Source organism: Streptomyces megasporus (genome assembly GCF_000718985.1).
Classification (GTDB): Bacteria; Actinomycetota; Actinomycetes; order Streptomycetales; family Streptomycetaceae; genus Streptomyces; species Streptomyces megasporus.
The window spans coordinates 1-57,137 of record NZ_JODL01000011.1 but is presented as its reverse complement, the minus strand read 5'-3'; the positions used below and the strand labels follow the sequence as shown (position 1 = coordinate 57,137).

Sequence of the window (57,137 nt, the reverse complement as noted above, 5' to 3'; positions counted from 1 at the left end):
GGGGTCGGGGTGGCTGCCGCCGGCCGGGTGACATTCGAGCGTGTACGTCCGGGGAGCCCGCTCGGTTCCCTCGACGGCGGCACCGTCCCCGGTGACGGTGATGGTGAGTTGGTCCTGGTGGGCGGGCGGCACGATCGGTCTCGGCCAGGGCCAGGGACGGGCGGCGGCCGGCGCGGCGACGGCGGCCAGCACGGCGGCTCCGGCGAGGACGGCGGCGGTACGGCGCAGCATGGCGACTCCCGGAAGGTGGCGCACGGGTGGACCCGCGGGAGCGCGGGTCTCTTTCTCTCCCATCCCCCTCCAACGCGCGACGGTGCGCGCCGTTGCGCACCTCCACCCGCCCGCCTCACCACCGTCCTGCCACCGGCGGCAAAGGGCTTTGCTCGGGTGGCCGCCGGCCGGGTAACGTAGGTGGCGATTGGTGACAGCCCCCAGGCTGTGCCATCATCTGCACACGCGCCGCGGTACCGCGGCGCGTGAGGAGGCTTCGCCTAGTCTGGTCTATGGCGCCGCACTGCTAATGCGGTTTCGGGTTACCCCCGATCCCGGGTTCAAATCCCGGAGCCTCCGCTCGATCTCCGTGATCGACGAAGCCCCGACCCACAGGGTCGGGGCTTCGTCCGTTCCAGGGGCGCACGGGGGGCCGTCGAGGACGTCGACAGAGAGCCGCCAGGAGAGCCGTCAGGGAATTTCCGCAGGTCAGTCGGGGTGGGCCAAACGGATTTCGCCTCTGGGCGGAGGTCATGTAATGTTGTTCCCGCAACGACGGCCGGGCCGAAAGGGCCGGAAAGTCAAGCGCTCGTAGCTTAACGGATAGAGCATCTGACTACGGATCAGAAGGTTGCAGGTTCGAATCCTGCCGAGCGCGCACAGCTCAGAGCCCCGTTCCGATCATTCGGAGCGGGGTTTTCTCATGCCTCTACAGCCCCGTGCTCTGCGGCGGTGAGGTACGGCATCGGGCCGGGGGCGGCCCGATGGGCGGCCGTCGCGGCCCCGGCGCCACCGTTTTCGCGGTCAACCGATCCGCGGTGCGGAGGAGGGGCCTTGTTCCGCACCGCCGGCCGGGATGTGGGTGATCGCGAGGGCCGCGGCGTCGTCTTCGAGTGCTCTGGCGTGCCGGAACAGGGCGGCGAGCATGGTGTCCAGGACGACCGCGGGGTTCGGGGGGAGGGGACCGGTCAGCGGTGGGACGGGGTCGAAGAAGACGCCGTTCCGGTCACGGGCCTCGATGATGCCGTCGGTGAACATCACCAGTGTGGCGCCGGGGGCCACGCGAACCGGTCCACCGGGACTTCGGGCCCGGCCAGGTCGCCCATGCCCAGCGGCAGTGACGGTTCCTCCGGTTCCAGGGGGGTCGCCGTGCCCTCGTGGACCATCAGCGGCGCCGGATGGCCTCGGTTCGCCATGCGCAGCACGGAGTGGTCGGGGGAGACCTCGGCGATGACGGCGGTGACGAAGTCCTCGTACGCCGCGTCGGTCTGGCGGCTCTTGACGTCCTGCAACTGCACTTCCACACCGCGGACGATGTCGGCCAGGTCCGGCAGGTGGAGGGCCGCCGTGTGGAAGGAGCCGAGCAGGGTGTTCACCAGGGTCACCGCCTGCATGCCCTTGCCGCGGACATCGCCGATCATCATGCGGAGACCGTAGGGGGTGTCGTGGATCGCGTAGAGGTCGCCGCCGATCAGGGCTTCCTTCTGGGCGGCCTGGTACCGGGTGGCGACAGCCAGCCCTCGGACACGGTCGGGCATCACCGGCAGCACCGCGCGCTGGACGGCCTCCGCCACCTGGCGGGCCGTTCTCAACTGTTGCCGCTCGTGCGCGAACATCCGATTGAGGAACACCGCGACGACGGTCAGGACGCCGATGGTCACGAGTTCGAGCAAGAGCGGACGGTTGATGAAGTCCCCGCTCTGGTGAAGGGCCAGAAGCATCCCGATCAGGCCGGCCGTCACACCACTGGCGATCGTCCGGACCAGAGAGAGCATCGGTGCCGCGATCACGGGAGCGGCCGCCAGAAGGGGGAAGATGTTGACTTCCGGCCGGATGAGGTCGACGACGGCGGCGGTGAGGAGCACGGCGGCGGGCAGGAGTCGGGACCACCGTGTTCCCCTGGAGGCGCGCTCTTGCTGGTACCGCTCCATCCATGTGGTCCTCGGCTCGTCCCGTATCGATCTATTCCCCAGTTTCCGGTATGTCCCGGCCTGGAGCCACCGCTGGGGACCATTCGGTCCCCGTCGAGCGCGCGGTGACGAGAGGCTCGGTGTGAGGCCCTCGCCGTCCGCGCCTCCCCTCGGATAACCGCTTCCGGGGCGGGCCGGCCCTGTGCGAGGGTCGGCCGGTGAGTGTTTCCCGACGTGACCTGTTGCGCCGACAGTTCGAGCTGACCTGGTCCCTGTTCGAGTACCACCTGGAGCGGCTGGAGCCCGGCGACTTCCTCTGGGAGCCCGCGGCCCACTGTTGGACGGTGCGCCGGAACGCCGACGGCGTGTGGGTGCCGGACTGGGCGGAGACCGAGCCCGATCCCGTTCCGGTCCCCACCATCGGTTGGCTGAGTTGGCACATCGGCTGGTGGTGGAGCACGGCCGCCGACCACGCGCGGGGGCGGACGCCCCGGGAGCGGACCGAGATCGTCTGGCCGGGGGAGGGCGCGGCGGTCGTCGAGTGGTTGCGCGGTCTGCGCGAGGAGTGGGTGGCGGTGCTGGACCGGCTCACCGATGCCGAGCTGGACGCCACCGCCCCGTTCCCGTGGCGGGGCGACCCCGCCCACACCGTCGCCGACATGGTCGCCTGGGTGAACTCCGAACTGATGAAGAACGTCGCCGAGATCGGCCAGCTCCGGATGCTGCGTGCCGCGTCCCGGGAGCGTTCACGGGATGACGCCGGCCCATTGGAGGGGAGCCGCTGACCCATATCAGCGGTTTGTCGTACCGCGATGTTTCCCGTGAAACATCGCCCTCTGCGGGGTGGTCGATCGCGGGAGTTCCGGGAGGGGCGGTCGGTGCCCCGAGGCGCGGTGGGAGCGTCACCGAACGACCGGGAGCACGGAGAGGCCCCGGCGGGTTCGCCGGGGCCTCTCCGTGGGGGTGGGGTGTCGGTGCGCGGGTCAGGCCGAGGTCTTCTCCTCGGTGCCCGTGGTGCCCGTGGTGCCCGTGGTGCCCGTGGTGCCTGCGGCGCCTTCGGTGTCCTTGGTGTCGGTGGTGTCCTGCGGCACGTCGAGCACCGTCCGCAGCGGCACCTCCTTGACGAGGATCACCAGCACCAGGGCGATCACGGCGATCGGGGCGGCACAGAGGTAGATGTCGGCGATGCCGTGGCCGTACGCGCTCTCCACGACCGTGCGGACCGGGGCCGGGAGCGTGTCCAGGTCCGGGATGGCGCTGCCGCCGCCACCGGTCGCCCCGCCGGACGGGACACCGATCCGGGCCATGCCGTCGTCGACGTACTCGGTGATGCGGTGGGCGAGCACCGCGCCCAGTGCGGAGACGCCGACCGCGCCGCCGAGCGTACGGAAGAAGGCGAGCACGGAGCTGGCCGCTCCCAGCTCGGAGAGGGCGACCTGGTTCTGGGTGGCGAGGACCAGGTTCTGCATCATCATGCCGACGCCCGTGCCCAACAGCGCCATGAAGAGGGCGACCTGCCAGTACGGGGTGTCGTGCCGCATCGTGCCGAGCAGCCCGAGTCCGGCGGTCAGCAGTACGCCACCGGAGACCAGCCACATCTTCCAACGGCCGGTGCGGGTGATGATCCAGCCGGAGCCGGTGGAGGAGACGAACAGGCCGACGATCATCGGAATCGTCATCACGCCGGACATCGTCGGCGACTGGCCCCTGGCCAGTTGGAAGTACTGGCTGAGGAAGACGGTCGCGCCGAACATCGCGATGCCGACGAAGAGGGAGGCCAGCGCAGTGAGCGTGATGGTGCGGTTGCGGAAGAGACTCAGCGGGACGATCGGTTCGGCGGCGCGCGATTCGACGAGGACGAAGGCCGCGCCGAGGAGCAGCGAGGCACCCACCATCGTGTAGGTCTGCCAGGACAGCCAGGCGTAGCTGTCCCCGGCCAGCGTCACCCAGATCAACAGCAGCGAGACGGAGGCGGTGATGAGCGTGGCGCCCAGCCAGTCCACCGTGACGTCCTCCCGCTTGACCACCGGCAGGCGCAGCGTCCTGCGCAGCACGAGCAGCGCGATGATCGCGAAGGGCACGCCCACGTAGAAGCACCAGCGCCAGCCGAGCCAGGAGGTGTCGGTGATCACGCCGCCGAGCAGCGGCCCGCCCACGGTGGCCACGGCGAAGGTCGCGCCGATGTAGCCGCTGTACCGGCCCCGTTCACGCGGAGGGATCATCGCGGCGATGATGATCTGGGTCAGCGCGGCCAGGCCGCCCGCGCCCAGGCCCTGTACCGCCCGGAAGGCGATCAACGTGCCGATGTTCTGCGACAGGCCCGCGCCCGCGGAGGCCAGGACGAAGAGGACCAGGGCCATCTGTACCAGGGTCTTCTTGCTGTAGAGGTCGGCCATCTTGCCCCACAGCGGGGTGGAGGCGGTCATGGTCAACAGCGAGGCCGTCACCACCCAGGTGTAGGCGCTCTGGCCGCCACCCAGTTCCGAGATGATCTCGGGCAGGGCGTTGGAGACGACCGTCGACGCCAGGACCGAGACGAACATGCCGAGCAGCAGCCCGGAGAGCGCCTCCATGATCTGCCGGTGCGTCATGGTCGCCGGTTCGGCCCCCTGCGCGGTGCGGACGGGGGCGCCCTTCCGCAACTCCGATGGTATGGCCATACGCTCCTTGCTTCCTCTGCCTTCTCGTGGGCTTCTCGTGGGTGTCGCGTGGTGTCACGCCGTGGGGGGTGCTTCCGGTCCGGTCGTGCTCCGGGGGCCCCGACGGACGGAACCGTCCGTCGGGGCCCCCGGGCCCGAGGCCGTGCCCTCAGAGGGGCGTGGTACTGCGGAGGTGGCGCGGGTCGAGGTGCCGCTCGCACTCGCCGAGGTCGACACGTAGCCGGGCCAGGAGGTCGGCGAGGCGTGCCACGTCCTCCAGGGGCCAGTCGTCGAGACGGCGCGCGAGGGTCTGGGCGACACGCTCGTGCGTCTCGGCCAGCAGTCGTTCGCCGCTCTCGGTGAGCCGCATCAGCCGGGCCCGGCCGTCGAGGGGGTCGGGGCGACGGTCGACCCAGCCGCGGTCGACGGTGTGCGTGACGTGGCGGCTGGCGACGGACATGTCGACGCCCATCAGATCGGCGAGTTCGCTCATCCGCATCTCGCCGCGCCGCCCCAGCAGCATCAGCACGATCGCCGTCGCGGGCTGGCAGTCGTGGGGGAAGGAGCGGGCCAGCTCACGCCGGACGGCTCCGACGGAACCGAGTTGCCGGGCGAGCTCCCGGTACGGGTCTTCGGTCTGTGCCACCCGGCACCCCTCATGCTCCGGAAAGTTTATTGCCGAAAGCAAGCATATGTTTTGTTGGCAACCCCAAGCAACGGAGTCGGGTGTGGGGAAGCGAACAGTTGCCCAGGGACGGGTGTACCGGCGGCCGGACGATCGGGCGCGCCGGCCGCCCCGAGGGAGATTCGGAGGCGTGACCGGGGTGACCGGCCGGTACCCCGTTCGCTAGGGTCCATGACCATGGCTCACAACCCCCATGCACCCCAGGGCCCGGCCGGCAACCACGACCCGGCCGGAAGCACCCAGATGTTCCGCGCCTTCGTCGATGAGGAGGGGCCGCGCCCCACGGCCGCGACCTCGTCCTCCTCCGGCCCCAGGGTCGGTCTGATCATCGGGATCGTCGCGGTGGTCGCGGTCGTCGCCGCGGTCGCCTGGCTCGCACTCTCCTGACGGGTGTTCGGGCGGCGCCCGAACACCCGTGAACGAGGAGCGAGGCCGCGGAGACGAGAGCGCGGAACGGAACCACGGAGAACGAGACAGCCGCCGGCGGGGTTCCGTCCGGCGGCCGTCCTGTGTGGTCTCGTCCTTTCCGGGGCCGCGCCCGGGACGCTCCCCGGGCTCCCCTCCGAGCCGATCACTCCTCCGCGATGAGGCCCTCCCGGAGCTGCGCGAGCGTACGGGTCAGCAGCCGTGAGACGTGCATCTGCGAGATGCCCACCTGCTCGCCGATCTGCGACTGCGTCATGTTGCCGAAGAAACGCAGCATGATGATCTGCCGCTCGCGCGTCGGGAGCTTGGCGAGCAGCGGCTTGAGCGACTCGCGGTACTCCACCCCCTCCAGCGCGCTGTCCTCGTAGCCCAGACGGTCGGCGAGGGAGCCCTCGCCGCCCTCCTCCTCCGGGGAGGGGGAGTCCAGGGAGCTGGCCGTGTAGGCGTTGCCCACGGCCAGCCCGTCCACCACGTCCTCCTCGGACACCCCGAGCGCGGTGGCCAGTTCGGCCACCGTCGGGGAGCGGTCGAGCTTCTGCGACAGCTCGTCACTGGCCTTGGTGAGCGCCAGGCGCAGCTCCTGGAGGCGTCTGGGGACGCGCACGGACCAGGAGGTGTCCCGGAAGAAGCGCTTGATCTCACCGACGACCGTCGGCATCGCGAAGGTCGGGAACTCCACGCCGCGTTCGCAGTCGAAGCGGTCGATGGCCTTGATGAGCCCGATGGTGCCGACCTGGACGATGTCCTCCATCGGCTCGTTGCGGCTGCGGAACCGGGCCGCCGCGTAGCGCACGAGCGGGAGGTTCAGCTCGATCAGGGTGTCTCGGACGTAGGCGCGTTCCGGGCTGTTCTCGTCGAGGGAGGCGAGCCGTTGGAACAGGGAGCGGGAGAGGGTGCGGGTGTCGATGGCGTCGCAGTCTGAGGGAACGTACGGTGCGGCGTCGGCCTTGGTCTCGGACTCGGCGAGCACCTTCGAGCTGCCCAGTTCTACGGACATGCCACCCCCTTGAGGTCGCGGACGGGTCGCGGCGGCACCCTCGGACGCGAGGGAGGCACCTCTCGGTGGATACCGGCGGTGCCGTCGCGGCAAACGCAGTTCTTGCAGAATGTCACAAGTAGGCAACGCGACGTAGCCCCATGTCGATAAAACCGCACAGCTCGAGACGGGATGCGCCTGAACGAGTGTCACACGCAAGAGTTAGGAGTCGATGGGGTTTGCGGCACGCAGTCGGGCGAAGCTCCGCGACAGCAGACGGGACACGTGCATCTGCGAGACCCCCAGTTCCGCGCTGATCTGCGACTGCGTCAGGTTCCGGTAGTACCGCAGAAGCAGGATGCGCTGCTCTCGTTCGGGGAGTTGGACCAGCAGGTGCCGGACGAGGTCGCGGTGCTCCACGCCGTCCAGCGCCGGGTCCTCGTAGCCGAGCCGGTCGATCAGTCCGGGCATGCCGTCCTCGCGCTCCTGGGCGGCCTCCAGGGAGGTGGCGCGGTAGGCGCGACCGGCCTCCAGGCAGGCGAGGACGTCCTCCTCGCTGATCCGCAGCCGCTCGGCGATCTCGGCGGTGGTGGGGGAGCGGCCGTGCAGCACGGTCAGGTCCTCGGTGGCGCTGCTGACCTGCACCCACATCTCGTGAAGCCGCCGCGGCACGTGCACGGTGCGGACGTTGTCGCGGAAGTAGCGCCGGATCTCGCCGATGATCGTCGGCATCGCGAAGGTGGGGAACTGCACCCCGCGGTCGGGATCGAAGCGGTCGATCGCGTTGATCAGGCCGATGGTGCCGACCTGGACGATGTCCTCCATCGGCTCGTTGCGGCTGCGGAACCGGGCGGCGACGTAGCGGACGAGGGGGATGTTGGCCTCGATGAGGGCCCCGCGCACCCGGTCGTGCTCGGGAGTGCCGGACTCCAGGCCGGACAGCCGCTCGAAGAGCACCTGGGTCAGGGCGCGGGTCTCCGCGCTCCGACGGCTGGGGGCTGCCCCGGTGGGGGACTGGGGAAGGGTCTGCGTGGCCGCCACCGTTCGTCCAACCCCTTCGTGGTCGAGACTCGTCCGGCAAAAGCGGTCATAGCATCACAAGTTATGTGCACCGTGCGCAAGCACCGTGTAACTCCGTGTTGTTGCGGCCGGGCGCACGGCTGACGCCCGTCCGGGGCAGGGCGGGGTGCCGGGGAACCGATGTCCGCATCGGTGGTCTCCGTCGGAGGCCTCGGACGGTGGTCTCCGTCGGGGCGGGCCGGCCGTACACGTGGTCCGGCTCAGTTCACCAGTTCGGTCATGAAGGCGCCGACGCCCTTCGCGGCGCTGGATATGCCCTCGAAGCCGACGCCGACGAGCTCGGCGGACCGCTCGGGGGAGGTGATGATCGTGTACAGGATGAAGACGAGGAGTATGTAGAGCGCGACCTTCTTGACGTCCACGTAGTCCTGCCTCTCCCCGTACATTCCGCACAAGACCGTTCACGCGGTCGCGAGAGTCTATCGAGAGCGGTCCGGCAGTCCCAGGGGATCGGCGGGGATCGGCGCGGTCACGGAGTTCGAGAGGCCCGGTGGGGAGGGCGGAACCGGACGGAGACGACCAAGGACCCCCTCGATCGCGCTCGATCACGAGGAGGCCCTTCGTCCGCTGCGGTAGCGGTGGGATTTGAACCCACGGTGGAGTTGCCCCCACACTCGCTTTCGAGGCGAGCTCCTTCGGCCGCTCGGACACGCTACCGGGAGGAATCCTAGCCCACGGGAGGGCGTGCTCCGAAATCGGTATCCGGCCGGCGCGCGCTCCGCTCCTACGAGGCTCCTACGAGGTGCGCCGCGGCGTGCGGAAGAAGCTCGTCAGGAGCGCCGAGCACTCCCGCGCCAGCACCCCGGAGATCACCTCGGGCCGGTGGTTCAGCCGGCGGTCGCGCACGACGTCCCACAGTGAGCCCACCGCGCCCGCCTTCTCGTCCACCGCTCCGTACACCACCCGCTCCAGGCGGGACAGCACGATCGTGCCCGCGCACATCGTGCACGGCTCCAGCGTCACCACCAGCGTGCAGCCGGACAGCCGCCATTCCCCGACGGCGCGGGCCGCCTCGCGGATCGCGACGACCTCCGCGTGCGCCGTCGGGTCGCCGGTCGCCTCGCGTTCGTTCCGGCCGCGGCCCAGGACCGCGCCGTCCGGGCCCAGGACGACCGCGCCGACGGGGACGTCCCCGGTCCGCGGGGCTCGCGCGGCCTCCTCCAGGGCATGGCGCATCGCCGCCCGCCACGGGTCGCGCAGCGGGTCGGTCCCTTCGGTCTGTCCGGCTTCGGTCTGTCCGGTGGACGGTGGCTCGCTCATACGGCCAGTCTCCCCGCCCGCCGGCACGTCCCGCCGCACGGGTTACCGCACGGCTTCCAGCATGTCCGTGCAGCCGAGCGCGTCGGCGATCTCGCTCAGCGCGTCCTTCGAGGTCAACGAGAGCAGCACCTTCTCGTCCAGGCCGAAGTCGGCCAGCAGTTCGGCGTCGCCGACCGGCCCCGCCGGGAGCGCGTCGGCGCGGGCCGCTCCGTCCTCGTCCTCCTCGTCCCGTTCCGGCTCGCCGTCCTCCGTGCCGTCGAGGTCCACGAGCAGGTCGAGATCCTCCTGGTCGTCCGGTTCCCGGCCCAGGAGTTCGTCGGTGAGCAGGATCTCCCCGTACGAGCTGCGCGCGGCCGCGACGGCGTTCGAGACGAAGATGCGAGGATCGTCCTCGCCCTCCACGCGGACGACGCCGAACCACGCGCCCTCCTGTTCGATGCAGATCAGGACCGGTTCGTCGTCCTCCGCGGCCTCCCGGGCCAGGTCGGCGAGATCGGCCAAGGTCTCGACCTCGTCGAGTTCCGTGTCGCTCGCTTCCCACCCGTCTTCGGTGCGCGCGAGCAGTGCGGCGAAGTACACCGTGACTCTCCCACTGGTTTTCAGGTGCCCGAGTGCTGACGGGACCGCGCCCCGCCCAATCGGAATCGTGGCAGAAACCGGCGTCCGCCGAGAGGTCTTCGACCGTGCGTCGTGTGGGTGTTGCGGCGGACTACCAGCGGAATGTTCGCATCCGCATGGCTTGCCGCATGCGCGCGGCGCGGGCGCGGCGTGGCTGAACTCGTTCGCGCAGCGCCTTGGCCTCGTTCAGTTCGCGCAGGAAGACCGCCCGGCGACGACGTCGGTCCAGGTCGCTCTCGACGTACTCGGAACCCCCGGTGTCCGCGGGGTTCCCGGCGGCCCCCGGGTTCCCGGGACTCACGGCCTCCTCGGTCTCCCGGGGGGCCTCCCGAGGTTCGCCGTACCGCTTGGGGGACTCCCGGCGCTGCCCGAGGGCCTGGCGTTTGTGCCGGTCCTGGCGTATGGACGTCCGACGGGGGTCGGGCTTGTCGTCGTGCTGGTCCCTCGGTTCGGGCATGCGACCACACCTCCGGTCCTCCCTGTCCACTGTCCCCCGAAAGGACGCCAGTACGCCAGTGCGGGCCCGGATCGGGCCTCGGTTACTGTCGTGGCATGCGGATTCACGTCGTCGACCACCCGCTGGTGGCGCACAAACTCACCACGCTGCGCGACGAGCGCACCGACTCCCCCACCTTCCGGCGGCTCGCCGACGAGTTGGTGACGCTGCTGGCCTACGAGGCCACCAGGGACGTGCGCATCGAGCCGGTCGACATCACCACCCCGGTGACGGCGACGACGGGTGTCCGACTCTCCCACCCGCGTCCGCTGGTGGTGCCGATCCTGCGGGCCGGGCTGGGCATGCTCGACGGGATGGTGCGGCTGCTGCCGACGGCCGAGGTCGGCTTCCTCGGCATGATCCGCGACGAGCGGACGCTCCAGGCCTCCACGTACGCCACCCGGATGCCGGACGACCTCTCCGGACGCCAGGTGTACGTCCTGGACCCGATGCTGGCCACCGGGGGCACGCTGGTGGCGGCGATCAAGGAGCTGATCCGGCGCGGCGCCGACGACGTCACGGCGCTCTGCCTGCTGGCGGCGCCCGAGGGCGTGGAGCTGATGGAGCGCGAGTTGGAGGGCAGGCCGGTCACCGTGGTGACCGCCGCGGTCGACGAGCGACTCGACGAGGACGGCTACATCGTCCCGGGCCTGGGCGACGCGGGCGACCGCATGTACGGGACGGCGGGTTGACGGAACCGGGCCGGGCGGTCCCGTTCCGCCCCGGACCGCCCGCTCAGCAGGTCGAGGGGGACGGCGAGGGGGACGGACTGGCGAGGGCCGCCATGGCCTCGCGCACGTCCTTCTCCTTCGCCAGGCCCGTGAACGCCTTGCCGATCACCAGGTCGATCTCTCCGCCCTTGCGGTCGACCTCCTTGATCCGTGCCTGGGGGAGCTGGGTGTGGAGGACGTCGAACGCGCCGGTGCGGTGCGCGGCGGGCGGCCCCATGAGGAGCCCGGCCTCCTTCACCTTCTTGTCCAGGGACGCCGGGGCGTTGGCCACCTCGCCGATGGTGAAGCCGCGCTTCTTCAGCGCGTCCGCGGTGTCCTTGGCCAGGCCGCTGCGGGTGGTGGCGTTGTAGACGTTGACGGTGATGGCGGACGGCTTGGGGAGCGCGTCGGCGGTGGGCTTCGCGGAGGACTCGGCGCTCTTGGCGTCCTGACCCCGGGGGGCTTCGCCGGGCTCGCAGGCTCGTCCCTCGGCGGCGGCGCGCACCGTGGTGTCGCCGCCGGTGAAGACGTCGACGAGTTGGACCGTCCCCCAGGAGAGAACTCCGAGGCCGGTGGTCACCGCCAGGGCGGTGACGACGATCCTGCGGCGCCTGCGCGGGCGACGCATGCGCGGGTAGCCCTTACCCGTGATGCGGTACTTTCCGCCCATGCCGGGGGGAGTGAGCATGCTCATGGGCGCAGCGTAGTGCGATAACGCCGCAATGCCTACTAAATGATCAACGCCCGTACCGCGGTCGGCCCCGAAAGGGCCAACGGGGCCGCCGCGAAGGGGCCGCGGGGTCGCGGCCGTCAGTCGAGTTCGAGCACGCGGGCGTGCAGCACCTGCCGCTGCTGGAGGGCCGCCCGTACGGCGCGGTGCAGACCGTCCTCCAGGTAGAGGTCGCCGTTCCACTTCACCACGTGTGCGAACAGGTCGCCGTAGAACGTGGAGTCCTCGGCGAGGAGGGTCTCCAGGTCGAGCTGTCCCTTGGTGGTGACGAGCTGGTCAAGACGCACCGGCCGTGGGGCGACGTCCGCCCACTGGCGGGTGCTCTCCCGGCCGTGGTCGGGGTAGGGCCGCCCGTTTCCGATTCGCTTGAAGATCACACGGAAAGCCTACCGGGCCGGCGCCACCGGGCGCAGCCTCCCGTCGTCGGAGCGAGTCGGGGTCCCCGTCCGCCGCGTACGGCGCGTCCCCGGACACGCCGCGCGGCCCGCCCGGATGGACCGGACGGGCCGCGCGGAACGGGTCGAGCAGCCGGATCAGGAGGTGGGCCTGTGGTCGTGGTCGTGCAGACCGCCGCCACTGCCCGCCGTGCCCTTGGTGGACTCGAACGGCACCTCGTCGTCGAGGGAGCCGGTGTCCCAGGCGTAGGTGCCGACGGCGTTGGCGATCACGTCGACGTTGATGTCGAGCGCCTTCACGCTGACGTTGCCCAGGTCGTCGCACTTCAGGTGGTAGCACTCGTCGTACGCGGCCCCGGCCTTGCCGCCCCACAGGGCGGCCTCCTCCGCCGTCTTGACGCCCTCGGCGCCGGTGAAGGTGCCGCCGGAGGGGATGCCGACCTCGATGAACGGGCCGTAGTCGGAGCGGCCGGTGAAGTCGGTGCCCCGCGGCTCGTGGCCCTGCGACCGCATGAAGGTGTTGATCGCGTGCTCCAACTGCGCCGAGCCCTCGGGGCCCGGACCGGCGCCGACGCCGTCGGAGTCGTCGCCGTCGTAGACGAACAGGCCGTAGTTCGGAGAGGCGATCATGTCGAAGTTCAGGTAGAGGGCGATCTTGTCGCGCTCGGCCTGGGAGAGGTTCGCCACGTAGTGCTCGGCGCCCTGGAGACCGAGCTCCTCGGCGGACCACAGGGCGAAGCGCACCTTGTTGGTGTGCTTGCCCTTCTTGTCGGCCTTGGCGAGCTGGAGGGCGGCCTCCAGGATGCCGGCGGAACCGGAGGCGTTGTCGTTGATGCCGGGGCCCTCGGTGACGGAGTCCAGGTGGGCGCCGAACATCACGACGTTGTCCGGGTCGCCGCCGCGGGTCTCGGCGATGACGTTGGGGGTGGTGCGGGTCTCCTGGAGCTCGCGGACCTCCAGGTTGACGGTGACGGTGCCCTGGGCGACCTTGGCGGCCAGCGCCTCGCCGTGCTCCTTGCTCAGTCCCCCGGTGGGGATGCGGCCCGCGGCGGCGTCGCCGAGGGTGCCGTTGAGCTCCCCGTCGACGTTGTTGTAGATGATGGCGCCGACCGCGCCGGCGTCGGCGGCGGCGGCCTGCTTCTCGGCGAAGGTGCAGCCGCCGCGCTGGATCAGCGCGATCTTGCCGGTGAAGTCGTCGGACGCGAAGTCCTCGGCGGTGCAGCCGGTGGTGCCGTCGGCGTCCACGGGCACGGCCGCGACGGCGGCCTCGGTGCCGCCCTCGGGGGTGCTCCTGGTGTACGTCATCACCTTGATCGGCAGCTCGGCGCGCTCGGGCGTGAGGACGGTCAGCCTCTCGGCGAGGGTCTCGGTGTAGACGAAGTCGAAGTGCTGGTACGTGACCTTGTAACCGGCGAGATCGAGCAGCGTGCCCGCGTACTTCGCGGACCAGGTGTGGCCCTCGGCGCCGGCGGCGCGGTTGCCGTCCTTGAGCTTGGCGATCTGCTGGAACGCCCGCAGGTGCATCATGGCGCCCTCGGCACTGGTCTGCCGGACCAGCTTCCTCGCCAGTTGCTCCCCCTTCTTGCCCGGGTCGGGGGCCGCCGAGGCGGGCGTGGCGGACGCGACGAGCAGCAGGGGGCCTGCGAGCGAGGCGGCAGCGGCGGCCGCGATGACTCTGCGCTTCCTGCCTCTGTGGTGAGGTGCGTGCACGGGAGGTTCCTTCCGGTGCGGACAGCTGGGACAGGGCTGTTCGACGTGGGGGATCGCGTGTCCGGGTTACGGACGCGGTGGAAGGGAAGGTAGCGATCTGACGGCCCGGAGGGAATGAGTCGGCGACAACTGGCCCGATTTGGGCCACGTCAACCGCCCGCACGGTGAGGCCAAACCCGTCCTTTCTCGGGAAGTCGGACCCGTACGGCCACCGCCCGCCCGCGCCCGCCCGCTCGCCTACCGAGGGAAGTACCGGTCGATCAGCTCGTTGCGGAACGTGCCCTTCGGGTCGAACCGCTCCAGCAGGGCGCGGAAGTCCTCCAGCCGCTCGTAGGAGGCGCTTGTCGCCTCCGGCGCGATGGAGGAGAGCTTCCCCCAGTGGGGTCGGACGTCGAAGGGGGCCAGTGCCGCCTCGACGCGGGGCAGCACACCGGCGACGGCGCGGGCGTCGGAGGTCCAGGTGAAGTGGAAGGCGACGCTGTCCCGGCCGTGCGCGGGGCTGAGCCAGTGCGGATCGGCGGCCACGGTGCGCACCTCGGACACCCGCAGGACGGGGGCGAGCAACGGTCCGAGTTCGACCAGCGCGGCGGCGGCCTCGGCGGCCCGCTCGGCGGGCACGAAGTACTCCGACTGCAACTCGTCCCCGACGCTGGGCACGAAACCGGCGCGGAAGTGCGGAAGCCGCTCGTCCCACGGACCGGGCACCCCCGACTGCTCGGTGGCGTTGGCCGTGGGCATCCCCTCGATGGGATGGCGCGGCCCGTCGGCGGGACGGGTGCCGGACAGCAGGGTCGGGTCGGGCGGCGGGTCGCCGACCCGGCGCTTGACCCACACCCGCGCCGGGCCGGACCAGTCGGTGAAGACGCTGACGCTGTACGCGACGCCCAGCACGCCGGTGAGGTCCTCCGGGAAGGCCGGCCACGCGAGCCCCTCGTGGACGTACTGCTCGACCTCGAACGTCGGGCACGTCTCCAGGGTGAGGGCGGTGACGACGCCCAGGGAGCCGAGCGAGACCACGGTCCCCTCGAAGTGGTCGTCGGTCCCGCGCGAGACGGTGACCGTCTCCCCGTCCGCGGTGACCAGTTCCACGGACCGCACGGCGGCGGCCAGCGTGCCGCCGGTGTGCCCCGAACCGTGCGTGCCGGTGGCGTACGCCCCGGCGAGGGTGAAGTGCGGGGTGGACGGCAGGTTAGGCAGGGCCAGGCCGTGCCGCCGCAGCACCGGGCACAGCTCGGCGAACCGGGTGGCGGCGCCGACCCGGACCGTCCCGTTCGCGGAGTCCACCTCGACGGCGCGGGGCAGACCGTCGAGGACCACCAGGTCGCCCGTGGTGTCGGCGATCCGGTTGAAGGAGTGCCCCGAGCCCAGCACCCGGACGCGGTCGCCCGTCGCGACGATCTCCCGGAACTCCTCGAACGTCGTCGGGCGGCGCAGGGCACGCGCGGCGAACTCGACGTTCCCCGCCCAGTTGGTCGGTTTCGCGGCCATGGCGTCTCCCCACTCTCCCCGGTCCGTCGGCCGTGCGAGCGTACGCCGGCGGGCCGACGGCACCCGCCGGCCGCCCCCGGAGGAAGCGCCTCCAAAGAAACGTGGAGCGCTCCCCGTTTCCGGTGCTACAGTCGCTTCTATAAATGGGGAGCGGTCCCCGTTTGAGTGGCCCGTCCGGTGCCGAGCGTGGCCGTGGGGCACCGGACGGAGGAGTGCGCGGGCAGACGCGGACGCGAGCGCGGGCGCGGTTCGGGACGGCGGGAGGGAACGGCATGGCGGACAGGGCCCTGGTGCTGGGCGGCGGCGGGTTCACCGGCGGGGCGTGGGAGATCGGCGTGCTGGCCGGCCTGGCCGACGCCGGAGTGGATCTCACCGACGCCGACCTGGTGGTCGGCACGTCGGCGGGCGCGATCATGGGCGCGCGGGTCGCGGCGGGGACGCCCCTGGAGGAGCTCTACGAGGACCAGACGACCCTCCGCGGGGACGAGCCCGTCCTGAGAGTCCCGCCCACCGTGACGCTGAGGTTCCTGTGGGCGATGCTCCTCTCCCGCACCCCGGAGGCGACGGCGCGACGGCTGGGCCGGATGGCGCTCGCCGCCCGCACCGTCCCGGAGGAGGAGGCGCTGGAGGCCGTCGGCACGCTGATGCCGGTGCGGGAGTGGCCCGACCGTCCGCTGCGCCTGGCCGCGGTGGACGCGCGCACCGGCGAGCCGGCGGCCCTCCACGCCGGCAGCGGCGTCGACCTGCTCCGGGCGGTCGCCGCGAGCTGCGCGCTGCCGGGGGTGTGGCCGCCGATCGCCGTCGGCGGGCGGCGGTGGATCGACGGCGGCGTGCGATCCACCACCAACGCCGACCTCGCGCGCGGCCACGGACGGGTCGTGGTGCTCGCCCCGATCCCCAAGGGGCCGGGCGGCGTGGGCGCGGCCCGACACGCCGCTGAGCTGAGGGCGGACGGCACGGAGGTCGCCCTGCTCACGCCGGACGCCGCCGCGCGCCGCGCGTTCGGCCGCGACGCCCTCGACCCCGTGCGCAGGGCGGCCTGCGCACGCGCGGGACGTGCGCAGGCCGCCGCGTACGCCGAGGCCGTGGCCGAGGTGTGGCACGACTGAGCGCCGCACCCCGACCGGACGGCCACCGGTCACCGATTACCGGCCACCGGCTACCGACTACCGGCGGCCGGGGACGGGCACCCGCGACCAGTCGGTGTCCGCGCCCAGATGGAAGCTCGGGTACGCGGGCTGGTTGTACGTCGTCTGCTGCCGGGCGATCTCGACCCGGTACTGGGGGTCGTGCATCAGCGTGTACAGCTTGTGCTCGGTGAGCTCGGTGCTGATGTACATCCGCACCGCCGTGCTGTCCGCCGTGCGCACCAGCAGCTCCTCGCGCCAGTCGCCCAGGACGTCGGCCACCAGGGACGGGTTGCCCTTGGTGCCGTTGTTGGTGCGGGTGCCCTCGGCGGTCAGCAGCGTGCCGCGCCGCCAGTCGTCGACGGTCGGTGTCGCCTCGCCCGCGCCGTTCACGATCTGCGTGGTCAGGTCCGCGGACCAGCGGACGCTCATGTTGGTGCCGGGCGTGGCGCTTCCGAGCCGCAGCCCGTCCGCGCTCCACAGGCCGACGCCGTTGGACCCCCAGGTCTCCAGTCCGGGGCGGGTCGGGTCGATGTCGCCGACCATGCCGCGTCCGGTGTCCACGCCCGTGTAGCCGCCGTACAGCACCTCGCCGGTGGCGGCGTCGCGCAGCGCGTGGCCGTAGGGCGCCGAGGAGCCGCCCTCGTGGACGGTGAAGATCTCCATGCCGGGCCGGTTCGGGTCGATGTCGGCGACGTGCATGGCGTCGCCGTGGCCGAGGCGCACGGCCTGCCCCGGCACCGCGCTCTCGGGCGGGCCCTCGGCGAACGAGCTGTACAGCAGGCTGCCGTCGTCGTCGATGGTGGCGGCGCCGTAGACGATCTCCTGGCGTCCGTCGCCGTCCACGTCCGCCGCGCTGAGCGAGTGGAAGCCCTGCGTGGTGAGGGTGCCGTACTCGGGATCGGTGCCGTCCACGCCGTGGGGACCGTCGTCGAACGGGTTGTCCATGGGCGTCCAGCCGCTGTCGACGTACCAGTCGCGCTTCAGACGCTTGCCGTCCCAGCGGTAGGCGACGAGGGTGGCGCGCGTGTAGTAGCCGCGGGCGAAGACGGCCGAGGGGTGCTCGCCGTCCAGGTAGGCCACGCCGGACAGGAAGCGGTCGACGCGGTTGCCCGGCTCGATGCGGCTCATGGCGTAGTCGCCCCACATCAGACCGTCGTCGTGCCGTCCGGGCTGGTAGCGGACGGTCTGGAGTTCGCGGCCGGTGGCGCCGTCGAAGACCGTCAGGTACTCGGGGCCGGTGAGGACGAAGCCCTCGAAGGCACGCAGGTTGTTGCGGGCGCTGCGGCTCGGCGCGTAGACGTCGAGGAAGTGGTCGGCGAGGTCCTCGGCGGCGGCGCGGGAGAGCGGGTACGTGTGGCGCCGCTCGATGCCGAACGCCTCCTCCAGGGTGGCGGGCCAGTTCCCGGCCACCACCTCGGGGTGCTCGTGCCAGCCGCGGAACATGTCCACGAGGTGCTCGCGGTAGTCCTCGGCGCTCATCCGGTGGTCGTCCCGGTGGGAGTGCCCGGCCTTCACGTCCGCGCGCGGCATGGTGACGTACCGTTCGGAGACGACGCGGCCCCGCTTGTCGTAGCGGATGGTCTTCGTGCCGGGCGCGGTCTTGAACATCATCTCCGAGCGGCCGTCGCCGTCGAAGTCGTAGACGAGGAACTGCGTGTAGTGGGCGCCCGCGCGGATGTTGACGCCCAGGTCGACGCGGTGCAGGAGGGTGCCGTCGAGGCGGTAGGTGTCGATGTAGACGTTGCCGGTGTAGCCCACCTGCGAGACATCCTTGGAGTTGGACGGGTCCCACTTGACGACGTACTCGTACCGGCCGTCGCCGTCGACGTCGCCGACGCTCATGTCGTTGGCCGAGTAGGTGTACTTCTCGCCCGCCGGCGTGACGCCGTCCGCGGGTTTCCTCAGCGGCAGTTCGACGTACGCCTCGGAGCGGGGGGTGACGGCGGCGCTGCGGTCGGTCTCCTTCCCGCGGACGACGGCGGCGACGCGGTACTCGGCGCCGGCGGGGGCGTTCCGGTCGAGGAAGTTGGTGCTGTCGGTGACGGTGGCGATCCGCTTCCCGTCGCGGTAGACGCGGAAGTCCGCGCCGGCCATGCCGCTGGCGGTGTGGCCGGTGACCTCGTGGCCGAGCAGTCGCCAGCTCAGGAAGACGCCCTCGTCGGTGGAGACGGCCACGAGGCCGCGGTCGAGGCGTTCGAGGCGGATGCCGGACGAGCCCTTGCCGCGGTCGCCGCGGGGCGTCCCGTCGGCCTGGGCGGCCGGGGCGCCGAGCGCCAGCAGCCCGGCCACCGCCGCGGCCAGCAGCGCGGTCGGTCTCCGTCGGCGTCGGACTTCGAAGGTCTTTCCACGTTTCGCCGTGGGTGTCATCGCGCGGCCCTCTCCCACTCTCGGTCCCCGCCCCGGACGGCCGGGACAACCGGGTTGATACGTTTCAATTGATTCGTTTCAAAGAGCGGGCGCGACAGTAGGCCCCCCGGGGTGCCCCGTCAAGACTCCGCGTCGCACATCGCTTCTGACCTGGGAGGGAGCACTCGCCTCCCGCCGGCTTTACCCCTGGCTTTCCCGCCTTTCTCGGCTTTCCCCGGTCTTCCGCCGGCACCGCTGTCGTCGGACGCCGGGCCGACGCGTCCTCGGCCCGAGCGCCGTCCCGAGGATCGCGCCGAGGACGACCGTGCCCCCGCGCTCGGGCGCGGGGGCACGGGGTGGGGCGCGTCAGGCCATCTGGGGCTTGAGCAGGACCTTCGTCCAGCCGTTCTCCCGCTTGTCGAAGCTCTCGTAGGCCTCGGGTGCCTTGGCCAGCGGCAGCCGGTGGGAGACCACGAAGCTGGGGTTGGCCCGCCCGGCGATGATCATGTCGCGCAACTGGCGGTTGTACGACTTGACGTTCGCCTGGCCGGTGCCCATGCGCAGGCCCTTCTCGAAGAACTTGCCGATCTTGACGAGCAGTTCGCCCTTCTTCGCGCTGTCGCTGGGGCCGCCGGGGTCCGAGGGGACGTAGAGGCCCACGACGCCGAGCATCCCGGTGGGACGCACGGACTCGACCAGGGTGTTGAGCACCATCGCCGGCTGCTCCTGGCCCTCGGCCACCGTGGCCTGATAGCCCACGGCGTCGATGCCCTTGTCCGTGCCCTCGCCGTCCGTCTGCTCCCTGATCTGCTCGGCGGCGTCCCCCTTGCTGTAGTCGATCGGGATCGCGCCGATCTCGTGCGCGACACGCAGCCGGTCCGGCTGCCGGTCGACGACGAAGACGCGGGACGCGCCGCGCAGGAGCGCGGAGTAGGACGCCATCAGCCCGACCGGTCCGGCGCCGAACACGCACACCGACTCCCCGGGGGAGACGTGTGCCAGCTCGGTCGCGTGGTAGCCGGTGGGGAAGATGTCGGCCAGCAGCGCGAAGTCGTCCTCGTGCTCGTCGCCCGGGGGCAGCTTCAGGCAGTTGAAGTCGGCGTAGGGCACCCGCAGGTACTGCGCCTGTCCACCGGTGAAGGGCCCCATCGACACGTAGCCGTAGGCGCCGCCGGCGAAGCCCTCGTTGACGGTCAGGCAGAAGCCCGTCCTACCGGCCAGGCAGTTCTTGCAGAACCCACAGGCCACGTTGAACGGGAGGACCACCCGGTCCCCCTGGTGGATCGAGGTGACGCCCGGTCCGGTCTCCTCCACGATGCCCATGTTCTCGTGGCCGAAGACGATGCCCGGTTCCGCTCCGGTGCGCCCCTCGTACATGTGCAGGTCGGAGCCGCAGATCGCGGTGGTGGTGACCTTGACGATCACGTCGTTGGGGTGCTCGATCCGCGGGTCGGGTACGTCCTCCACGGCCACCTTGAACGGTTCCTTGTAGACGACGGCTTTCACTGGTGCCTCCCTGGATGGGGTGCTGCGTCCAGGTTCCGTGGGCGTGCGGCCGGGTTCGCACGGCCGGGGTACACACCGCATGATTCGGGTATATGGGGTATTCCTCTGATCGGGTGTGCGAGTGTCCGTGTGTCGTGGGGCGAAACATCGGCGGACCGTGGTGCTGTCGACTTCCTCCAAAGCCACTAACCTGACATTCAGGACAGTGAACTGAGGGTGATGCCGATGTACTCAGTGCCACCCCAGTGCGTACTGGCGGCCACCGACCTCTCCGAGCACGGAGGAGAAGCCGCCGACCGCGCCGTCGCGCTCGCCACGGCCCACGGCGCCCGCGTCCGCGTGGTGCACGTCCTGTCCCCCGGCGTCGATCCCGACCTGGTGGAGTTCGCCGGGGCGCGGTTGCGCTCCCGGACCCGCCGGTACGCGGACGGCGGGGAGAACGTCGAAACCGGACTGCGGTTCGGCCGGACCGGGCACGCCCTTTTGGACGAGGCGCGGAAGACGGACGCGGACCTGCTGGTGGTGGGGGCCCACGGAGCGCACCGGCGGCCGGACGCCTCCATCGGGGGCGTTCCCGCGAACCTGGTGCGGGCGAGCGGGGTCCCGACCCTGATCGTCAGACGCCCGGCGGACACCGCGTACCGCAGGGTCCTGCTCGCCGTCGACGACTCGGAGGTCTCCCGCGAGGCCGCCCGCGTCGGCACCGGGCTGACCCCCGAGGCGGAGCACCTGGTGCTGCACGCCGGTCTCGTGCCCGGCGAACGTCTGCTGCTCCAACAGGGCGTGGACGACGCCGGACTGGAACAACTGCGGAGCGCGGTCGTCGAGCAGGCCCGCCCAGGCATCGAACGGCTGGCGGACACCCTGCACCCGAGACCCGACCGCGTCCTGGTCGTGCCGGGACGAGCGCAGGACACCGTGCCGGAACGGGCCGAGAGCCTGGGAGCCGATCTGGTCGCGGTCGGCACGGGGACGCGCTCCGGCCTCGGCTACACCTTCCTCGGCAGCGTCGCCCGGCACGTGGTGGTCCGGTCACCGTGCGACGTACTGGTCGTCCCGAACGCCGAACGGTGACGTCGCCCCGCTCGCGTCCCGCTCGGGACCGCTCCTGTCCCGCTCGGGACCGCTCTCCATCCGCCCCACCCTGAGCGAGCGGAAGCCATGGAAGCGCACGACTTCTCCATCGTCGCCGCGGTCCTCGCCATCTCGGCCGCGGTGGGGCTGCTGGCCGTCAAACTGCGGCAACCGCTGATCGTCGCCTTCATCGGGGTCGGCATCCTGGTCGGCCCGACGGGCACCGGCTGGGTGGAGTCCGAGGGCACCGTCGAACTGCTCGCCCGACTGGGCATCGCGGTGCTGCTGTTCCTGGTGGGGCTCCGGCTGGACCTGCACCTGGTCCGCACCACCGGACCCGTGGCCCTGGCCACCGGTCTCGGTCAGGTCCTGTTCACCTCGGTGATCGGCTACCTGATCGCCCTCGCGCTGGGCATGGACACCGTGACGGCGCTCTACGTCGCGGTCGCGCTCACCTTCTCCTCCACGATCATCATCGTGAAGCTGCTCTCCGACAAGCGGGAGTTGGACGAGCTCCACGGCCGCATCGCGGTGGGCTTCCTCATCGTCCAGGACATCGTCGTGGTGCTGGTGATGATCGCGCTGACCGCGTTCGGGCAGCGGACCGGCGGCACCGCCGACAGCATGGCCCTGGAGGTGGCGCTGGTCTTCGCCAAGGGGCTGGGGCTGCTGGCGGGCGTCGCCCTCCTCACGCGCCACGTCCTGCCCCACCTGCTGCACCACGTCGCCCGGTCCCAGGAACTGCTGCTGCTCTTCGGCGTGGCCTACGCCGTGTCGGTCGCCGCGCTGAGCGAGTGGCTGGGCTTCAGTTCCGAGGTCGGGGCGTTCCTGGCGGGCGTCTCCCTGGCGGGCACCCCCTACCGCGACGCCATGGGGGCCAGGCTGGTCAGCCTGCGCGACTTCCTCCTGCTCTTCTTCTTCCTGGAGCTGGGCGCCCGGCTGGAGTTCGACGACGCCGGCACGCAGCTCGTCGAGGCGCTGGTCTTCTCCGCGTTCGTGCTCGTCGGCAATCCGCTGATCGTGGTCGTCATCATGACCGCCATGCGCTACCCGGTGCGGGTGGGGTTCCTCGCCGGGCTCACGGTCGCCCAGATCTCGGAGTTCTCCCTGATCCTCGCCGCGCTCGGGTACGGCCTCGGCCACATCACCAGCGCCACCGTCAGCCTGATCACCGTCGTCGGGCTGGTCACCATCGGCGGCTCCACCTACCTCATCCTCTATTCGCAGCAGATCTACCGGCGCGTGGAGCGGTGGTTGACGCGGTTCGACCGGAGCGACGGCCGCACGGCCCGGCTTCCGGCGGCCCACCACGAGGTCGACGTCATCCTCTACGGGCTGGGCCGCTTCGGCGGTCTCCTGGCCGACCGGCTGGGCGCGGCCGGACACCGGGTGCTGGCGGTCGACTTCGACCCGCACCGCGTGCGGCGCAACGACCGGACCGGGGTGACCGCCGTCTTCGGCAGCGCCGAGGACGTGCACTTCCTGGAGGCCCTGCCGCTGGGCCGGGCCCGGTGCGTGATCAGCACGATCCCGGTTCCGGAGACCAACAAGGTCCTGTTGCACGGACTGCGGCACCACCGGTACCGGGGCGTGGTCGCGCTCACCGCGCACTCCCGTCGCGTGGCCGGGCAACTGCGGGCCGAGGGCGTCGACCTGGTCATCGAGCCCTTCGGCTTCGCCGCGTCGGCCGTGGCCGAGTCCCTGGAGGAACTGCTGCGCCGGTGACGGCCGCAGGTCACCGGTGCTCGGACCGGTCCGGTCCGCGAGGAGGTCCCCGAACACGCCGAAGGGCCCGGTCGCCGCGCGACCGGGCCCGAGGGCGAGCGGGTGGGGTCAGAGGGAGGTCGCCACCAGGCGGAAGGACTGGGCCGCCGAGCCGTCGCACGTCCGCTGGGACAGGCCGGCGCCGTCCGCGGTGGAGCCGCCCTCGACGGTCAGGCACTTGCCGCTGTGGTGGGCGACGAACCGGTGGGCGCCGGTGCCGACCGGCTCCGCGTACCAGTGCTGATTGGTGTTGCCCGTGTGACTCCACAGGTGGACCCGGGTGCCGTCGGCGGTCGCCCCGGAGCCGCCGTCGACGTCCCACACCTTGGAGTTGTGCCGGTTGACCACCCGGTGCTGGCCGTCGCCGACGGGGATCAGCCGCCAGTTCTGGTTGGCCTGGTCGGGGGAGCCGCACGCCCACTGCTGGAGCCGCGTGCCGTCCGCCGTGCCCCAGTCCGCCGCGTCCAGGCAGCGACCGCTGCCCGTGTTGACCACCTGGTACCAGCGGTCCGGGTCGATGGCGTCGGAGGGCGGCGGGGTGGTGCCGTCGCCCCAGACGAAGGTGGCCACGGCGCCGGCGGGCAGCTCGTGGGAGAGCGAGCGCCCGTTCTCGGTGATCGAGAACCGCTGGGCGGAGGAGGCGGTGTTCACCACGTACGCGGCCCGCGAGCCGTCGGGGTTGCGGAAGACGACGTTCTGCACGCCGCCCGGTCCCTGGCTGGTGGAGCCGACCCGGACGGCCCCGGGCTCGACGAACCTCGTGACGTGGCCGAGGACGTAGTACTCGGCGCCCCGGGTCACGCGGTCGCCCGCGATCTCCACCACGCCGTTGCACCGGGTGCCGCAGTGGCCCTGGTGCGGGCCGCCGTCCGCGTCGAGGGCGAGGTTCCAGGTGATCACGGTCTCGCCGCCGTTGCGCATGTTGCGGACGACGAGGTTCTCCGCGTGCCAGCGGAGGGTGTCGGCGAAGGTGGCGGCGGGGTCGGCGCTGTCCGTGCCGGAGCACTCGGTGAAGAAGACCCGCTTGCCGGCCTGGCGGATCCGGTCCTGGGCCTCGGGGGAACCGCCGTAGCAGTGGAAGGCGGCGCCGATGACCCGGTCGATGCCGCGGGTGGCGTCGAGGACGGCCAGCGGGTAGTCGGGACGGTCCCAGTTGTGGTCGTGGGCGAGCACGTTGGTGGGCAGGCCCGCGGCGGTCAGGGTGCGGTCCAGGACCTTCAGGAACGCGGCCTGCTCGGCCGCGGTCATGCTCATGGACGGGTAGGTGGTGGCGAACAGGGGCTCGTTCTGCACCGTCAGGTCGGTGAGGGTGATGCCCTGCTGCCGGTACGCGCGGATGGCCTTGACCAGGTAGTCGGCGTAGTCCTGGTGGTGCTCGGGCTTCAGGCTGCCGCCGTTCAGCGATCCACCGGTCTTCATCCACGCGGGCGGCGACCAGGGGGAGCCCATGAAGCGGATGTCCGGGTTGATGGAGACGGCCTGCTTCAGGACGGGGACGATCTCCGGCAGGTCGCGGGCGATGGTGAAGTTGCCGCGCGTGTCCTCGTAGGTGGAGTGGCTCGCGTCGGCGTCGAAGTCGGTGCTGCCGAGCGGCTGGCGCAGGTAGTTGAGGCCGATGCCGTTCTCCTCGGAGAACAGCGACTCCAGCAGGGAGTCCCGCTGCCCCTGGGGGAGCCGCCGGATCAGGTGCGCGGACGCCTCGGTGACGGAGGCGCCGGCGCCGGTGAAGCGCTGCGCGGTGCTGTTCGCGTCGACGCGGATGTCGATCGACTGCGGCCGGGAGGTGAAGGGGACGGTGCCGCCGTCCGCGAGCTTCCTGGCCCCGTCGGGGGTGGTGGTCCACACCCGCGCGGTGGGGTCGGCCGCCCGCGCGGTGTCGGGGCCGGTGACGGCCAGGCCGCCGCCGGCGAGGAGCAGGGTGCCGAACGCCGCGAGGGCGGCCCGGCGGACCGGACGCCCGGAGGTGCCTCTTCGAAGGGTGAGTGCCATCGGTGCGGCTCCTTTTCGTGGGGGGGGTGTGGTGGGGGGAGTGTCGTGGGGGGTGTGGGGGTTGGTGTGGGAGCCGGGGCGGCCGGACGGGCGTTCGGCCGCCCCTGGTTCAGGCGCCGGTGCCGGCACCCGTCTCGACGCCGGCTTCGCTCCCGGCCTCGACGCCGATCTCGACCTCGACGGAGAGCCGCAGATCACGGCTGGACCGCCCGACGCGCAGCCGGTACCGGCCGGGTGGGACCGTCCAACCGCCCCGGTCCGCGTCCCAGACGCGGAAGGCGCGGGCGGGGACGTCCACGTCGGCGTGGACGCGGTCGCCGGCCGCGGCCCGGACGGTGGTGAACCCGGCGAGCGTGCGCGGGGGGCGCTCGGGGCCCTCCGTAGGCGCCTCCAGATAGACCTGGACGGTCTCCCGCCCCTCGCGGGGGCCGGTGTTGGCCAGCTCCACCGTCACCCGGAACCCGCCCGCGCCGTCCCGTGCCGCGGGGGTGGCGCGGGCGGACTCGTAGGCCCAGGTCGTCCAGCCCAGGCCGTGTCCGAAGGGGAAGGCGGGCGTCAGGCCGGCCCGGTCCCAGGCGCGGTGCCCGATGTGGACGCCCTCGGAGTAGGTCACGGTCCCGTCGACCGGCAGGGCGTCGGGCACCGGCACGTCCTCGGCGCGGGCCGGCAGGGTCCACGGGAGGCGTCCGGCGGGCTCGACGCGGCCCAGCAGCACGTCGGCCAGCGCGTGTCCGGCCTCCTGGCCCGGCAGCCAGGCCCACAGCAGCGCCGGCACCTCGTCGGCCCAGGGCAGCAGGACGGGTGCGCCCGCGTTGACCACCACGACGGTCCGGGGGTTGGCGGCGACCACCCGTCGCACCAACTCGTCCTGCGGCGCGGGCAGTTCCAGGCCGGTGCGGTCCCAGCCCTCCGACTCGACCTCCTCGTTGGTGCCCACCACCACGACGGCGACGTCGGCCCGGCGGGCCGCGGCGACCGCCTCGGCGATCTCCTCCTGTGGCGAGGGCCCCGGCGGACGCAGACGCAGGTGGGCGGTGACGAAGCGGCCGTACCCGTCGGCGTCCACGACGGTCAGGTCGACGGTCACCTCGACGCGGCGCGGCCCGGTGCCGTCGACGGTCACCTCGACGCCGTGCGTGCGGGGGTGGTTGTGGCTGGAGTCCAGGACCAGGCCGACGCCCCGGTCGTCGTCCCCTCGGAACACCGTCTCGCCGTCCACGTCCACCCGGAACCGGCCCACGCAGCCGAACTCCAGGTGGTGCGTGCCGGGTTCGTCGAGAGTGAGGGCGGTGCGCAGCACCACCCGGTGGGTGTCGGGCGGGAAGTCGCCGTAGCCGCCCCAGTCTCCGGTGGCGCGGACGTCCCCGCCGAGCCGCCGCCCGTCGGCGGCCAGGTGGTCCGCGCGGACGCCCGGTCCGCTGCCGTCGGGGTCGGTGAGCAGGGCGGCGGGGACGAAGGGCGGCCGGCGGCGGGAGTCGCCGCCGCGGTGCGTGGTGAGCCGTACGCGCTCGGGCAGCGCCGCGCGGAGCCCCTCGGCGAAGGAGACCGTGCGGACGGCCGGGACGAAGGCGCTGCCGCCGCCCTGGAGGTAGGGGTCCACGGCGTTCGGGCCGATCAGGGCGATGCCGGCGTCGCCGTCGAGGCCGTCCAAGGCCAGCGGCAGCAGCCCGGTCTCGTCGCGGAGCAGGACGGTGCCGCGCGCGGCGATCTCCCGCAGCAGGGCGAACTCCTCCTCGGAGGGCGCTTCGGGCGGTACTTCGGACGGTTCGCCCCCGCGCACCGGGAGCGGCGGCGGGGGCGTGCCGGGCTCCCACGGATCGCCGAGCCGGCCGGTGCGCCGGGCCAACCGCAGCAGCCGCAGCACCTTGTCGTCCACGAGCTCCTCGGGCACCTCGCCCGCGCGCACCGCCGCCGTGAGCGCCGCGCCCCACGGGCCGTCGGGCCCCGGCATCACCAGGTCGAGGCCGCCGACGGCGGAGGCGACGGTGGAGCGGGTGGCGGCCCAGTCGCTGACCACCGGGCCGTCGAAGCCCAACTCCCCCTTGAGGACCCCGCGCAACAGCCGCCGGTGCTCGCTCATCGGAGCCGACTCGACGCCGTCGTCGGTGCCCGAGTAGGCCGCCATGACGCTCCACGGGCCGGCCTCGGCGACGACCTGCTCGAAGGGCGCCAGGTAGACCTCGCGCAGGGTGCGCTCGTCGATCCGGGAGCGGTAGCGGGTGCGGTCGGTCTCCGAGTCGTTGGCCACGAAGTGCTTGGGGCACGCCGCCACCCCGCGGCCCTGGAGACCGCGGACGACGGCGGCGGCCAGGACGGCGGTGAGCAGGGGATCCTCGGAGAAGTACTCGAAGTGCCGCCCGGCCACGGGGGTGCGCTGGAGGTTCAGCAGCGGGGCCAGCACCACGTCGACGCCCTTGCGGCGGGCCTCGACGGCGAAGAGACGTCCCAGCCGCTCGGCCGTCTCCGGGTCCCAGGTCGCGCCCACGGCGCTGGGCGCGGGGGCGAGCAGCCCTCTGGCGTCGGGGTCCGCGCCGGTGCCGCGCACGCCCTGCGGGCCGTCGGACATCACCACCGGGCGCAGGCCGAGCCGGGGTTCGTCGGGCAGATCCCACAGGGCCGCCCCGGTCAGCAGCCGGACCTTGGACTCCAGGTCCAAACCCCTTGTGCGCCGCAGGAGTTCGGCGTCGTCCAAGGGGTTCACGGGGTTCACGGGGTTCACGGGGTCCGCCGGCCGGCCGGAGGTGGGCGGGCGGTTCCGCGGCCGGTCGGAGACGGGATGGGAGAGGGAGTTCATGCGCGTCCTTCCAGGCCTCCGACGAGGCGTGAAGCGGGCGGAACGGGAGCATGAAAGCACACCTACCGAGTACTTGGTAAGTTGCCGTGGAGAGATCCCGCCGATCTCGCCGAGGGCCCCGGGCGGGCCGTGAGGAGGCGGTCGGGGGGCCGTAGACTGCGGCCGGTGAACGCGAAGAAGGCGGGCGGGGCGCGGCGGCCCCGCGTCCCCAAGAGCCCGGAGGCCCGGCAGCGGAGCCAGGAGATCCTGCGCATCGCCATGGAGACCTTCGCCGCCCGCGGGTACAACAACGCGTCACTGGCCGAGATCGCCGACCGAGCCGGACTCACCCAGGCCGGCGTGCTGCACTACTTCCGCTCCAAGGCGCTCCTGCTCGCCGGTGTCCTGGAGCTGCGCGATCGGACCGACATCGAGCACCTGGGCCCCGAACGCCCCCGTGGCCTGGCGTTCCTGCGGCACCTGGTCGACACCGTGCGCCGCAACGCCGAACGCGAGGGCATCGTGCGCATGTACGCCGTGCTCTCGGCGGAGAGTGTCACCGAGGACCACCCCGCCCAGGAGTACTTCCGCGACCGCTACGCCGGCCTGCGCGCGCTCGTGGTCGAGGCGCTGACCGAGGCGTGCGAGCTGGGCGAGGTCCGCGAGGACCTGGACGTGCGGGACGCGGCCAACGCGATCATCGCCGTCATGGACGGCCTCCAGGTCCAGTGGCTGCTCTCCCCGGAGTCCGTGGACATGGCCGCCTCCACCGAGCGCGCCATCTCGGCCCTGCTCACCGGGTTCGGCGCCGGGCCGCTTCCCGAGACGCGGGACGGGACGTCCGCGCCCGGCGCGGAGTGATCTCCGGCGCGTTCCGGAGCCGTCCGGTCACCCCGCCGATGGGGCGACCGGTCGGCCGGAGGAGCGGCACACCGTGCGGAGACCGCCGGCTCAGCGGCCGACGGCGGAGTTCCTCCGGAACCTCTCGTGCAGTGCGATGCCGACCGAAACCGAGACATTGAGGGACTCGGCGGAATCGATCATCGGAATGGAGACCGATGTGGCGGACACTTCCTTGAACGGGTCGGAGGGACCGCCCTTCTCGCTGCCGAACAACAGGGCAAGCCGCTCCTGGTTGTCGCCGAGCTCCTTGACGGTGAGCTCGCCGTCGGCTTCGAACGTCATCAACGGAATCCCGTTGTCGCGGATGAAGGCGACCGCGTCCGCACGGCTGGAGAGCACGACGGGGAGGGAGAAGACATAACCCCGACTGGCCCGCAGCAGACGCCGGTCGGCGATGCTGGTGAGGTCGCTGTCGACCAGGACGATTCCCGAGGCCCCCAGCGCCAGGGACGTCCGCACGATCGCGCCGATGTTCCCGACGATCCTCACGCCGTCGAGAACGACGACGTCCCCGCCGCGCTCCGCGATGTCACGGAACCGAGCCGGTCGCGGAACACGCGCGATGCCGAACGTCTTGGCCTTCCGTTCCCCCTTGAACAGTTGATTGACGATCGTCGATTCGACGAGACGGACCGGAACGTTCCGCTGCCTGCACGCGTCGAGCAGTTCGGGAGAGAACGGAACGCTGTCGCTGCCGTACACCTCGATGAATTCGACGCCCGCTCCCAGGCATTGCATGAGAGGTTCGGTGTCCTCGATCAAAACGGTTTTGATACTGGCCCTCGAAGGTTTGGTGACGTCGATGATTCGCCGCACCGCGGGGTCGGAAGGGGAGGTGATGGTGGTCAACTCGGTCATGCGCCGATCCTAGCGCCTCCCGGGCCGGGATTTTCCGGGTGACGGCCGGCGGTGTGGGGCCGGGGAGAACAGGCGCCGCGCGGCCCGTGGCCGGTGTCCGGCCGCGATGGGGAAATGCCGTCCGGTGGTGTGGGGAGAGAGGACGCCACGCGGGAGTGCGGCGCTCTCTGAATTCGGGGAATTCCGTGAATTCCTTTCGGGTCGTCGCGCGCGATCATTTCCCTGCTTTCCCGCAGCGCTCCGTGTTCTCCGTCGAGAAACGAAAGGGGAGTTTTCCGCGGTGCGAAGCTCCGGCCGGGATCAGGTGGCGGCGGCGGTGGGGTGTGGGGTGCCGTGGAAGACCTGGCTGGTGTGCCAGGCGCGATGGGTCGCCGCGACGGGGGGGACGCCCGGGCGAGGACCGATGACCGTACGGTCGGCGAGCGCCGTGACGTGCTCACGGGCGGCGGAGCTCCGGCCGACGAAGCGCTGCGAGACCAGGATGCGGTGGTCGTCGCCGATGCCGAGGACGCCTCTGTCGAAGAGCTTGTGGTGCAGCGAGCACAGACACAGTCCGTTGTCGACGTCGTCCGGGCCGCCGAACGCCCACCACCGCACGTGCGCGGCCTCCAGCCCGACCGGCACCGCGCCGATCCTGCCGTCGTAGCCGCAGAAGGCGCACCGGTACTCGTAGGCCGTCAGGACCAGCTCCCGCATCCGTGGGTCCCGCCGCCTCCGCGCGGACGAAAGCCCCGTGACCTCCGCGTGCTCCGGCTCCAGGCCGACGGCCTCGCACAACTCGTCGTGGAGCGAGGGCGGAAAGTTCAGGTCGAGCAGGACCCGCGCCATCCGGCCGAGCAGTGAGGGGTCCCGCCGCAGCGCCGCCCGCAGGTCCGGCGCCAGCCGACCCGCGGCACCCGTCGCCCGCAGCTTCCGTACCTCGCTGCCCGGGCTGCCGGGGCCACGATCGGTGCGCACCTCCCACACCCCGTCGCTCACCAGGTGATGGAACGGGTAGGCGGGCGTCGTCCTGTGGGGCGGGCCGTACTCGGCCAGCAGCCGTCGCAGGTCTTCCTCCACCGAGGTGTACCGCAGCTCGTCGTCGGCATCCCGTTGGAACCGGCCGAGTGCGTACAGGAGCAGCAGCGGCTTGTGCGGGGCGCGCGCCCCGCTTCTGCTCCACTGCCGCAGCTTCGCCGTGCGCTCGAGCCAGTCCATGGCCGGTGAGCGTAGTGCCGCGCCGCCCCGACCCGCACGGGGCGGGATGCGGACCACGGCCGAGGGGCACCGATTCGCCGGCGGCCGGCGTCCTCGGCTACGCGGGCATGACCCCGTGAATCCGGGAGAGGGTGAACACGCGCTCGTCGTCGCGCAGATGGCACCAGGCGTACAGGTGGGGCGCGTCGAGTTCGAGCTCGCTGACGGTGCGCACGGTGCGGTTGCCCGAGGCGGCGACGTACTCGATGGTGACCGCCTGCCCCTCGTCGACGGCATGGGCCAGTTGGCGGACATCGGCGAGGGGCAGCCGGCGCGCGCACCCGGCGATGATCTCCTCGGTGTCGCTGTCGAAGGGCACCCCGTTGTACGGGTCGGGCTGCGGGGCGACCACTGGGGCGGCCCGCAGCCGGGCGGCCAGCGCGCTCGGGTCCACCGCCGTGGGAACGCCTGCCGTGGAAACCCCTGCCGTGCGGGCGGCCTCTCCCCGGTGGCCCGACGAGCGCGGCGATGGGACGGGGGAGGCCGCGCGGCGGCGCGTGGCCCGATCGACGCGCACGGTCCCGTCGGCCTCCTCGGCGACGGGCGCGCAGCCCGCGGTCCGCAGCGCGGCCAGGGTCCGCTCCAGCGGGGTCCGGCTCACCAGCACCGTCGGCGCCAGTCGCCGGAGGCCGAGCCCGGCGAGTTTCCGATGGGCGGCCAGCTCGTCCAGCAGGGCGGGCTCCTCGCTGTGGATCACGCAGGCCGAGGCCGCGACACGCACCCGGCCGTGACCGCGCGCCGTGTCGTGGATCAGATAGGACAGCGGCTGGGGCAGTGGCTCGGCGGCGACGGCGGTCAGCTCGTCCACGATCGAGTCGGGGTCGCGACCGGCGTCCAGGGCGCGGCGGACGGTGGCCGGGCCGAATCGCCACACCGACGCCGTACCGCCCGCTTCCCGATCGGCGACGGAGTCCAGCAGCGCGGCGAGGCGGGCGGACGGTATGCCCGCGACGACGGCCGTGAGGTCGGCACCGAAGCGGGCGACCGTGGTGGCGGCGGGCACCAGCCGTCGGCAGGCGGCGGCCAGTGCCCCGGCCGCCCCGGCGTCGTCCTCCAGCAGAGCGGTCCCGAGGGGGGACAGGGCGCCGCGGGCGATGACACCGAGCAGTTCCGCCTCGCGGATCACGGTGGCGAAGGGCGTGGCGTCCTGGGGGAGTTGCTCGGTCAGGGGCCGATGCCAGGCGATCAGCGCTCCCAGTTCCGCACCACTCCTCACCCCCCGTCCCGCCGGGAGTCGCGCCGCGGTGACGAGGAGCCCTTCCCGGGCGTGGCGGCAGCCGGCGCAGGGCGGTGCTCCGGCGAGAGCGGGCAGGGCCCTGCCCTCCTCGTCGCGGGTTCGGGCCGGGGTGAGCGGCAGCTTCCACCACGCCCGAAGGAGCACGGCGGCCTGCTCGGCCGGTTCCCGCTCGGTCCAGGCGTCGTAGGCCTCCGTCACGGCGACCCTGTCACCGTCCCGGGCCAGCAGCCCGGCCGCGTACGCCGTCTCCAGGACGACGCGCACGACGACGTCGTCGCACCGGGCCGCCTTGCCGACCCTGGACAGCTCCCGCGCTCCGATCCCGCCGGCCTTCAGACGGGCCGGCGGAGCGGCGGCGGACACGGCCAGAACCGATGTGGCCCGGGTGGCGAAGGCCATGGCCGCTGCCGCCGCCTCCCCCGCCACGTCCGCCGGTGTGGCGGGCACCGACGCCGTGACGGGCGGGGTGGGCTCGAACGGGGCGCGCCAGTCGGCCCCGCGCAGCGCGAGCGCCACCTCGGCCGGCATGCGCGCGGGCCCGTACCGGTGACGGTCCTGGATCAGCAGCCCTCGCTCCAGGGCCCACCGCGCACCCGGCTCGGAGTTCTCCCCCAGACCCCCGAACACGATGGACTCCGGTCGTTCGGGCGCGGTCCTCGCCCGGCGTTCGAGCAGCTTCCGGGCGGCCGCGGGCGCCTGTGCCACCACGTCGGCGACTCTTTCCGGATCACCGTGGTGATCGACCAGCGCCGCCATCCGCTGCTGCCTGGTGCTCGGTGCCTTGATCCCCAACGTCCCCAGCATCCGCCGCAGTTCTTCGGAGGTCACGTGGGACAGCAGGTCGGTCAGCGGCGCGTCCAGCCCCAGCGGCGTGTCCCACACCTCTCGCAGCGGCGCCGCCATGCGCAGCAGCCCCTCGCCGTCCGGCCAGACCAGGGCACGGTCGGCCAGCGCCTCCAGTGCGGCGTCCAGCCCGCGACCGCGCTCACCGTCCACGGCTCCCAGCAGCCCCGCCAGGGCATCGCGCGACACGGGCCCCAGCGCCGCGAGGGCTTCGGCGACCTGCAGGTGCGGCAGCGCGAGCCGGGGCAGTACGAGCGCCACCGACCCCGGGCGCTGAAGCCGGTCCGCCAGTTCGCCGACCGACCGCGGCTCGGGCGGGCACACGGCGTCCGCACGCGCCACCAGGATCTGTTTCAGCCGTGTGGCGTCCAGAGCGTGCAGCCAGGAAGCCAGTGTTGATCCACCGGACGTACTGATGTCGAGCACCTCGCTTGGAGCCTTGGAACGACGTCGCGCTTGGACCGGAACGCGGCCCGGTACAGGACGCAAGCATGGCGGACGGGCCGGGCCGCACGCATCACACGGAAGGGGACTCCCCCACCACGCTGTTCGAACAGGTATCCGCGGCGGGAAGAACGGTTCGACGTCGGCCGTCGACGCCACGGCCACGACACGACGAAGGCCCCGACCTGATCGGTCGGGGCCTTCCGTCTGCCCTGATGGGCGGGTGAAACGCCTACGGGGTCGAGAAGCGCGCCGTTACAACTGTCAGCGGGCGACGGCGACGAGCATGGCCAGCAGCGCCACCATCGTCGTGATGCCGCCCATCGCGGCCTGGACCGGTCCGGTCAGCGTGGGGCGGAAACGCACCAGCGCGCCGAGTGCGAAGGCCACGAGCAGCGTCAGAACGACGACCACCATGGCGAGCACAAGAGTGTTCAGAGTCATCAAACGTCCCTCTCAGTAGTCGTGCGGTCGCACGTACTGGGGTGTGCGTGGAGTTCACCCCTTCTGCGGGCTGCGGAGGTCTCCGGCAGCACGGCGAGAATGGGGGACGTGAGGGTTAGCGCTGCAACCCCCATGTGACCTGCGGTTTTGGCAGCGGATCCATAATCTGCGAGGGCCCTACACCCTTGAACGGTTAGGCGCGCAACTCCCTGCCCGGTGTGCTTGCTCACGTCGGCGACGGCCTGTCCGCACTGGCCGGCTGTACTCCGATCGTTGTCGGTGGCAGGGGCTGCGTAGATCCTGCCGAGCACGGAGAGGACCGCTCGATGTGCAGCAGGCGCCGTGGCCATGGTCAGGGTCTGGAAACGTCCTGGCACGAGTTCGGCACCCGCTGCAGGACCGACTGAGACGGAAACTGAGACGGAAGAACGCCAGAGGGCCGGACCGCTGATGCGGTCCGGCCCTCTGAGCCGGCGGAGGATACGAGATTCGAACTCGTGAGGGGTTGCCCCCAACACGCTTTCCAAGCGTGCGCCCTAGGCCTCTAGGCGAATCCTCCGCCGGAAACATTACATGACGCGGGGGAGTGGAAGCGAACCCGCCCTCGCGGGCTCCCCCCGGCATCGGTCGCCTCCGACATCCGGTAGGCTGGGCGCAGCCCCTCACGTGGCGCTATCTCACTGAACCCCCCCCAGGGCCGGAAGGCAGCAAGGGTAGGTGGGCTCTGGCGGGTGCGTGGGGGGCGCTCGGTTTCCCGGGCACGGTTTGTCGGTGCGGGCCGATATCGTCGTAGACGTGTCGTCTCTCGCGCTGTACCGCCGCTACCGACCCGAGACCTTCGCCGAGGTCATCGGGCAGGAGCACGTCACCGACCCCCTCCAGCAGGCGCTCCGCAACAACCGGGTCAACCACGCGTACCTGTTCAGCGGGCCGCGCGGCTGCGGCAAGACGACCAGCGCGCGCATCCTCGCCCGCTGTCTGAACTGCGAGAAGGGCCCGACGCCGGAGCCGTGCGGGGAGTGCCGGTCCTGCCTGGACCTGGCCCGCAACGGGCCGGGCTCGATCGACGTCATCGAGATCGACGCCGCGTCGCACGGTGGTGTGGACGACGCCCGCGACCTGCGGGAGAAGGCGTTCTTCGGCCCGGCCTCCAGTCGTTACAAGATCTACATCATCGACGAGGCGCACATGGTCACCTCGGCGGGCTTCAACGCCCTGCTGAAGGTGGTCGAGGAGCCGCCGGAGCACCTGAAGTTCATCTTCGCGACGACCGAGCCGGAGAAGGTCATCGGCACGATCCGGTCGCGCACCCACCACTACCCGTTCCGTCTGGTGCCGCCGGGCACCTTGCGCGACTACCTGGCCGAGGTGTGCGAGCGTGAGGCGATCCCCGTGGAGGACGGGGTGCTGCCGCTGGTCGTCCGGGCCGGGGCCGGTTCCGTGCGCGACTCGATGTCCGTGATGGACCAACTGCTGGCGGGCGCCGGCGCGGACGGCGTGACGTACGCCATGGCCACAGCGCTGCTGGGCTACACCGACGCCGCGCTGCTCGACGACGTGGTGGACGCCTTCGCGGCGGGTGACGGCGCCGCGGCCTTCGAGGTGGTCGACCGGGTCATCGAGGGCGGACACGACCCGCGGCGCTTCGTCGCCGACCTGCTGGAGCGGCTGCGGGACTTGGTCATCCTGGCGGCCGTGCCCGACGCGGCGGAGAAGGGCCTGATCGACGCTCCCGCCGACGTGGTGGAGAAGATGGCGGCCCAGGCGTCGGTCTTCGGCGCGGCGGAGCTGAGCCGGGCGGCGGACATCGTCAACGAGGGGCTGACGGCCATGCGCGGCGCGACTTCGCCGCGACTGCAACTGGAGCTGATCTGCGCCCGGGTGCTGCTGCCCGCCGCGTACGGCGACGAACGGTCGCTCCAGGCCCGGCTGGACCGGCTGGAGCGGGGCGCCCTGGCGGGTGGGTTCGGAGGCGTTCCGACGGGTGCCGCTCCGGCGGCTCCCGCGCCCGCCCCGGCGGCCCCCGCAGCTCCCGCACCCGCCGCACCCCAGGCCCCCTCGGCTCCCGCCCCCGCGCCCGTCGCGCCTCCGGCGGCCCCCGAGCAGCAGGTGCGGACGGACACCGACAGGCGCCCCGGAGCCTGGCCCACGGCCGCCCCCGGCGGGGCGAACGCGGGCGCGTCGGGCGCCCCGGTGTCCCGCCCCGGCGCCTGGCCCGGGCAGACCGGGCAGGCCGGTGGTGCGGAAGCCGGCGGCGGTCCGCGTCCCGGTGCCTGGCCCACGGCGGCCCCCGTCGGTGGCGGGCGGCAGCCCGAGGCCCCCGCACCGGCCCCGGCGGCCCCCGCTCCCGCACAGCAGCCCGCGCAGCAGGCTCCCCAGGGCGGTGCCGCCGCCGGCGCCGCGCAGGTGCGGCAGATGTGGCCCGACGTCCTGGAGGCCGTCAAGAGCCGCCGTCGGTTCACCTGGATCCTGCTCAGTCAGAACGCCCACGTCGCCGGGTTCGACGGCGCCACGCTCCAGCTCGGGTTCTCCAACCCGGGCGCGCGCGACAGCTTCGTCAACGGCGGTAGCGAGGACGTGTTGCGGGCCGCGCTGGCCGACGCCTTCGGCGTCCAGTGGCGGATCGAGGCCGTCGTCGACCCCTCGGGCGGTGCGGCGTCCTCGCAGGCCCCGCCCGCCGCCCGTCCGCCCGCCGCCCACGCGGCACCTCCGCAGGCCCCGTTCGGCGCGCCGCACGCGCAGCCGGCCGCCGCCGCGCCGTCCACCCCGCCACCGGCCGCCGCTCCGTCGCGGCCCTCGGCGCCGCAGGCCCCTCCGCAGGCGGCGCGTCCCGAGGCCGCTCCGCCGCCTCCGCCCCCCGTGGCGCCGGAGGACGACATGCCCGAGGAGGACGACCCGGATCTGGACGACGCGGCCCTGTCCGGTCACGACCTGATCGTGCGCGAGCTGGGCGCGACGGTGCTGGAGGAGCTCTACCACGAATGACCACCGCACGTGCGATCTCCGCCACCGTCCGGGACCGGCCCGGCGGAACGGGGACGAGCGGCGGCATGGCGAGGTCAAGACGCGGGGGGAGCGCGTAGGCTCAGGGGGTACGGAGTACGGGGGCCCGTACACGTACGCACACGTCGTCGACGAGCCAGGAGCGAAGCCGTGATTCCCGGTGGTGGCCAGCCCAACATGCAGCAGCTGCTTCAGCAGGCCCAGAAGATGCAGCAGGACCTCGCCGCGGCCCAGCAGGAGCTGGCCGACGCGACCGTCGAGGGCTCCGCGGGCGGTGGCCTGGTGAAGGCGACGGTGTCCGGAGCCGGGGAGCTCAAGGGCCTCGTCATCGATCCCAAGGCGGTGGACCCGGAGGACACCGAGACCCTCGCCGACCTGGTGCTCGCCGCCGTACGCGACGCGAACGGCGCCGCGCAGCAGCTCCAGCAGCAGAAGCTCGGCCCCCTCGCCCAGGGGCTGGGCGGTATGCCCGGTTTGCCCTTCTGACGGTCCGGCGGGGCCCGGGCCCGGTGGGCATGCCGCCGGGAAAACCGGAAACGAGCGTACGGTCGGCGCGTGGGACCGCACGAAGGGCGACAACAGCAAGAGCACGAAGAGTGGAGTAGGCGGTCGTGTACGAAGGCGTGGTTCAGGATCTGATCGACGAGCTGGGCAGGCTGCCCGGCGTCGGTCCCAAGAGCGCGCAGCGGATCGCCTTCCACATCCTTCAGGCGGAACCGGCCGACGTCCGTCGGCTCGCCCACGCGCTGACCGAGGTGAAGGAGAAAGTCCGGTTCTGTGAGGTCTGCGGGAACGTCGCGGAGGCCGAGCGGTGCCGGGTCTGTCTGGACCCGCGCCGCGACCCGTCGGTCATCTGCGTCGTGGAGGAGCCCAAGGACGTCGTCGCGATCGAGCGGACGCGCGAGTTCCGTGGGCGCTACCACGTGCTCGGCGGCGCGATCAGCCCGATCGAAGGCGTGGGACCGGACGATCTCCGGATCAGGGAACTGCTGGCCCGGCTCGCCGACGGCACCGTCACCGAGCTGATCCTGGCCACGGACCCCAACCTCGAAGGGGAGGCGACGGCCACCTACCTCGCGCGCATGGTGTCCTTCATGAACCTGCGCGTGACGCGGCTGGCCAGCGGCCTCCCCGTCGGAGGAGACCTGGAGTACGCCGACGAGGTCACGTTGGGACGTGCCTTCGAGGGGAGAAGACTGCTCGATGTCTGACGCCACGCTGGAAACGAGAAACCCGAACCAGAATCCGGACGACTTCGCGGTACAGATCGCGGACCAGGTCGAGAGCTTCATCCTCGCGGTGAACGAGGTGGCGAAGGGGGACGAGCCCGACAGCGCCATCCCCTACCTCCTGCTCGAGGTCTCCCAGTTGCTCCTCGCGGGCGGACGCCTGGGCGCGCACGAGGACATCGTCCCGGAGGAACGGTACGAACCGGACACCGGGCCCGAGCCGGACGTCGACGACCTGCGTCTGCGGCTCGCCCGGCTGCTCGACCCGGTGGACGTCTACTCGGAGGTCTTCGACCCGTACGCGCGCAGCGCCCCCGTGGCCTGTCGCATCTCCGACGACCTCGCCGACGTGATCACGGACCTGCGGCACGGCATGGCCCACTACCGGGAGGGCCGGGTCAGCGAGGCGCTGTGGTGGTGGCAGTTCTCCTACCTGTCCAACTGGGGACCCACCGCCTCCGCCGCCCTGCGCGCCCTCCAGTCGTTGGTGGCGCACGTCCGGCTGGACACCCCGCTGGAGGAGCTGGACGGCCTGGACACCGACAGCGACGCCGCGACCGACGACTCCGAACTGGAACGGGAGGCGGGCGCGGTGATGGCGGCGGAGATCGCCGCTCCGCTGGGCCTCAAGCCGACCCTGGACTGAGCCGACCCCGTACCGACCCGTCGGAGCCGGGCCCCTTCCGGCCCGGCTCCGGCACCGCACGCGCCGTCGGCCGTTCCCTCCGTCTTCCTGCGCCCTTCCTGCGTCTTCCTGCGCCTTTCTCCGGTTTCATCCACCTTCCTCTGTCCGGTGGTCCGGGGAACGCCGTTCCGGGTGCGCACTCCAGGCCCCTGTTGAGTACGGGAACTCATGTGCCCGTGACGGCCGCGGAGTTGGATGACCGGCATGGTCGAGATGGTCGAGAACACACCGGGCGCCCGCGCGCCGAGCCTGTGGGTCGCGCCGCTGGTGTCCACGGTGGCGACCCTGGCGTTGGCCGTGGTCTCCTTCTTCTTCGTCGCGCTCTCACCCATGGCGTGCGACTCCTGCCACGGCGCCGAACTCGCGCGGTTCGAGGCCGGCTTCGACATCGGGTTCGCCGTGTTCCGGTACGGCCTCCTGGTCCCGTCGGCCCTGCTGGTCACGGGCTGGGCCTTGGCCGTGAGGGGGCGGGAGTCGCCCTGGCGGAGGCTCGTGTGCGTCCTCGCGCCGCTCTCCGTGGTCCTCCTCCACATGACGTTCCTGGGTCTGGTGGACTGGCCCTGAGCCCGCGCGACCACGGGCGACTACAGATGACCGCGGACGACCGCAGGTGATCACGGACGACCACGGGAATGGGCGATCAGGTCCGTCGGCGGTCCAGATCGAGGATCAACGCGACGGCCGGCCCCAGGGCGGCCGTCTCGGCCGCGCTCATGGTGGGGTTGGCGGCCCGGCGGGACTCGGCCCGCGCGAGGTGGCCGGTGTCGGAGCCGTCCAGGACGATCGCCGGGTCCCGGTGGCGGAGGAGGGAGGCGAGCACCTCGCGGACGCCCTCCGCCTGGAACTCGTCAAGCGCCCCGCTCTCGGCGACCTGCGCGATGATCAGCGCCGACATCGCCCAGTCCAGCCCCGGATGCCCCTCCTCGGTGGTGCCCCAGTCGATCACCGTGGGCCCGTCCGGCGTGAGCATCACGTTGTCCGGATGCAGGTCGAGGTGGAGAACGCGGTGCGAGGGATCGACGGAGACCCGCGGCGGGACGGCGTGCAGCCGTTTCAGCAGTTCGGCGAGGGTCCTTCCCACCTCCGTCGGCGTGATCGCGCCTCCCCTCAGAGCCTGGAGCATGGACGGGCCGTGCAACCGCCGCATCACCAGGTCCGCTGCGGGAAGCGTCCCGCCGTCGACGGTGGGCCGTACGTCCGGCACCGGATAGCCGTGCTCGGCCAGGTGGGCCATCACGGCGGCCTCGGCGGTGGCGTCGCGGCCGTCCCGGTAGCGCCGCAGCGCCCAGCGGTCGTCGATCGCGTACACGTCCGCACTGCGGCCGGAGCCGAGCGGTTTCCCCTTGCGCATGCGGGGAACCTACCGGTCGCCCCGGGGGCCGTCCTCCTCGGAGCCCCGGTCGACGCGGGCGAGGACCTCGGCCAGCCGGCGCGCCGTCTGGGGCGTGCAGCGCCCCAGCTCCACCAGCGGCGGATCGGCCGTCTCGCCCGCGTACGAGACGAGGTCGACGCGGAGCGACGGCAGCGTGACGCCCACGCCGTGCAGTGCCTCCCGCAGCTCGTCGGCCGCCTCCTCCGCGACCTTGAGCCGTTCACTGTCGACGTGTCGCCTGGCCGTGGCCATGGGCCGACCTCCCTGTGTGCCGAGTGTTTCCGATCCGATACACAGAGTGGTCGATGATGGCCGGACCCGCCAGAGGTAGGGCGTTGCCAACGTGTTTGCTGGTATAGGGGGTTGGTTCGCGGCCGGTGCCCGGTGGAGGCGGTGGGGACGGGGTCGGACGTTCCGGCGCTCGGGGGCCGGTGGGGGAGTTCCGCCGTTGCCGGGCGAGGCGGGGCGGTGGGGAAGCGGGTTGCGTCGAGGAGGAGTTGGGCGACGGGTCCTCCGCGAGAGCGCGCGTCGGTCGGTTCGGGACGGTCGCCCGCGCTTCCCGGGCGAGGCCGTGCGCGGTACGCCGGCGGAGACGGCGGGTGCGACGGGCGCGCGGACGAATGCGTCGCCCGGACGTGTGAGGAGTCGGTCGGCAGTTCGCCGACCGCGGGGCGTGGCGGGTCCGGAGCCCGAGTCTCGGGGGTCGAGACCTGCCTCCGAGGAATGGGTGGTCGGTACGACCCACCCACCCTTCCGCGCGGTGCCGCACCTGCGACGATGACTTTCGGTGATCGGGTCGCGACGAACCGTCGCGGCGGTGTGGCGTGCGGGCAGACAGAGCGACCCCCGACCGGTGTAGACGCACCGACGGGGGCCTGACCACCAGGATCCAAGGACGATCCCGTGGCTGCCCAAGACTTAGCGTCGCCCTGCCCTCGGGCACGCACCCCATGGCCTCTCCGGGGTACGGAAAGCGCTCCGCCCCCGACCAACGGCCGCCCCGCGCCGACGACTTCGCGCACCTGCCCGCCCGCGAGGCGTCCATCGCCGCGTACCTCGACCGGTTGCCCGAGGGCGCCGACATCTCCGTGAAGACCCTGGCCAAAGGGTTGCCGGACCACGGCCAGTGCGCGGTGGGCACGGTGCTGCGGCGGCTGTCGGAGGCCGGACACCTCCGGCACGGCAGGGAGCAGGTCACCGGCGCCGGCGGCCCCCGATGGGTGACGCGGACGTACTTCTCGCGGACGGCGCGGGACGACACGTGGTGGGCGGCGTTCATCGCGGGGGAGCGGTCCGGGAACGGCCCCGAGCCGCGTCCCGAGCCGGCGGCCGTCCGTCCGCCTGTCGTGCTGCGGCTCGTGGAGTGCACGGTGTGCGGCACACCAGGGCGCCCCGACGCCCTCCCCGGCGGCCTGTGCCGGGAGTGCCGGGGCGCGCCCCCGCCCCGCCCGACGGGTCCCTCGGCCGCCCGGGTGCGGGCGCGGGTCGACCGACTGCGCGCCGCCGCGCGCCGTGAGCCGGAGGGCGGGACTCTCAGGGCCGGAACACCGCCCGCACGCAGCCGTCCTTCTTGTGCTTGAACATGTCGTAGCCCCGGGGCGCGTCGTCCAGGGACATGGTGTGGGTGGCCAGGTGGGCGGTGCTGATCTCGCCCTTCGCGATGCGCTCCAGCAGCATCGGGATGTACCGCTGGCCGTGCATCTGGGCGCCGCGCAACGTCAGGCCCTTGTTGACCACCATGCCCAGCGGGAACTTGTCGACCGCCCCGGCGAAGACGCCCAGGACGAAGACCGAACCGCCCTTGCGGCAGGCGTGGATGGCCTGGCGCACGGCGGTGGGACGGTCCGTCTGGAGCCGGAGCTGGTGCTTGACCTGGTCGTACACGTGGTCCGGGCCGGTGCCGTGGGCCTCCATGCCGACCGCCTCGATGCACACGTCGGGCCCCCGGCCGCCGGTGCGTTCCCGCAGTTCGGCGGCGACGTCGGTGGTGGTGTAGTCGATCACCTCGGCGCCGATGTGCCGCTCGGTCATCGCCAGCCGCTCGGGAAGGCGGTCGATGGCGATGACCCGCTCGGCGCCCTTGAGGAGCGCCGCCCGCGCGGCCATCTGCCCGACCGCTCCGCAGCCCCACACCGCCACCACGTCACCGGGCCGCACCCCGCCGAGGTCGGCGCCCATCCAGCCGGTGGGGACGGAGTCGGAGGCGAACAGCGCGCTGATGTCGTCCACGCCCTCGGGGACGGGGAAGGCCCCGTAGTCGGCGAAGGGCACCCGGACGTACTCGGCGTGACTGCCGCGGATGCCTCCCATGGCGTGCGAGTAGCCGAAGATCCCGGCGGTCTCGTAGCCGAAGAGGGCCTGCCCGATCCCGGGGTTGGTGTTGGTGTTGTCGCACAGCGACCACAGGTCGTTCCGGCAGTACCAGCAGCGTCCGCAGCCGATGAAGGAACACACCACGACCCGGTCGCCGACCGCGTGCCGGCGGACCCCCGGGCCGACCTCGACGACCTCGCCGACGAACTCGTGCCCGATCACGTCCCCGGCCTGCATCGCCGGGATGTAGCCGCCGATCAGGTGGAGGTCGGAGCCGCAGGTGGTGCTCGCCAGCAGCCGTACGACGACGTCCTGTTCGTTGCGGATCTCCGGATCGGGGATCTGCTCGACGGACAGCTTGTTCACGCCTTCCCAGCACACCGCCCTCACAGCACGCCCTCCCCGCCCGAGCGCCGGGACGCCGCCCCGACGATCCTGCCGCCGATGGTGTCCTCCCGCGCGGTGGGGGGCGCGTCGGACCGCAGCACCTCACCGGTCTCCAGCAGCGACTTGGCCTCGCGCAGCGCCCGCCGGACCTCCTGGCGCGGGTCCTCACCCGCGAGCCGGGACGGCAGGGAGGTCTCGGCCGCCGAGGGCGTCTCGCGCAGCCGCGCCGCCAACTCCGTGCCGCGGTCGCCGGGGGCGGGCCGCACGGTGATCTCCAGGGCGTCGCCGAACTCGTCCAGCGGCGTGGGCGGCCTGCCCTCGGGCAGCACGTCCATCGGCGGACGGTTGACGGTGACCACCATCCAACGTTCGCCGCGCCGTGGGTCCGACGGCGGGGAAACGAGCCTGCGCAGGACCGCCGCGCCGGCCCCGGCACCCGCGAGGACCAGCGCCGTGCGCGCCGCGTTCTTCATCGCATTCCTGCCTCTCGACGGTTTCCGGATCGGTTCTCGAATCGGCTCTCACATCGGGTTCCGACGTTTCGGGCTGTCCGCGGTACCCGCGGCACGGCACCGCCATGCGTCCGCCGACGGTGCGGGACGGCGGACGCGCGCTCACTCGTGCAGGTGATGGTGGAGGGAAGCCGCTGGGTAGTGTGATTGGGGTCGGCGAGGATACGGCTCATGGGAGCAGTGATGAGTGTCGAGCCCGAGTACACGTGGCCCCGACCGCCGGCGGGCGGGTACACCGCCGACGACCTGGACCGGCTCCCCGGCCTGCCTCCCCACACGGAGTTGATCGACGGGGGCCTCGTCTTCGTGAGCCCGCAGACCAAGTTCCACATGCGTGCCATGCGTTTGTTGGAGCACCGCCTCCTCGCGGCGGCGCCGCCCGAGGTGGAGGTCGTCCGCGAGATGACCGTGACCTTGGGGAAGAGGGACCGCCCGGAGCCGGACGTCATGGTCGTGCGGGCGGCGGCGGACACGGGAATGCGCCAGATCACCTACCGCCCCGAGGATGTCGTCCTCGCCGTCGAGGTGGTGTCGGAGGACTCCATGGCGCGGGATCGGGAGACCAAACCACGCAAGTACGCGACGGCCGGCATCCCGCACTTCTGGCGGATGGAGGAGAACGGCGGGCGGCCCGTCGTTTACGTCTTCGAGTTGGAACCCGCCACCCGCGTTTACACCGTGACCGGCATCCACCACGACCGGTTGAAGGTGGACGTCCCGTTTCCCGTGGACATCGACCTGGTCGCGGTCCACCGACGGTGACCGGCCCCGGAGCCGTCGTCGGGGCGTCCGAGGCCGGGCCGGTGGTTTTCGTGGCTCACATCCTGCCGCCCCCCGCCCGGTAGTCGGCGGTCTGGCGCTCCTTCTGCTTCCGGGGGATGAGGCCGAGCAGACCGAGGAGACCGAGCAGGCCCCACAGTCCGCCGTTGCCGCCCCCGCCGTCGTCCTCTTCCTGGGCGAGTGTCGCCGTCGCCGTCGGTGTGGGGGTGTTCGCCGAGTCGGCCGGCGACGAGGCCACCGCCGCCGTCGTCGGACCGAGGGCGAGGACGAGGGCCGCCGCTGTCGCTGTGACGATCTTGCGCATGTCTCGTGGTGCCTTCCTGATCGGTTCCTTCGCGGACACCCGAACGGCCTCCGGGGCCCACTACCCATCGAGGCACGCGTCCCCTCGGCTGTCGATCGGGGGGAGGGGCGTCCGCGTCCGTTCGGGTGACACGGAAGCGGCGCGGCCGACCGTGTGCCGATCGGGTGAGGAGCGGTGCCGGCACCGTCCGTGCGCGGTGTGACCTGTCCAACATTTCCGTGTGAAGGTCCGACGAGCGGGCAGGGGTCGTCGCTGAGCCGGTGCGACGGGGCGCTGCGCCGCACCGCCCGTGAGAAATGCGTCTCACGATGTGGTAAAGGCGGGGTCGGGAAGGCCCGCTCGTTAGACTGAACTGACCGGTGGGCTCCCGAACGGGGACCACGGAAGACGAAAGTTCGAGGAGCGCACGTGGGCCTTGTCGTGCAGAAGTACGGCGGCTCCTCCGTTGCCGATGCCGAGGGCATCAAGCGCGTCGCCAAGCGAGTCGTCGAAGCCAAGAAGAACGGCCATCAGGTGGTCGTCGTGGTGTCGGCGATGGGTGACACGACGGACGAGCTGATCGACCTCGCGGGAGAGGTGTCCCCGATCACGTCGGGGCGCGAGTTCGACATGCTGCTGACCGCCGGAGAGCGGATCTCCATGGCGCTGTTGGCGATGGCGATCAAATCCCTGGGCCACGAGGCGCAGTCGTTCACCGGCAGCCAGGCCGGCGTCATCACCGACTCCGCCCACAGCAAGGCCCGCATCATCGACGTCACGCCGGGCCGCATCCGGACCGCGCTGGAAGAGGGCAACATCGCCATCGTCGCCGGCTTCCAGGGCGTCTCGCAGGACAAGAAGGACATCACCACCCTGGGCCGGGGTGGCTCGGACACCACCGCGGTGGCGCTGGCCGCCGCGCTGAACGCCGAGGTCTGCGAGATCTACACCGACGTGGACGGTGTCTTCACCGCCGACCCGCGGGTCGTGCAGAAGGCCCGCAAGCTCGACTGGATCTCGTTCGAGGACATGCTGGAACTGGCCAGTTCCGGTTCCAAGGTGCTGCTGCACCGCTGCGTCGAGTACGCACGCCGTTACAACATCCCGATCCATGTCCGCTCGTCCTTCTCCGGGCTGCCGGGCACGTGGGTCAGCAACGAACCGCAAGGGGACCAGCCGATGGAGCAGGCGATCATCTCGGGCGTCGCGCACGACACGTCCCAGGCCAAGATCACGGTCGTCGGGGTGCCGGACAAGCCGGGCGAGGCCGCGAAGATCTTCCGTTTGCTCGCGGACGCCGAGCTGAACATCGACATGGTGGTGCAGAACGTCTCCGCCGCGTCCACCGGCCTGACGGACATCTCCTTCACCCTCCCCAAGGACGACGGGCGCCGCGCCATCGAGTCCCTGGAGAAGGCCAAGGGCTCCATCGGGTTCGACACGCTCCGCTACGACGACCAGATCGCCAAGATCTCGCTGGTCGGCGCGGGCATGAAGACCAACCCGGGCGTCACCGCCACCTTCTTCGAGTCGCTGTCGGGCGCCGGGGTCAACATCGAGCTGATCTCCACCTCCGAGATCCGCATCTCGGTCGTGACCCGCAAGGACGACGTCAACGAGGCGGTCCAGGCCGTGCACACCGCGTTCGGCCTGGACAGCGAGAGCGACGAGGCCGTCGTCTACGGAGGCACCGGGCGATGATCCCCGGCGGGGGCCTCCCCCGTACCGGCGCCGATCGCGCCGACCGGCCCACGCTGGCCGTCGTCGGCGCGACCGGCGCCGTCGGCACCGTGCTGCTGGGGCTGCTGTCGGAACGCGCGGACGTCTGGGGCGAGATCCGTCTCGTCGCCTCGCCGCGCTCCGCGGGGCGCAAGCTGACCGTGCGCGGTGAGGAGGTCGAGGTCCTCGCGGCGGCCGAGGAGGTCTTCGACGGGGTGGACGTCGCGATGTTCGGCGTGCCCGACGAGGTCTCGGCCCGATGGGCGCCGGTGGCGGTCTCCAAGGGCGCGGTGGTGGTGGACGACTCCGCCGTCTTCCGGATGGACCCGGACGTCCCGCTGGTGGTGCCCGAGGTCAACGCCCACGCGGCGCGCATCCGTCCGCGCGGGATCGTCGCCAACCCCGACTGCGCCACGCTGTCGATGATCGTCGCGGTGGGGGCGCTCCACGCGGAGTGGGGCCTGGACGAGCTGGTCGTCTCCTCCTACCAGGCCGTCTCCGCCTCCGGCAAACGCGGCGTGGACGCCCTGCGCGAGCAGCTCGTCGCCGTCGCCGGCACCGAGCTGGGCACCCAACCCGGCGACCTGCGGCGGGCGGTGGGCGACACCGGCCCCTACCCGGCGCCGATCGCGCTCAACGTGGTGCCCTTCGTCGGGTCGCCGACGGACGACGGCTGGACGTCGGAGGAGCTGAGGCTCCGTGACGAGTCGCGGAAGATCCTGGGGATGCCGCGGCTGCGCGTCGCCGCCACCTGCGTCCGCGTCCCCGTGATCACCACCCACTCGCTGGCCGTGCACGCCCGCTTCGAGAACGAGGTCTCGGTGGAGAAGGCGTACGAGATCCTGGCGAACGCGCCGGGCGTGGTGGTGTGCGACGACCCGGCCGCGGGGGAGTTCCCCACCCCCGCCGACGCCGTCGGCACCGACCCGACCTGGGTGGGGCGGATCAGGCGCTCCCTGGACGACCCGCGGGCGCTGGAGCTGTTCGTGTGCGGGGACAACCTGCGCAAGGGCGCCGCGCTCAACGCCGCGCAGATCGGAGAGCTGGTCGCGGCCGAACTCGGTGCGAACCGGCCCTGAACCCTGCGATTCGTCTCGAATCCCGCGAGTCGGTTCCGGCTCCGCGACACGCCCGAGAAGCGCGTGCGAAACGGGACGAAGCATGAAGAAGCGGCGCCGCGAAGGGGGTTCGCGCACGCCACGCGCACGTCGTGAAGGACTTGTGATGAAGTCCTGTCCCGTAACCGCTTGATCCGGACCAAGAACCTGCGTGAGGATTTTGCCTCCGCATGCCCCGGAACCATGGACCGGGCACTGGCGTCTCCGTTCCCACCGCCGGAACTCCACGACGCCTGCACAGCGGCGCAGAGGAAGAGGTGGTGCGCATGTGGTCGTTCGGCACATCGTCAAGAACGATGGCCCGCGCGTACAACCCTGACGGGGGGCAGCGTGTCCAACAAGCGTGGCAGAGGCACTCGGAATCGCGACAGCGCCCGTACGGGTACCCGGGCGTGGCGGCACGCCGGACAGGGGCATGCCCGTGATCGCTCCCTGGTCGGCGTCCCGGCCGGCATCGCTCCCCGCGCAGTCGAGGGACGTTGACGGCGCGATGGCAGCGGGCACCACAGTCGATCACCTCACCGAGACCTACCGCGCCCACTACCGTTCCCTGCTCGGGCTCGCGGCCCTGCTGCTCGACGACACCGCCTCCTGCGAGGACGTCGTCCAGGAGGCGTTCATCCGGGTCCACTCGGCGCGCAACCGCGTGCGGGAGCCGGAGAAGACGCTGGCGTACCTGCGGCAGACGGTCGTCAACCTCTCCCGTTCCACGCTGCGCCGCCGCATCCTCGGGCTCAAACTGCTCTCCAAACCGATGCCGGACATGGCCAGCGCGGAGGAGGGCGCGTACGCGCGCATCGAGCAGGACGAACTGAAGAAGGCGCTGCGCAAGCTCCAGCGCCGCCAGCGCGAGGTACTCGTCCTGCGGTACTTCGCGGACATGACCGAGGCCCAGGTCGCCGAGACGCTCGGCATATCACTGGGCTCGGTGAAGGCCTACGGCTCCCGGGGCATCGCGGCCCTGCGAGTCGCCATGGAGGCGCCCGCATGAGCGGCGACGGACGGCACGAGGAACGGCGCGACCCGCACGGCGAACACGAGCCGGGCGGCGAACACGAGCCGAGCGGCGCCGCCGCGGGCGGCGAGGAGCCGCGCGGCGACCACGGAGACGAACCACCCGGGCGGGAGGCGGCCGAACAGGACGGCTCCGAGCGGGATACCGAGCAGGACCTGCTGGGGCCGGACGAACAGGCGCTGCGGCTGCTGATGCACGACGCGGTGCGGGGCGTCGAGCCGTCCGCGGACGCTCTCGACCGCCTCCACCGGGCCGTGCCCGCCCGCCGCGCCCGCCGCCGACAGATGACGGTCGGGGCGGTCGCCGCGACCCTCGTCGTCGGCGTGGCCGCCCCCGTCCTGACCCAGAGCGGCGTGGTCGCCCGGGTCATGGACGGCGACACCGCCAACACCGCCAGCAGCCACCGGCAGGAGGAGAGCGGGGGAAGCGGCGCGGACGGCGACGCCACCGGCCGCGGCTCCGACCGGAAGTTCGGGACCGGCGACGGCACGGACGACCCGTCGGAGCCGAGCGACTCCTCCGGGGCCGACAGCTCGGCCGGACCCGAGTCCAACGACACCCTCGGCCCCACCTCGCCGAGCTGTCTGCGCTCCCAACTCAGCGACGGCGGCTCCGGCGCGGAGCCCGCCGACGCCAACGGGCACGTGTACGGCTCGTTCCGGGTCGTCAACATCTCCGACTCGTCCTGCCGCGTCGAGGGCCCCGACACGGTCAGTGCGACGGCGACGGGCGGAGCCGACCCCTCCGGGATCAGCGTCGTCCACCACACGCCGGGAGACCGGGCGTCCCGGCTGCCCGACCCGGCGACCGAGCCCACCTCGATCATCCTGGCACCGGGACAGTCGTATGTGGTGCGGTTCGCCTGGGTGCCGAACGGGGAGGGCGCCGGCTCGTGCCGGGCCCCCGGCCCGGCCCCGACCCCCGGTGACGGCGGCAGCGGCGGCGGCACCACCACCGGCGGCGGTACCGGCAGCGGCGGCGCCGGAGGCAGCGGTGACACGAGCGGCGGCGGCACCACCACCGGCGGTGGCACCGGCGGCGGCGACACGGGCGGCACCGGTGGTGGCGGCGGCGAGGGCGGCGACTTCGTGCCGGAGCCCAGCAGCGGCGTGAGCCCCCAACTCGGGTACGACACCCCCGGCGGCGTGGGCGGTCAGAACCCGCCCACGGTGATCCTCCGCTACGTTCCGGCGGCCGGTGAGCCCCGACTGGGGAAGGTCGAGATCAGGAACGCCTGCGCCGGGACTGTGTACCGCACCGGCGCCGTCCTGACCGGATGACGGCCCGCCCGCACGACGTCGGGGCGGGCGGGGCGGACCGCGCCACGGGGCCGGTCCGGGGCCGGCCCACCGCGCGGAGAGGGACACGGGGGCCGCGCGGTGGGGGCGAGTGGGGCGGAGTCGAGACCTCGCCGTACCGTTGAAGGCGTGTATCGGTTCCTGCTGACCCCGCGCTGGTGGGCGATCAACCTCTTCCTGCTGCTGTCGATCCCCGTCTGCCTCTTCATGGGTAGCTGGCAGCTCGACCGCTTCGAGGACCGTGTGGACTCGCACCAGGACCGGCGGGAACGCACCTCCGACGGGATCTCGGACGCCGAGGCCCGGCCGCTGGACGACCTGCTGCCCCTCACCGAGGACACCGTCGGGGAACCGGCCCGGGTCACCGGCCGCTACGACACGGACCACGAGTTCCTGGTGCCCGAACGCCGCGTCGACGACCGCGCCGGCTTTTACGTCCTGACCATGCTGCGCGTCGACGGGGACCGCGCGCTCCCCGTCGTCCGCGGCTGGCTGCCCGGCGAGGCGGACCCCTCCCGAGTGCCCGAGGCACCGGACGGCGAGGTGACCGTCCTCGGCCTGATCCAGGCGCCGGAGAGCCAGTCCTCCAGGGGCGCGCGCGCCGGAGCCATGCCCGACGGACAACTCGGCATCATCAGCGCCGCCACCCTCGTCAACGAGGTGCCCTACGACGTCCACAACGCGTGGATCACCGTCCAGGAGACGCAGGAGCCGATGAAGGCGGTGCCGCCGGTCGCGCCGGAGGGCTCCGGGCTGGACGCCAAGGCGTTCCAGAACCTGGGCTACACCGCCCAGTGGTTCGTCTTCGCCGGGTTCGTCCTCTTCATGTGGTACCGGCTGTTCCGCCGCGAGGTGGAGATCGCCCGCGACCTCGCCCTCGGCATCGAACCGGAGACCGCGCCGACCCCCGCCGGCGCTCCGGGAACCTCCGACGCCTCGGACCCGGAGGCGGCCCGGGACACCGTCGGCGACTCCGCCCGGTGATCCCCGCCCGCTGAATCCCGCCCGGTGATTTCCTCCGACGAACGGGCATGGATCCCGCTCTCTCCTCCCGTCTGAGTCGTGACAGCGAAGGGCCCGCGGGCACCGCCATCGCGCCGATGGGGTGGGGCCGGGGAGCACCGCCCTGGCCGCGCAGGGGACGGCGGCACGCGGTCCGGGGCGTCGTCCGTGCCGTCGGGGGCGCGGGTGGTGCGCTCGCACGAGCCGGTGAAGATCGGCCGGGGAGAGACGCCGGGGCCGGGTTCGGCAGAGGCTCGGCAAGGGCCTCGGCAGGGGTTCGACAGGGAGCGGTCCGTGGGTCTCAGAGGGCCTTCGCGGGTCAGGGGCGTGGGGCGGATGCCCTCCCGGACACCACCTCGACCACCAGCCCGTCCCGGCCGCGCAGTATCTCCAGACCTTCCCGCAACTCGCCGGAGAGGGCGCCCCGGTGAACCGTCAGCGTGGGACGCGGGTCCCTGCCGAAGCGGACTTGCGACACCGCGGGGTCGGCCGCCGCCTCCGCGAGCCGGCGGACCGGACGGACATACGCGCCCTCGCACAGTTCGGCGGGTATCTCGTGGTCGCGCCAGCCCGTGGGCGGGCCGGGAACGGGGAACACGAGACGGTCGTCCTCCGCGTCCGGCTCGGGCCGGCGGGGACGCTCGGCCGCGACCGCGACCCTGCGGCGCAGTTCGGCCTCGGCGTCCCGGGGAGGAAGGACGGGTATGCCGTGCTCCCGCACGACCTTGAGCCGGGAAGCCCTCTCGACGTCCGTGGTGACGATCATGGAAGTGGTCTTGGACGGGCGGGACGAGGCGGAGGCGCCATGGCGCTCGGCCCAGGCGACCACGGCCCGCACGTCGGCGTCGTCACCGCGCGGTACCAGGCGCACACCGCTCAGCTCGTCGTGGATGGGCGGCAGTTCGCCGACGAGTTCGGGCACGTCCAGATCCTGCGCCAGCCAACGCAACGCGCGGGCCGTGCGGTCCGGAACCGGCACCTCCATACTCCGGTGTGCGGCACGCCACACCTCGCGGTGCACGGCGCGCACCGTCTGCCGGTCGAAACCGGCCGCGCCCATCATGTCGCCCAGCTCCGCGATGTCGTCCCCGTCGATGTGGAACCCACCGGCCAGAGCGGTCTCCAGGGCCGAGCGGTACTCGGCCACGGCCGACGGGTCCGGCGACATGCGGGTCCTGAGCGGCAGGGAACGGCACAGCGCGGCCAGATCGCCCCGGTGACCGGCCCAGTAGGTGCGGGCCACGGCGCGGGCGGCGTCCGGAAGGTCGGACGGGTCGGGCAGGTCGGACGGGGAAGGCCACACGGGGGAGGGCCGCAGCCCGAGCCGCAGCGGGGCCCTGGTCAGCAGCGTCGTCAACGCCGACGCCGTGTTGCGGGCGTCGGCCAGGGCGACGTGCTCGGTGCGGGGCCACTCACCGGAGAGGCTTCTGACCGAACCGGAGAGCCGGTACGCGGGCCAGTCCGCCTGGGAACGGAAGGCGGTCACCGTGCAGAGCCCGGGAAACTCCGGCAGCGGCAGGCCCAGGCGGGCGAACTCCGCGTCCAGGAACGCCTCCTCGAAGGGGAGGTTGTGCGCGACGACCACGGCGCCCCGCGCCATCCGGAGCAGGGTGCCCGCGAGCTGCGCGAAGGACGGCGCCCCGGCGACGTCCGCGTCGCCGATCCCGTGGTACTCGGCGACCTCCCGCGGAATGCGGCGGCCGGGGTTCACCATCGAGGAGAACTCCTCCACCACCTCGCCGTCGCCGCGGACGCGCACCACCGCGATCTCACACACCCGGTGCCCACGCCGCGGATCGAGACCGGTCGTCTCGACGTCCACGATCGTGTACTCAAAGGCGAGGGCGTCAACGCCTCCGTCGCGCACGAGGTGAAGGGGGTGGAACATGGTGCTTCCCGTCCGCTGCCGTACGGCGTCCCGGCACCGCGCCGACCGCCGCCCTCATCATGCGCGACGCCCCACCGCCCCGATGCGCGGGGGCGGCCCGCCCCCACTCCGGCAGGAGACCTCGGGTGTCGGAGCGGAGGGCACCGTACTGTTCGGGAGTGCCCGGGCATCAGTTTCCCGACGACTTCCAAAGTCCGGTACGCGGAAACCGCTCGGCGCTTCACCAGAGGGGCGACGAGCAACTCGCGGGTCTGGCCGCGCACTTGGGCGCGCACCTTGATGAGCTCGGCGAGGCGAATGTCGCCGTGCCGGTTCCGGTCGAGGCCCAAGAGCAGGCACGAGGAGGCACCCCGGGCCGAGGCGGAGCGCGGCCCCTTCCGCGTCGCCCCGGAAGCCACACCGCACCCATGCCCGCGAGGTCCGGACGCTCACCGGGCCGCCGGGGAAGGGGACACGGAGCCGGGTGCGTCAGGGGCTCGCTCGCCGACCAGAGCCCGACGCGGGGCGCTGCGGTCAGGAGTGACGGGGCCCACCGATCTGATTCGGATGGCTCCCCGCTTGGCTTCCCGAGCACGACAGAGGCCCTGCCGGATCTCTCCGGCAGGGCCTCTGACCTGCGTCGGGGTGGCGGGATTTGAACCCACGACCTCTTCGTCCCGAACGAGGTTCGGTTGGGGAGCCTGCCAGCCTCGATGGCATTTTCGCAGGTCAGGTGGGTGGGCTTGGTTGGTGTCGCGCGGCCTGGAAGGGGCTCGGGGAGCGGGTTAGCTCCCAGATGGCTCCCAGGGCGTGGTGCCCACCGGCGGCGTGTAGGTCTATGTCAAGGCATCTATGTGTCGACCACAACGAGGGCCAAGGCTCCCGCGCCCGGCGTGCCCTCCGCTGATGGTCGCGCACGGTGTCTGAACGCCGGGAATCTCAGTCCTTCACAATCTCGCCGTTTGCTGATGACGTGGAAGCCTGCGTCGGCAGGTGCCTGGGCTTCGGCTTCTCGAGTTCCAACCGCACTTTCACGTCGTCGAAGCTGAGGTCCGGGGTTCCGATACGCCCCACCGAGCGGCTGTACGCGATGAGCATCGCCTCCGAGAACGGGCTGTCGAGGGTTGCGACACGTCGCCAGGTTCGTGCCTCGGCGAGCGGGACGGATACCACGTTCTCGAAGTCGACCAAGAGGTCGGGGATGTCGAGGTAGCCAGGAAGAGCGCGGTACCGGTTCTGCTTGTCCCCGAAGACCTGTTTGGCCTGGTCCTTGTGGCTGTTGCTCTTCGAGCTGGCCAGCCATGTGGCGATCGCTGGCGACTCCGACTCCTCGCCGTCCTCGGTGAAGATGCGGTCAGCCTTGGCCAGGCGAACGTACTGTGCCTTGGCCTTACGAGGTCTCGCCACGTTGGCGTCCGGGTGGTCCTCATACAGGTCGCAAGCGGGGGTGAGGACGATCCACCAATCGCCCCCGGGGCTGACCACGAGGTCCGTGGCGGTGAGGTGGTGGGTCACGCACGGCTTCAAGTAGACCCGCGCAGCGGAGGGTTGGCCGGCAGTGGCGACCGCCTCGCCGTCCCCGGCGTAGCCCAGTTCGCTGGGGCCGTTCTCCCTGAGCTCGGCCGCGAGGCGGTTGACGATAATCGGGGTGATCTCGTGGGGATCAGCGCCCGCCATCTCGTGCCAGTGCGGGGCCACGACGTCACGGAGGAAAATGCGGACCTTGCGCTCGACGAGACCGGAGATACGACGCCTCAACTCCGACACTCCCGAGAGCAGCCCGTCCCGGACTGCGGGAGCGACGTCGTCCCAGGCGTTCTTGGTCACCACACGAATGAGTGGAGGCTTCTCCAGGTCACGCACCTGTTGAGGGACAGCTGTGAAGAAGACCACGGGCAGCCACCGCACGCCGGCGATGGCGTCGTACAGTTCGTGTCCCCGTCCTTCGATGGCGGCGGAGGGCCTGCCATCGGCGGCGTCGCGGACGTCGAGGATGACTAGGTCGAAGTCCTCGTCGATCAACCGCTGCTCGGCTGCGGCGAAGTCCTGCTCGGACTCGAAGTGGATCTCCCCGAGGTCTGTGAGCTCCTCGGACAGCACTTCGCGAAGGTCCGCGATCATCTGGGCGTCGTCATCGACTATGAGCACCCGATACGCAACGTCCGTCGACGTCACCCAACTCTCCTTCGCAGTCGTGCCCGGAAACTCGCACCCGAGAGGGTGCCGGGGCTCACCAGCCCCAAGTCGCCGTCGTAGAAGTCCTTCACGACGCTGCCTGCGATGCTGAGGCCGAGGCCGACGCCATCAGGCTTGTCACTGAAGTAGGTCTCGAAGATCAGATCCTTGATCTCCTCGCGCACCCCAGGGCCGTTGTCACTGACCGTGATGTCAACCACGTCCAGTTCGCCCTCATGGTTACGCTCCGTCTCGATCAGGATTTCGCGGGGGGTGCCCTTGGGCATGGTGGAGAGCCAGTACACGGCGTTGCTCACGAGGTTGACCACAAGAGTCCTGATGTCACCTGGCTCGGCAGTGACGATCACGTCCTCCCCGCCGATCTTCACGTCTACACCGTGCTTGGTGATCTCCGACTCCAGTACGTCAACGGCTTCGGAAATGCTCTGGTGCAGAGAGAGCCGGCGGGGCCGTCCACGTTTCCGTCCGCTGAGTGGCTCGATGCGAGCGAAGAGCCGGTCGAGAGCCCTCTCCTGTGCGGTGAAGTCCGTCCGCAGCTTGCCCAGCGCAGCTGACAACTCCACATCGTGTGTCTCGACCTTCGTGGTGATCTTGCCGAGGCGGCGAAGGCCCACGCCGATGCGGGAAAGGGCCGTACGTCCGTCGTGGAGGACAACATCGACCAGGGTTCCCAGGGTCGCGAGACGGGAGAACTGGGCGATGACCTCCTGTACCTTGCGTACGCCTTCGTTGATCGTCTCCGTGGCTTCTTCGATGGCGCGGCTGAGGATGATGTCATCTGGGTGCCGCTCGGCAGCCACCTGTCGCAGCGGGTCCAGGTTGAAGTTCTGGAAGAGCCCGTGGCCCCTGCCTTTGGACGGCCCGGCAAGGAGCGGGGCGTCCGTCGGAGCAGCGGGTTCCCGACGCAGCCGGTAGCGTTGCGTCTCCAACCTGGCAATCGCCTGGAGTATGACTGCCTTCAGTTCCTCGTACTCCGGGGTGTCGATCAGTCCTTCGCGGTGCGAGCGGTCCAGGAGGCCGGGGTTGTCATCGGCCGAGATGTAGACGAATCCCGCCACTTGCCGGTTGGAGAGACGCAGCGTCGGGTTGTTGATGCGTCGCTGGTCGAAACCAAGCCAGTCGAACCCGGGTTCCCCGAACGGCTGCACACGGAACCCGTCCCGGTACAGGGCCACACCGCTGTTGTTCCGGATGAGTTCCCGTACGTCGTTGGTGTTCCTCGCGCTGGTGTCGAGTGCCAGGAGCGGCTTGATGGCCGACGACTCAAGGTCCCAGACTCGGAAGTCCAGTTTCAGAGGGCCACACGAGGGTCTCTTCGAGTCCTTCCGGAGGTTGTCCTGGACGACCTCTACTGGTTCTTCGCCGCCGGCGTAAATGGCCAGGCGCGCGTCCCCGTCAGCATCCACGGCGCCGACGAGGCGATAGCGGGGATGGGCTAGTGTCTCACTCGCAGCAACGAACCCGCTGTGGTGGCGGAGCGGCCCCTCCGGAGTGTCGATGTAGATCGAGAACTCCGGCTGGTCCGGCACAGAGAGCTCGGCGGGAGGTGGCGGGGGGAGGAGCCTGGACAGGGAACGCTTGAGGGCCTCAATCTCGTTCGTTCCCCAAGCCGTGCGAAGTCTCTCGAGTCGGACCACGGTGCCATGCGCTGTGCCGACGGCTGTAGCGAGCGCTGACTGAAATTCCCGGAGGACTTCGGAAAAGGTCTGCGCTGCTATACCTCCGTCTACGAAGACGCTCGGAGTGGTCGTGGACAGGGAGACCGGAACCTCATCCAGGTACGCGTCACCATCCGTGAAGTCCCCCCAGTCGATGCGAAGGGTGACTTCCTGCTCATCGACCCGCCGAGTCGTGATTGTGGCGGTATGGCCAAGTCGAGCTGAGGCGAACCGGCCGATGCCCTTGGCGCCCAGCACGCGACGCCCACCTGACTCACTGCGTGGGTTTCGGTGCCTGTGCGGGGTAGCGATCTCCATCCACGTGCCGCGCACCGTGGCAGGCGACATGCCGTGCCCGTTGTCCCAGATCTCGATCGAGCCCTCACCTTCTTCAAGGGGAGGGTTGAAGCGGATCAGGACGAGGCTGGCGTCCGCGTCGTAGGCGTTCTTCACCAGCTCGGTGAGGGCGACGCGTTCGTTGCTGATTAGTTCTTCGCCGAGCGTGCTCATGAGCCGGGCCCGCGGCCGGAGATACGCCTTCGCGTTCTCGGAGTCCACCCATGCCCCCGCTCGTCAACTGTCAACCATGTCTTGCAGTGTGCAGCCGGGTATGATTCTACTAACTAACCGTCAGCGAGGTAGGTGTACGGTCCTCGCAGATGGCTAAAACCGTGCACAAGCTCACGCCAACCCGAACGTGTCTTGAGTCCCGTCGGATCGTTGAACCGCTCCGGGATCGGTGGAGGCTCTATGCGTTGACTCCAGCCGCCGGTTGGGGCTGGTGTTGAGCGTAGTGGTTGGTCTCATGCTCGTGGGGTGG

The 57,137-nt window shown here is 71.6% G+C and carries 47 protein-coding genes, 4 tRNA genes, 1 other RNA gene and 2 pseudogenes (1 of these 54 running past the window's edge); 22 read left to right on the top strand and 32 right to left on the bottom strand.

The genetic code is table 11. The features are described from left to right. Positions 1-231, bottom strand: partial view of an SSI family serine proteinase inhibitor gene (locus tag IF47_RS0111765; protein WP_031508628.1) — the 5' portion only. It extends 228 nt beyond the left edge of the window; only the first 231 of its 459 coding nucleotides appear in the window; its start codon is at positions 229-231; the stop codon falls past the left edge of the window. A gap of 249 nt (positions 232-480) precedes the next feature. Between IF47_RS0111765 and IF47_RS0111760 the strand changes: the two genes are divergently transcribed. Both IF47_RS0111760 and IF47_RS0111755 read left to right on the top strand, forming a co-directional pair. After that, positions 481-570 (top strand) — tRNA-Ser (locus IF47_RS0111760). A 225-nt stretch (positions 571-795) separates the two neighbouring features. Then, positions 796-868 (top strand) — tRNA-Arg (locus tag IF47_RS0111755). Between the two features lie 146 nt (positions 869-1,014). Here the strand turns inward: IF47_RS0111755 and IF47_RS32005 are convergent. Beyond that, positions 1,015-1,604 (bottom strand): annotated as a pseudogene (locus tag IF47_RS32005) (PP2C family protein-serine/threonine phosphatase). Between the two features lie 734 nt (positions 1,605-2,338). Between IF47_RS32005 and IF47_RS0111745 the strand changes: the two are divergent. Beyond that, positions 2,339-2,905, top strand: coding sequence for a DinB family protein (locus IF47_RS0111745; protein ID WP_051717489.1), 567 nt, complete (start codon positions 2,339-2,341; stop codon positions 2,903-2,905). A 315-nt stretch (positions 2,906-3,220) separates the two neighbouring features. Here the strand turns inward: IF47_RS0111745 and IF47_RS0111740 are convergent. Beyond that, a pseudogene (locus IF47_RS0111740) lies at positions 3,221-4,711 on the bottom strand (MDR family MFS transporter); the annotation flags it as partial. 217 nt (positions 4,712-4,928) lie between these two features. After that, positions 4,929-5,405 carry a MarR family winged helix-turn-helix transcriptional regulator gene (locus IF47_RS0111735; protein ID WP_051717487.1) on the bottom strand — a complete coding sequence of 159 codons (477 nt, stop codon included), beginning with the start codon at positions 5,403-5,405 and terminating at the stop codon, positions 4,929-4,931. Positions 5,406-5,621: 216 nt separating this feature from the next. Between IF47_RS0111735 and IF47_RS0111730 the strand changes: the two genes are divergently transcribed. Then, positions 5,622-5,831 (top strand): hypothetical protein, encoded by a 210-nt coding sequence (locus tag IF47_RS0111730; RefSeq protein WP_031508622.1) that lies wholly within the window; start codon positions 5,622-5,624, stop codon positions 5,829-5,831. 184 nt (positions 5,832-6,015) lie between these two features. Here the strand turns inward: IF47_RS0111730 and IF47_RS0111725 are convergent, their stop codons facing one another. The 7 genes from IF47_RS0111725 to IF47_RS31475 all read right to left on the bottom strand — a co-directional run bounded on the left by IF47_RS0111725 (position 6,016) and on the right by IF47_RS31475 (position 10,207). Then, complete coding sequence (locus tag IF47_RS0111725; protein WP_031508621.1) at positions 6,016-6,867, bottom strand: RNA polymerase sigma factor SigF; 852 nt, start codon at positions 6,865-6,867, stop codon at positions 6,016-6,018. A gap of 201 nt (positions 6,868-7,068) precedes the next feature. Then, positions 7,069-7,887: an RNA polymerase sigma factor SigF gene (locus tag IF47_RS0111720; protein WP_078591747.1), complete on the bottom strand. Its 819-nt coding sequence runs from the start codon at positions 7,885-7,887 to the stop codon at positions 7,069-7,071. A gap of 239 nt (positions 7,888-8,126) precedes the next feature. Further along, entirely contained in the window at positions 8,127-8,312 is a 186-nt protein-coding gene (locus tag IF47_RS0111715) for a hypothetical protein (protein ID WP_031508618.1), read from the bottom strand. A 184-nt stretch (positions 8,313-8,496) separates the two neighbouring features. Continuing rightward, positions 8,497-8,583 (bottom strand) — tRNA-Ser (locus IF47_RS0111710). 78 nt (positions 8,584-8,661) lie between these two features. After that, the gene (tadA, locus tag IF47_RS0111705) at positions 8,662-9,186 is read right to left on the bottom strand and encodes a tRNA adenosine(34) deaminase TadA (RefSeq protein WP_051717485.1); all 525 of its coding nucleotides are present in this window, start codon (positions 9,184-9,186) and stop codon (positions 8,662-8,664) included. A gap of 42 nt (positions 9,187-9,228) precedes the next feature. Beyond that, positions 9,229-9,765 carry a tRNA adenosine deaminase-associated protein gene (locus tag IF47_RS0111700; RefSeq protein WP_031508616.1) on the bottom strand — a complete coding sequence of 179 codons (537 nt, stop codon included), beginning with the start codon at positions 9,763-9,765 and terminating at the stop codon, positions 9,229-9,231. Between the two features lie 130 nt (positions 9,766-9,895). Beyond that, on the bottom strand, positions 9,896-10,207 hold the full coding sequence (locus tag IF47_RS31475; RefSeq protein WP_031508615.1) for a hypothetical protein: 312 nt from the start codon (positions 10,205-10,207) through the stop codon (positions 9,896-9,898). Between the two features lie 149 nt (positions 10,208-10,356). Here IF47_RS31475 and upp point away from each other — a divergent pair, with 149 nt between their 5' ends. Next, positions 10,357-10,992, top strand: a complete 636-nt coding sequence (gene upp, locus IF47_RS0111690; RefSeq protein ID WP_031508614.1) for a uracil phosphoribosyltransferase — start codon at positions 10,357-10,359, stop codon at positions 10,990-10,992. A 43-nt stretch (positions 10,993-11,035) separates the two neighbouring features. On the opposite strand, the gene IF47_RS0111685 is transcribed toward upp, so the two are convergent. From IF47_RS0111685 to IF47_RS0111670, 4 genes are all read right to left on the bottom strand, one after another. Beyond that, positions 11,036-11,704, bottom strand: coding sequence for a LytR C-terminal domain-containing protein (locus IF47_RS0111685; protein ID WP_078591745.1), 669 nt, complete (start codon positions 11,702-11,704; stop codon positions 11,036-11,038). A 116-nt stretch (positions 11,705-11,820) separates the two neighbouring features. Beyond that, on the bottom strand, positions 11,821-12,117 hold the full coding sequence (locus tag IF47_RS0111680; protein WP_031508611.1) for a type II toxin-antitoxin system VapB family antitoxin: 297 nt from the start codon (positions 12,115-12,117) through the stop codon (positions 11,821-11,823). Positions 12,118-12,273: 156 nt separating this feature from the next. Beyond that, on the bottom strand, positions 12,274-13,845 hold the full coding sequence (locus IF47_RS0111675) for a M28 family metallopeptidase (protein WP_245641087.1): 1,572 nt from the start codon (positions 13,843-13,845) through the stop codon (positions 12,274-12,276). A gap of 237 nt (positions 13,846-14,082) precedes the next feature. Next, entirely contained in the window at positions 14,083-15,333 is a 1,251-nt protein-coding gene (locus IF47_RS0111670) for an FAD-binding protein (protein WP_031508609.1), read from the bottom strand. 272 nt (positions 15,334-15,605) lie between these two features. On the opposite strand from IF47_RS0111670, the gene IF47_RS0111665 reads away from it, so the two are divergent. Then, the gene (locus IF47_RS0111665; RefSeq protein ID WP_031508608.1) at positions 15,606-16,442 is read left to right on the top strand and encodes a patatin-like phospholipase family protein; all 837 of its coding nucleotides are present in this window, start codon (positions 15,606-15,608) and stop codon (positions 16,440-16,442) included. A 57-nt stretch (positions 16,443-16,499) separates the two neighbouring features. Here IF47_RS0111665 and IF47_RS0111660 read toward each other — a convergent pair whose 3' ends face one another. Both IF47_RS0111660 and IF47_RS0111655 read right to left on the bottom strand, forming a co-directional pair. Then, positions 16,500-18,830, bottom strand: coding sequence for a rhamnogalacturonan lyase (locus tag IF47_RS0111660; protein ID WP_037732430.1), 2,331 nt, complete (start codon positions 18,828-18,830; stop codon positions 16,500-16,502). Between the two features lie 345 nt (positions 18,831-19,175). Continuing rightward, complete coding sequence (locus tag IF47_RS0111655; RefSeq protein WP_031508606.1) at positions 19,176-20,315, bottom strand: glutathione-independent formaldehyde dehydrogenase; 1,140 nt, start codon at positions 20,313-20,315, stop codon at positions 19,176-19,178. Between the two features lie 225 nt (positions 20,316-20,540). Between IF47_RS0111655 and IF47_RS0111650 the strand changes: the two genes are divergently transcribed. Together IF47_RS0111650 and IF47_RS0111645 are read left to right on the top strand one after the other, a co-directional pair. Next, a complete protein-coding gene (locus IF47_RS0111650) occupies positions 20,541-21,389 on the top strand; it encodes a universal stress protein (RefSeq protein WP_031508604.1) in 849 nt (282 codons plus the stop codon). A gap of 87 nt (positions 21,390-21,476) precedes the next feature. Continuing rightward, complete coding sequence (locus IF47_RS0111645; RefSeq protein WP_031508603.1) at positions 21,477-23,114, top strand: cation:proton antiporter; 1,638 nt, start codon at positions 21,477-21,479, stop codon at positions 23,112-23,114. Between the two features lie 108 nt (positions 23,115-23,222). Here the strand turns inward: IF47_RS0111645 and IF47_RS0111640 are convergent, their stop codons facing one another. Further along, positions 23,223-25,142: an RICIN domain-containing protein gene (locus IF47_RS0111640; protein WP_031508602.1), complete on the bottom strand. Its 1,920-nt coding sequence runs from the start codon at positions 25,140-25,142 to the stop codon at positions 23,223-23,225. A 109-nt stretch (positions 25,143-25,251) separates the two neighbouring features. Then, on the bottom strand, positions 25,252-27,852 hold the full coding sequence (locus tag IF47_RS0111635) for a beta-glucosidase family protein (protein WP_245641086.1): 2,601 nt from the start codon (positions 27,850-27,852) through the stop codon (positions 25,252-25,254). A gap of 342 nt (positions 27,853-28,194) precedes the next feature. Here IF47_RS0111635 and IF47_RS0111630 point away from each other — a divergent pair, with 342 nt between their 5' ends. Beyond that, positions 28,195-28,776: a TetR family transcriptional regulator C-terminal domain-containing protein gene (locus IF47_RS0111630; protein WP_078591757.1), complete on the top strand. Its 582-nt coding sequence runs from the start codon at positions 28,195-28,197 to the stop codon at positions 28,774-28,776. 90 nt (positions 28,777-28,866) lie between these two features. On the opposite strand, the gene nshR is transcribed toward IF47_RS0111630, so the two are convergent. The 5 genes from nshR to IF47_RS0111605 form a co-directional block, all read right to left on the bottom strand. Next, positions 28,867-29,676, bottom strand: coding sequence for an NshR/TsnR family 23S rRNA methyltransferase (nshR, locus tag IF47_RS0111625; RefSeq protein WP_031508599.1), 810 nt, complete (start codon positions 29,674-29,676; stop codon positions 28,867-28,869). 300 nt (positions 29,677-29,976) lie between these two features. Next, positions 29,977-30,873, bottom strand: a complete 897-nt coding sequence (locus IF47_RS0111620) for a phosphorothioated DNA-binding restriction endonuclease (protein ID WP_031508597.1) — start codon at positions 30,871-30,873, stop codon at positions 29,977-29,979. Between the two features lie 97 nt (positions 30,874-30,970). Then, complete coding sequence (locus IF47_RS0111615; protein WP_245641085.1) at positions 30,971-33,418, bottom strand: helicase C-terminal domain-containing protein; 2,448 nt, start codon at positions 33,416-33,418, stop codon at positions 30,971-30,973. A 282-nt stretch (positions 33,419-33,700) separates the two neighbouring features. Beyond that, positions 33,701-33,880 carry a hypothetical protein gene (locus IF47_RS30660; protein ID WP_157839950.1) on the bottom strand — a complete coding sequence of 60 codons (180 nt, stop codon included), beginning with the start codon at positions 33,878-33,880 and terminating at the stop codon, positions 33,701-33,703. A 474-nt stretch (positions 33,881-34,354) separates the two neighbouring features. Continuing rightward, positions 34,355-34,439: transfer RNA gene (locus IF47_RS0111605), tRNA-Ser, on the bottom strand. 94 nt (positions 34,440-34,533) lie between these two features. Between IF47_RS0111605 and ffs the strand changes: the two genes are divergently transcribed. From ffs to IF47_RS0111580, 6 genes are all read left to right on the top strand, one after another. Then, positions 34,534-34,633, top strand: an RNA gene (gene ffs / locus IF47_RS29340) — signal recognition particle sRNA small type. Positions 34,634-34,675: 42 nt separating this feature from the next. Beyond that, on the top strand, positions 34,676-36,865 hold the full coding sequence (locus IF47_RS0111600) for a DNA polymerase III subunit gamma and tau (RefSeq protein WP_031508594.1): 2,190 nt from the start codon (positions 34,676-34,678) through the stop codon (positions 36,863-36,865). A gap of 168 nt (positions 36,866-37,033) precedes the next feature. Then, positions 37,034-37,369: a YbaB/EbfC family nucleoid-associated protein gene (locus IF47_RS0111595; RefSeq protein WP_037732427.1), complete on the top strand. Its 336-nt coding sequence runs from the start codon at positions 37,034-37,036 to the stop codon at positions 37,367-37,369. Between the two features lie 125 nt (positions 37,370-37,494). Further along, positions 37,495-38,094 carry a recombination mediator RecR gene (recR, locus tag IF47_RS0111590; protein ID WP_031508591.1) on the top strand — a complete coding sequence of 200 codons (600 nt, stop codon included), beginning with the start codon at positions 37,495-37,497 and terminating at the stop codon, positions 38,092-38,094. Continuing rightward, positions 38,087-38,758 (top strand): DUF5063 domain-containing protein, encoded by a 672-nt coding sequence (locus IF47_RS0111585; protein WP_031508590.1) that lies wholly within the window; start codon positions 38,087-38,089, stop codon positions 38,756-38,758. The genes recR and IF47_RS0111585 overlap by 8 nt, the downstream gene beginning before the upstream one ends. Before the next feature lie 234 nt (positions 38,759-38,992). Beyond that, entirely contained in the window at positions 38,993-39,361 is a 369-nt protein-coding gene (locus IF47_RS0111580) for a hypothetical protein (protein ID WP_051717481.1), read from the top strand. Between the two features lie 76 nt (positions 39,362-39,437). Here IF47_RS0111580 and IF47_RS0111575 read toward each other — a convergent pair whose 3' ends face one another. Together IF47_RS0111575 and IF47_RS0111570 are read right to left on the bottom strand one after the other, a co-directional pair. Beyond that, the gene (locus IF47_RS0111575; protein WP_031508588.1) at positions 39,438-40,148 is read right to left on the bottom strand and encodes a phosphotransferase; all 711 of its coding nucleotides are present in this window, start codon (positions 40,146-40,148) and stop codon (positions 39,438-39,440) included. A gap of 9 nt (positions 40,149-40,157) precedes the next feature. After that, on the bottom strand, positions 40,158-40,421 hold the full coding sequence (locus IF47_RS0111570; RefSeq protein WP_031508586.1) for a hypothetical protein: 264 nt from the start codon (positions 40,419-40,421) through the stop codon (positions 40,158-40,160). Positions 40,422-41,119: 698 nt separating this feature from the next. On the opposite strand from IF47_RS0111570, the gene IF47_RS0111565 reads away from it, so the two are divergent. Continuing rightward, the gene (locus IF47_RS0111565) at positions 41,120-41,749 is read left to right on the top strand and encodes a hypothetical protein (RefSeq protein WP_051717479.1); all 630 of its coding nucleotides are present in this window, start codon (positions 41,120-41,122) and stop codon (positions 41,747-41,749) included. Here IF47_RS0111565 and IF47_RS0111560 read toward each other — a convergent pair. Together IF47_RS0111560 and IF47_RS0111555 are read right to left on the bottom strand one after the other, a co-directional pair. Then, complete coding sequence (locus IF47_RS0111560) at positions 41,703-42,872, bottom strand: zinc-dependent alcohol dehydrogenase (RefSeq protein WP_031508584.1); 1,170 nt, start codon at positions 42,870-42,872, stop codon at positions 41,703-41,705. The two genes, IF47_RS0111565 and IF47_RS0111560, sit on opposite strands and share 47 nt — an antisense overlap. Further along, positions 42,869-43,342 carry an SRPBCC family protein gene (locus tag IF47_RS0111555; protein ID WP_031508583.1) on the bottom strand — a complete coding sequence of 158 codons (474 nt, stop codon included), beginning with the start codon at positions 43,340-43,342 and terminating at the stop codon, positions 42,869-42,871. Before IF47_RS0111555 ends, IF47_RS0111560 begins: the two co-directional genes overlap by 4 nt. 210 nt (positions 43,343-43,552) lie before the next feature. On the opposite strand from IF47_RS0111555, the gene IF47_RS0111550 reads away from it, so the two are divergent. Then, on the top strand, positions 43,553-44,143 hold the full coding sequence (locus tag IF47_RS0111550; protein WP_031508581.1) for a Uma2 family endonuclease: 591 nt from the start codon (positions 43,553-43,555) through the stop codon (positions 44,141-44,143). A gap of 55 nt (positions 44,144-44,198) precedes the next feature. Here the strand turns inward: IF47_RS0111550 and IF47_RS0111545 are convergent, their stop codons facing one another. Next, positions 44,199-44,465, bottom strand: coding sequence for a WGxxGxxG family protein (locus IF47_RS0111545; protein ID WP_037732424.1), 267 nt, complete (start codon positions 44,463-44,465; stop codon positions 44,199-44,201). A gap of 408 nt (positions 44,466-44,873) precedes the next feature. Here IF47_RS0111545 and IF47_RS0111540 point away from each other — a divergent pair, with 408 nt between their 5' ends. From IF47_RS0111540 to IF47_RS0111520, 5 genes are all read left to right on the top strand, one after another. Continuing rightward, entirely contained in the window at positions 44,874-46,145 is a 1,272-nt protein-coding gene (locus IF47_RS0111540; protein ID WP_031508579.1) for an aspartate kinase, read from the top strand. Then, positions 46,142-47,242, top strand: coding sequence for an aspartate-semialdehyde dehydrogenase (locus tag IF47_RS0111535; protein WP_031508577.1), 1,101 nt, complete (start codon positions 46,142-46,144; stop codon positions 47,240-47,242). The genes IF47_RS0111540 and IF47_RS0111535 overlap by 4 nt, the downstream gene beginning before the upstream one ends. A gap of 454 nt (positions 47,243-47,696) precedes the next feature. Further along, a complete protein-coding gene (locus IF47_RS0111530) occupies positions 47,697-48,272 on the top strand; it encodes a SigE family RNA polymerase sigma factor (protein ID WP_211257194.1) in 576 nt (191 codons plus the stop codon). Continuing rightward, positions 48,269-49,576, top strand: coding sequence for a hypothetical protein (locus IF47_RS0111525; protein ID WP_051717477.1), 1,308 nt, complete (start codon positions 48,269-48,271; stop codon positions 49,574-49,576). Before IF47_RS0111530 ends, IF47_RS0111525 begins: the two co-directional genes overlap by 4 nt. A gap of 147 nt (positions 49,577-49,723) precedes the next feature. Further along, entirely contained in the window at positions 49,724-50,578 is an 855-nt protein-coding gene (locus IF47_RS0111520) for an SURF1 family protein (protein WP_031508574.1), read from the top strand. 337 nt (positions 50,579-50,915) lie between these two features. Here IF47_RS0111520 and IF47_RS28700 read toward each other — a convergent pair whose 3' ends face one another. From IF47_RS28700 to IF47_RS0111505, 3 genes are all read right to left on the bottom strand, one after another. Beyond that, positions 50,916-52,484 carry an exonuclease domain-containing protein gene (locus IF47_RS28700; protein ID WP_051717474.1) on the bottom strand — a complete coding sequence of 523 codons (1,569 nt, stop codon included), beginning with the start codon at positions 52,482-52,484 and terminating at the stop codon, positions 50,916-50,918. Positions 52,485-53,402: 918 nt separating this feature from the next. Next, positions 53,403-54,638, bottom strand: a complete 1,236-nt coding sequence (locus tag IF47_RS0111510; RefSeq protein ID WP_031508572.1) for a response regulator — start codon at positions 54,636-54,638, stop codon at positions 53,403-53,405. Then, positions 54,635-56,875, bottom strand: coding sequence for a sensor histidine kinase (locus IF47_RS0111505; protein WP_031508571.1), 2,241 nt, complete (start codon positions 56,873-56,875; stop codon positions 54,635-54,637). Before IF47_RS0111505 ends, IF47_RS0111510 begins: the two co-directional genes overlap by 4 nt. Positions 56,876-57,137: the final 262 nt, after the last annotated feature.

Bases quoted from the DNA above. Each gene is read 5' to 3' on its own strand.
- IF47_RS0111730 (WP_031508622.1), top strand. From the start codon at position 5,622: ATGGCTCACAACCCCCATGCACCCCAGGGCCCGGCCGGCAACCACGAC.
- IF47_RS0111725 (WP_031508621.1), bottom strand. From the start codon at position 6,867: ATGTCCGTAGAACTGGGCAGCTCGAAGGTGCTCGCCGAGTCCGAGACC.
- IF47_RS0111715 (WP_031508618.1), bottom strand. From the start codon at position 8,312: ATGTACGGGGAGAGGCAGGACTACGTGGACGTCAAGAAGGTCGCGCTC.
- tadA (WP_051717485.1), bottom strand. From the start codon at position 9,186: ATGAGCGAGCCACCGTCCACCGGACAGACCGAAGCCGGACAGACCGAA.
- upp (WP_031508614.1), top strand. From the start codon at position 10,357: ATGCGGATTCACGTCGTCGACCACCCGCTGGTGGCGCACAAACTCACC.
- IF47_RS0111685 (WP_078591745.1), bottom strand. From the start codon at position 11,704: ATGAGCATGCTCACTCCCCCCGGCATGGGCGGAAAGTACCGCATCACG.
- IF47_RS0111670 (WP_031508609.1), bottom strand. From the start codon at position 15,333: ATGGCCGCGAAACCGACCAACTGGGCGGGGAACGTCGAGTTCGCCGCG.
- IF47_RS0111665 (WP_031508608.1), top strand. From the start codon at position 15,606: ATGGCGGACAGGGCCCTGGTGCTGGGCGGCGGCGGGTTCACCGGCGGG.
- IF47_RS0111660 (WP_037732430.1), bottom strand. From the start codon at position 18,830: ATGACACCCACGGCGAAACGTGGAAAGACCTTCGAAGTCCGACGCCGA.
- IF47_RS0111650 (WP_031508604.1), top strand. From the start codon at position 20,541: ATGTACTCAGTGCCACCCCAGTGCGTACTGGCGGCCACCGACCTCTCC.
- IF47_RS0111645 (WP_031508603.1), top strand. From the start codon at position 21,477: ATGGAAGCGCACGACTTCTCCATCGTCGCCGCGGTCCTCGCCATCTCG.
- IF47_RS0111640 (WP_031508602.1), bottom strand. From the start codon at position 25,142: ATGGCACTCACCCTTCGAAGAGGCACCTCCGGGCGTCCGGTCCGCCGG.
- IF47_RS0111630 (WP_078591757.1), top strand. From the start codon at position 28,195: ATGGAGACCTTCGCCGCCCGCGGGTACAACAACGCGTCACTGGCCGAG.
- nshR (WP_031508599.1), bottom strand. From the start codon at position 29,676: ATGACCGAGTTGACCACCATCACCTCCCCTTCCGACCCCGCGGTGCGG.
- IF47_RS0111620 (WP_031508597.1), bottom strand. From the start codon at position 30,873: ATGGACTGGCTCGAGCGCACGGCGAAGCTGCGGCAGTGGAGCAGAAGC.
- IF47_RS30660 (WP_157839950.1), bottom strand. From the start codon at position 33,880: ATGACTCTGAACACTCTTGTGCTCGCCATGGTGGTCGTCGTTCTGACG.
- IF47_RS0111585 (WP_031508590.1), top strand. From the start codon at position 38,087: ATGTCTGACGCCACGCTGGAAACGAGAAACCCGAACCAGAATCCGGAC.
- IF47_RS0111580 (WP_051717481.1), top strand. From the start codon at position 38,993: ATGACCGGCATGGTCGAGATGGTCGAGAACACACCGGGCGCCCGCGCG.
- IF47_RS0111575 (WP_031508588.1), bottom strand. From the start codon at position 40,148: ATGCGCAAGGGGAAACCGCTCGGCTCCGGCCGCAGTGCGGACGTGTAC.
- IF47_RS0111570 (WP_031508586.1), bottom strand. From the start codon at position 40,421: ATGGCCACGGCCAGGCGACACGTCGACAGTGAACGGCTCAAGGTCGCG.
- IF47_RS0111565 (WP_051717479.1), top strand. From the start codon at position 41,120: ATGGCCTCTCCGGGGTACGGAAAGCGCTCCGCCCCCGACCAACGGCCG.
- IF47_RS0111555 (WP_031508583.1), bottom strand. From the start codon at position 43,342: ATGAAGAACGCGGCGCGCACGGCGCTGGTCCTCGCGGGTGCCGGGGCC.
- IF47_RS0111550 (WP_031508581.1), top strand. From the start codon at position 43,553: ATGGGAGCAGTGATGAGTGTCGAGCCCGAGTACACGTGGCCCCGACCG.
- IF47_RS0111545 (WP_037732424.1), bottom strand. From the start codon at position 44,465: ATGCGCAAGATCGTCACAGCGACAGCGGCGGCCCTCGTCCTCGCCCTC.
- IF47_RS0111535 (WP_031508577.1), top strand. From the start codon at position 46,142: ATGATCCCCGGCGGGGGCCTCCCCCGTACCGGCGCCGATCGCGCCGAC.
- IF47_RS0111530 (WP_211257194.1), top strand. From the start codon at position 47,697: ATGCCCGTGATCGCTCCCTGGTCGGCGTCCCGGCCGGCATCGCTCCCC.
- IF47_RS0111525 (WP_051717477.1), top strand. From the start codon at position 48,269: ATGAGCGGCGACGGACGGCACGAGGAACGGCGCGACCCGCACGGCGAA.
- IF47_RS28700 (WP_051717474.1), bottom strand. From the start codon at position 52,484: ATGTTCCACCCCCTTCACCTCGTGCGCGACGGAGGCGTTGACGCCCTC.